Consider the following 57,671-nt stretch of genomic DNA (forward strand, 5'->3'; position numbering starts at 1 on the left):
CTAGGTCGGACATTGTTTTGTTGTCGCAGCTTTAGCTTGGGACGTTCATGTCATTTGTTTATGATGCGATGTTCTAATTAAACTTAACTCGGAAATCTTGACCTAAACTGCTCGAAATATTCAGTTCGGATCCGCAAGTCAAATGGTGTTGAAAAGGCCCATTCGGTGGGAAGCGGATACAAATACGATATTTAAAAAATTATCAGTATGTTGAAACATGTTCGTCAAATCGTCTCGAAAGTAGTCCAGGTAGGGCGTTCGACCGTTGAAATCTGGTTACGAGCCCAAGCATTTGTATATGCGGGCTCATTGGCTTTTTTTACGATTTTTTCGCTAGCACCGATTGCACTGGTTGCGGTGACATTGATCGGTTTGGTATTCGGAGAGCGTGCTGCTCAGGGTGAGCTGTTGAGCCAGTTGGAAATCTATATGGGTTCCAATGCGGCTGAAGTGGTGCAAACTGTGATTAGTAATAGCGCGTTAAAGCAAGGCGGTATTCTCACGATTGTAGCTGGTATCGGTGCGATGTTATTTGGTGCAACGACTGTGTTTGCACAATTACAAACCTCTTTAAATTCTATCTGGGGCGTTGCGCCTAAATCCACACAAAGTGGTTGGCGTGTGTATCTGATTCGGCGTCTACTGTCTTTGAGTGTAGTACTTGGCATTGGGCTTGTTTTGTTGTTGTCTATGGGTCTGAGTCTAGGGGTGCGGCTTTTTATGACATGGACACAAGACTGGCTTCCTGGTCAGGAAATGTTGATGCTAGGTGCGGATTGGTTGCTGTCACTGATTGTGATGTCTGCTCTGTTTGCAGCCATCTTTAAAATCTTGCCCGATGTCATTTTGCCTTGGCGATATGTGTTGGTGGGTGCGGTGGCTACGGCGCTGATGTTTATTGTCGGTCGTTCGATGATTTTGACGTATTTGTCGCGCTCTGAAACACATTCGGCTTATGGCGCTGCGGGATCACTCGTATTACTCTTGCTATGGGTGTATTACTCTTCGTTGATTTTGTTTGCAGGTGCTGCATTGACGCGAGCTCTGGCGCAGTTGAAAAATGTTCGCATAGAGCCTAGAAAAAGTGCCACACATGTCGTTCGTGAATTAGCGTCATAACTTATATAATATTTCTTGTTTCAGTACTTACCCTTTGATACTTGAAAAACGCTTGACCTGAGTAAGGCGTTTATGCAGACTGTTAGTAGCACGCGGCATATAAGGTGTCTTTTAGACGTGCAGTCGAGAATAATCAGGGAGACAACGTTATGAAACAAAAGCAGCGATCCACGCTGATTCTAAGTTCACTGCTGTTAAGTGGTGGCTTGTTTTTTCAGGCACAAGCAATCGGTCAAACCTTACCGCCGACCATGAACTGGTCATCGTATGACGTGGGTTCGGCGGGCTACGCCGAAGCTTCGGCAATGGCAGATGCGTTTGGTAAAAAATATGGTACAAAAGTTCGAATCCAACCTTCTGGTTCAGCGATTGGACGTCTGCAGCCGATTATTCAGAAACGCTCAGATGTCGGCTTTCTAGCTACGGAAACCTTTTTCGCAACAGAAGGTACGGAAGATTTTGCAGCTAAACGCTGGGGTCCTCAGGATTTACGCGTGATCGCTGGACGTCCTGCAGGCCTGGGCTTACCAACAGCCAAAGATGCCAACATTAAGACGTTTGATGATCTTCGTGGCAAACGATTGGCATTTGTTGCAGGCAACCCGTCTCTGAACGTGAAATGCGAAGCCTATATTGGCTTTGGCGGTCTGACTACAGATGATGTGCAAGTAATTATGTTTCCGACCTACGCTGCAGCCATGAGCTCGATTGCTGCGGGCCAATCCGATGCAACTTGTACCACAACAACGCCCAGCCAAATGTATGAGTTGGCCGAATCACCACGTGGTATTCACTGGTTAGAAGCGCCGATTGAAGATGAGAAAGGTTGGGAGCGGATGCGTTCGCTGGCACCATTTTTTGGACCGATGGTTGAAACAATTGGCGCTGGAATCTCTGAAGATAAACCTGTGCACATCATGTCCTATCGTTATCCGGTCATGACTGTTCGTGCCGACATGAGTGAGGATGATGTCTATGCGTTTACCAAAGCGATGGATGAAACCTACGATATGTACAAAGATGCGACAGCGATTATGCCGCGTTGGGCTTTGAACGAAGCCGGTGTGCCACCTATCGATGCGCCATTCCATCCAGGTGCGATTCGTTATCTGAAAGAAAAGAATCTTTGGACGGATGACATCCAGAAATGGCAAGATGCTCGTTTGAATCGTTTGAATGCATTGATCGCTGCATGGGATGAAACCATGAAAACAGGTAAAGATCTTCCCGATGAGAAGTTTGCTGAACTGTGGGAGAAAAATCGTCAGGCAGCTTTGGCTTCTTTAAATTAATGATCTAACTGATGTGAAGAACGGGGATTGTGGCGATTGATCAAGACAACCCTCGTTTTAAACTTCAAAAATAAATAACCCGAACTGATCTGATTGGTTCGGGTTATTTATTTGAACGATCTGTTGTTACAAATAAGGTGTGGCCAGCCAGATTAAGCGGTTTCTTAAGCGAATGCCGAAGGGCTTGGCCTGTAACGCTTCAAGGGTGACTTGATGGGCCGTTGCAATGCTTTGGTCAATCCGTGCTTCGATCTGTTGGGTGAGCGCTGCATTGTAAACTTCAAGATCGAGTTCAAAATTTAGACGTAAGCTGCGTGGATCGAGGTTCGACGAGCCTGCGTAGGTCCAAAAGCCATCGACTGTCATGAGTTTGGAGTGATCGAACGTGCCTGAAGAAGCCCAGATCCTGACGCCCTCTGCCACCATTTGATCTAATTGCGCATCCATGGCTGCGCTCACGAGCTTGAGGTTGTTATTGCCAGGAATGACTACATCGACAATGACACCTCGGCGCGCGGCTGTTGTGAGAGCGCCGATTAAAACAATGTCGGGCAAGAAATACGGCGATTGAATGCGCACATGGTGTTTGGCGGTCGATAAAGCGGCCATGACCATGTGTTGGTTGCTAGCCAAGGTTTTATCGGGTCCAGATGGCACAACACGAATCGCTGTATTCTCGGTTTGTACAACGCTGTTGATCGAGCTAAACCATTTTTCACCGTCGAGCCGCTCAGAGGTTGTAAACTCCCAGTCATGTGCGAAACTGTCCATGAGTTGACGTGTGGCCGGTCCTCGAATTCTGAAATGCGTATCGTGAGTCATCGCATCCTTGCCAAACTCGCTGGTAAAGCTTTCACGGATATTCATCCCACCTGCTAAAGCTAGTTCACCATCGACGACAAGGACTTTGCGGTGACTGCGTAGATTGGCATAAGCAAGTCGCATACCCATGGCCGTGGGTAAAAAAAGTGCGGCTGGAATGCGATGCTCACGCAAGAGCTGAATGATGGGTGGACGGGAATATTTCGAACCCACAGCGTCAATTAAAACCCGCACTTCAACGCCGCGCTCTTGCGCAGCGACCAATGCCTTGGCGATTCGCTCGCCCATGTGGTCATGGTCAAAAATGTAGCTTTGTAAAGCGATCGATTTTTTGGCTTGGTAAATTGCATTGAGCATCGCGGGATAAGTTTGATCACCTCCATTGAGTAACTCAATGGCATTGCCTTTGAGTAGAGGGTAGCGTGAAATAGAGTCACCGGCTTTGAGCATGGCATGGGTTTGTTCGGGCCAGGCTTCAGGGCATTCTCGAACTTCCAGTTGCTCAATCAGCATCAGATCGTGTTCAGCCAGTACGCGTTGTTGTGTGACACGCTCTTGCCGTATTCGGTTGATCCCTGCGAAAAAGTAGAAAATTGCACCTAATAATGGTGAAAAGATGACAATCGCAACCCAACCAATCGCGGCTCTGACATCATCCTTCGTCATGGCGGCGTGGATAGCCGCTGCCACGCTGGCGGTCAAGGTGACGATCAGAACGACATGTGGCCAGTAGTTTTGTAGAAACAGATGAAAATCGTCAGAAAATTCCACAGTGCTTTATTGCTCCTGAGTGAGGGTATCAGTCAAAATCTACGGGATTGACGTTTGTTGATTATCGCCGATTGAATGAGATGACAGGGAAATATAAATACTCTGTCAGTCCTACGATGCAATTTGACTAAGAAAAACGGGGTATGTTCATTTGAACATACCCCGATGAGCTTCAAAGATGAAGTTTTAGAAGGAGCCGAAGATTGTACCCAATGCAATCACACTGACGAGTGCAACTAGTGGGAAAATCATGGTGATCATGGCGATATTCAGATAGGACTGACGGTGACTGAGGTTGCAAATCGCCAAAAGGGTAATGATGGCGCCGCAGTGAGGCAGGGTATCGAATCCACCCGCAGCCATCACAGCAACTCGGTGCAGCAGTTCAGGGCTAATGCCAAATTCCATCCCCATGCGCAAGTAGTCTTCACCCAGCGTGGCCAGCGCAATACTCAAACCACCTGAGGAGGAGCCAGTAATACCCGCCAAAACGTTCATGGCAACTGCTTCTGAAATCAGTGGGTTGGTTGGGCTGACGTTCAGAACAGCATCCCGAATGATGGCAAAACCAGCCAGACCGGCAATCACAGATCCATAACCGACTTCACTGGCGGTGTTGAACAGGGGTAGCATAAAGCCAAACACTCCTTTGTTGACTGTCATGCGCAGGTCTTCCCAGTGTCCAAGGCGACTTACAATCAGCGTCGTGCAGGCGACAACCAACGCAAGAATCAGTGCCCACAAACCGACGATTTTCTGGGGAACAATGTTTGGAAATGCATCCGTGACAAAGCTCAGATCCATTTTAGGAAACACAACGTAGGTGAGCAATGCGTTTACACCAATGACCATAATCAGTGGCAAAGTTGCTAACCATAAAGGCATGGGTTTGGTGGTTGTATCAGAGCTTGCGAGATTGATTTCTTCATCGCTGTCAGGCAACTCAACTGGCGTTTCATCAGGATGTGTGCCGTAGCCTTCACCGGCTAAACGTGCTTTTTTGGCACGATTTTCAAGCCACCACAAACCACCCGCAAACATGATGATCGCACCGATGATACCCAGACCTGGGGCAGCAAATACGTTGGTTCCAAAGTAGGGAATGGGAATGGCATTTTGAATGGCCGGTGAACCGGGCAAGGCGGTCATGGTGAAGGTAAATGAGCCCAGCGCAATCGTTGCAGGAACCAGACGCTTGGGAATATCGGCGACTCTAAACAGGTCTTTGGCAATTGGGAAGATCGCAAACGCTACGACAAAGAGAGACACCCCCCCATAAGTGAGGATGCCGCACGCAATGACGACTGTGATGATGGCTTGACGGTGTCCGAGTTTTTCGACAATCCAGTTCGAGAGGCTGCTTGCAGCACCCGAATCGGCCATGAGCTGACCAAATAGAGAGCCCAGCAAAAAGATTGGCAAGAACTGAATGACGTAATTACCCAGCGCCTTCATGAAGGTCTCGGAATACATCGGTAAAAACAGCCCAATATCACCAGAGAGCAAAACGGCCAAACCTGCCATGAGCGGGGCCAAAATTAAAACCGTGATGCCCCTGTAAGCCAGAAACATCAACAAGACCAACGAAACAACAATAGCCAGGGTACTCATGCGTAAATTCCTTTCGCAGAATAAAAGAATCCCAGATCCTAAAAAATAGTTTGAAGGAGTAATCGTAGACGATTTGGCGCGCAAGTCAAGGAATACATGGCTTACGCGTGTTTTGTATGGGGTGAAATAGGATGGGCATTGAGCCAAAAAAGTGGCTATTAAAGATTGCGTGTAGGCGTTGTGTAGCAGTTTTGCGTAGAAGCGAAGAGTCTATCTTTAAGAGGATTTTGTATAAAACTGTATAAACCTTCAATCGGAGTCACGATAGGCACTTCCGATCGAAGGTGGGTCTGAGTATTTTGATTGAGGGTTGTTTTTTGCTTGTTTTTTAAGCTGTTGGCTTTTTTCTCATGAGTGCTGAGCGCAGGCAGATGCAAACGACCTCATCACGTTGGTTGATTCCGCGGTGCTCAAATTCCACAATTCCAGCTTTGGGACGTGATTTGCTTTCACGCAGGGATTTGACCGTGGTTTCGACTCGAATCGTGTCCCCGTGAAAGACAGGTGCTGGAAAGCGGGTGTCTTGCATGCCTAGATTTGCAACGGTTGTGCCTAGTGTTGTGTCAGCGACGGAAATTCCAATGACCAGTCCCAGCGTAAATAAGCTATTGACCAGCGGTTGACCGAACTCTGCTTTTTTGGCGTATTCGAAATCAATATGCAAAGGCTGCGGGTTGAGTGTCATGTTGCAAAACAACATGTTGTCCATCTCGGTAATGCTGCGGGTCAGCTCATGGCGAAAGACTTGCCCGACTTCAAACTCTTCAAAGTGTAAACCGGCCATTTTTGGCTCCTCAGAGATTGTCTGAAAAAAATATTTAAACGCGATTTAATAAGATTTGGGTAGACCCAGTACACGCTCAGCGATATAGCACAACACCAACTGGGGGCTGACAGGCGCAATTCGAGGAATCATGATCTCACGCAGATAACGCTCCACCTGATATTCCTTGGCATATCCGTAACCGCCGTGCGTCATCACAGCTTGCTGACATGCATTAAAGCCTGCTTCAGCTGCGTAATATTTGGCGGCATTCGCTTCTGCACCACAAGGTTTGCCTTGGTCATAGAGCGTGGCTGCCTGGAATACCAGTAGATGTGCAGCTTGGAGTTCGATCCAATTCACAGCCAGCGGATGCTGAATCGCTTGGTTCATACCAATTGGACGATTAAAGACAACTCGTTCACGAGCGTATTGAGTCGCTCGGTTAAGCGCAGCGCGCCCCAAGCCGACGGCTTCAGCTGCAATCAGAATGCGTTCAGCATTCATGCCATGCATGATGTAACGAAAACCTTGACCTTCTTCACCAATCAGATCGTCAACAGGAACTGGCAGATTGTCGATAAAGAGCTCATTGGTGTCGACAGCCGAGCGACCCATTTTGGGGATTTCTTGGGCGGTCACATACTTGCGATCCAAATCGGTATAAAACAGGCTTAAACCCTCGGTTGGGCGCTTGCACTCTTCGAGTGGCGTTGTGCGCGCGAGGATGAGCATTTTGTTGGCGACTTGAGCGGTTGAAATAAAGACTTTAGTGCCGCTGATGATGTAGTGATCACCTTGGCGATCAGCTCGCACTTTAAGTTGTGTAGTGTTCAAGCCCGTATTGGGTTCTGTCACCGCAAAACAGGCTTTATCAATCCCTTCGACGAGTGGTGGCAACATTCTTTGTTTTTGCTCTTCTGTGCCAAACTCGACCACCGGATTGAGTCCAAAAATATTCATGTGTACGGCAGATGCGCCGCTTAAACCTGCGCCTGACTCACTGATGGCTTGCATCATGATAGCAGCCTCAGTAATGCCTAGTTCTGAGCCTCCGTAGGCTTGTGGAATGCAAATACCAAGCCAACCATCACGGGCGAGTGTCTGGTGAAAGTCATGCGGAAAACCACCTTCATTGTCTTTGCGTAACCAGTAATGCTCATCAAAGGGTTCGCAGAGTTTGAGGATGGCGTCACGGATGGTTTGTTGATCGTCGGAGAATGAGAAGTCCATATTCGTATTTCCTTTTTGGGACTGAAATTCGATCTTTAAAGTGTTGCCTGCCAATGGTTGTCCAACTCACTCAGGGATGCGCAGATATCCATGCCAGACGAGGAATTTCTGATTCAGACAAGCATAAGGCAAAGAACAAGATTGCAGCACGTTTTACCAAGATTGGTTTAAAAGTTTTTGATTAATGACTAAGCGTTTTGAATAAAGACGGACTCCCACAGGGTTTGAATAGCTTGGCGTGCTTGCGCCAGAGTTTGCTGATCTTGGGGAGCGCGTTCCTGACCTTGCAAACGCAAAGCATGCTGATGCTTGCGTAATATTCGATAGGCTTCGATGGCTTGATGCGTCAGTTCGGCGCGCGTTAAACCCAGCTGAGCACAGATTTTTAGGAGGGCGTTGTTACCAAGGTTTGCAATGAGTTCAGGATGTGCGTGTGCATCACGCAACACAAGGTATTGCGTGATGAATTCAAGATCAACCATCCCACCGTCGTCGTGTTTAAGATCGAATTGATCACTCAGATTTGGATGGCCCGCAGTCAGTTTATGGCGCATTTCAATGATTTTTTGCATGAGTTCATCTGGATTTCTTTGAATAATCAAAATGTCCTGACGAATACGCTCGAATTGAGCACCAATACCTTCATGACCCGCTACAAACCGTGCGCGTGTCAGTGCCTGATGCTCCCACACCCAGGCGTGATGGCGTTGGTAGTCTGCAAATGAATCAACTGAAGCTACGAGTAGACCTGCATCGCCTTCAGGCCGTAGTCTCAAATCGACAGCATAGAGTCGCCCTGATGATGTCAACGTGGACAACCAGGAGGTAAGACGGCTAACCAAGCGAGCGTAAAATATCGGGGCTTGTTCGTGTGCGTCTTCGTAAAGAAAGACCAAATCTAGATCGGAGGCATAGCCCAGCTCTTTGCTGCCCAGTTTACCGTAAGCGATGATGGCAAACTGAGGTTCTTCAGGGGCTTGAGGCATGCGCTCGCGCACTAGAGTCCAGGTGCAATGTAGAGCATGCTTTAATATTAAGTCGGCCAGCTCAGATAAATAATCTGCCAATCTTTCCACTGTCAGAATGCCAGCTAAATCCTGTGCGAGCAACTGAAATGTGATTTGATGCTGGATATCACGCATCAGATTCATTTGGCTTTCCACGTCGGGTTTGCCATCAGGCAGGACACAGGCTTGTAAATCAGCGTGTAAATTCTGGTCAATCTGTACAAAGTCAGGTGGCAGAACCAGCGTCTCCCAATCAATCAGCCGATTGAGCACAATTGGGTGGCGCAAAATGTATTGCAACGCCCAAGGGCTGGCGCCGATCAGCATGGCGGCACGTGCAATCGTCAGCGGGTATTCGGTGAGCAGGGCCAGATAGGCACTGCGTTGTGCCACTGCTTCAATGAGGTTGAGTAAACGGATGCAAGTTGTTCGGGGATCATCGGTTTCTAAAGCAGCCTGCAGGATACGAGGAACTAAAGCCTGAATTCGAGAACGGCTTAGTGCATTGAGCCGCTGCATGCGGTGGCTATTTAAAAAGTCATCTAAGGTCTGTCGGATGTCTTGCTGATCGTGCGTAAACTGCGCCAGTAAAGCGTCTTGAGATAGATTGTTGGTCTGGCTAGGTAAGTGCTGTGCGGGATCGGGTGCTTGCGTAATCGGCGTTGTTTGTGGGAGAGCGTCTGCTTGGGATGTCGTGATCTCAGTCTCATCGTTGAGTGTTGACGCATCAGGCACACCAGCCAATCGAAAAGCATTACGAAAAATTACTTCAACCCGTTTACGATGGGCCTTCAATGTTTTTTGAAACAACTCAGGGGTTAAACCCAATGTTTGGGCCAATTGTGCAAGACGTTGCGGCTCATCGGGCAATAAATGGGTTTGTTCATCTTCGCGATACTGTAAGAAATGTTCCAAGCGTCTCAGGAACCGGTAGGCTTGCTCCAGATGTGTAGCCACGCGTTCGGGCATGACACCGGCACGCACTTGTGCGGCGAGTGCATCCAAGAGACCGGTTTGTTGCAAGCCCGGCATATTACCACCGCGAATTAGTTGGTTGAGTTGGACTACAAATTCGATTTCTCGGATCCCACCATCACCTAATTTGATGTTGTGGTGAGAATCGAGTCCAGCGCGGGCATTGACCTGACGTTGCCAGTCTGTGCGAATTTGTTCACGCAGGCTGCGTAACGACTCCAGCGCATCAAAATCAAAATACTTGCGGTAAACGAAGGGGCGCCGCAAGCTTTCTAATCGTTGCAAGGACAGTTTGGGGGCACTATCAGCCCAAGCTTTGGTGCGAATCACCCGTGCTTTGATCCAGGCATATCGTTCCCACTCCCGACCTTGTGTCTTAAGGTACTTCTCAAACGCAGACAGACTCCAGACCAAAGCGCCTGACTGGCCATCGGGTCGTAATCTTAAATCGGTGCGAAACACTTGGCCATTGGCATCGAGCTCAGACAGAATGGGCATCATCAAACGCGTGACCTTGCTGTAGTATTCCTGAAACGAAATGGGTTTGTCTCCATCAGTTTCCCCATCACTGTCGTAGAGCATGATGAGATCAATGTCGGAAGAGACGTTCAGTTCTCGACCTCCGAGCTTGCCCATGGCGACCAAGATCATTTCTTGCGGTAAGCCAGTTTTGAGGTGACGAGGGATGCCGTGGCGGATAGAGACCTGATGAGCGGCTGTGCGATAAGCCTGTGCCACGCATAAATCAGCCAGAGCACTCATAGCGCCCGTGACTTCCTCAAAAGTGGCTAGTCCACCGATGTCACGCACCATCAGGGCAAAGAACACTTGCTGGCGTAATGTACGCAGCGTTTGACGACAAGCAGCATTGTCGAGGTAATCACCCGGCTGTGTGTTGCCGCCCAGTGCTTTAAACCATTGCTCAATGCGCGCGTTGTTAACAGGTGTTTGGCAATGATTTAACAACCACTGTTCGAAGTTTGGGTTTTGTGCGATTCGTCTGGACAGGACCGCGGACCATTGTTGACTGGCTTGTAAGTAATCGAGTGGTAAGTTGTTTTTAAGCACTGAATATTTCGTCCGGGGCGGTTTTAAAGTCTCTGAAACTATGAAACAGGCTAACCTTAAACGTATTGGTGAATTTTATGAAGTGGTCTCTATGCCGTTGCGCGTCATAAAAAAACTTTTACGTTACTTATTTCTGCTACTGATTGTCGTTTATTTTTCAGTGGCAGGGGTCTTGTTGATTTCTAAATACTGGTTTTTACCCAGAATTGACAATTGGCGCCCCGAAATTGAAGCCTCCCTCCAAGATGCGTTGGGCGTCAAAGTAGAGCTTGGTGAAATTAAAGCGCAATGGCAAGGCTTGTCGCCTTCTTTCGAGGTGTACGATCTTGCGTTATTTGATAAACAGGGTTTTAAAGCACTGACGATTCCAAAGGTTGACAGTGTGTTTTCTGCATGGCGTTCCTTAACGGCCTTCGAGCCCGTGTTTGATTCGATCAATATTCAACGTCTGGCCATTGTGGCGCGTCGAGACCTCGACGGCAAGATTTATGCCGCTGGGTTTGAATTGGATGCGGCTGATGATGCTCAAGACAATACAGACACTCCCGAAGAAGTGGATACACGCGAATGGTTTGAGCGTGAGCCCATCCGATGGTTGCTTGCTCAGCGTTTAATCAATTTGGACAACGCCATGATTGTTTGGATTGATCAGTCACGTCATGTGTCACCGCTTAAGGTTGAAAATATTTCCGCATCACTTTTGAATCGCACACGCTCGCATCGGATCGGCGCAACGCTCACACTGGATTTACCAACTAAACCCACTTTGGAAGTGATGTTTCGAAGCGCACGTTTGGGTTCGGTGTTTGGTATGCCTGGAAAGAAAGAGATTGATGGGCAGATCTACGTCAATTTGAATGAGTTTGAACCGTCACAGCTGAATCGCTGGTTTGATGTGCCTGAAATCAAAGGTCAGTTCGCTTTGCGTTCTTGGCTGGATTTGACACAAGGTAAGCTCAATCGGATTACCTTCGATATGGCGGGTGCTGGTGTGGCAGTCGATGAAACAGTCATCGATTCGACCCAAATTGAGGCTGAGCAACTGGCGCTACATCTGGACAGTTCAATTGCATCATTCTTGTCCGTCAGTGAGTATGGGGATTTTGTGGCAAAGCCGATAACACTCGGACCTGCCAATATCAATTTTCAGGCACAAGACCTTCGAGTGACACCACCTGCCGATATGATCGGTGAATTGAAGTTTGAAACGGTGGCACTACAAAGTAAAGTGCGTCGCCACCCAGATCAGCAATACACGGTCGCTGTCGATCAATTGGAAGCTGTGACACCGGATGGCAAAGTCTCTTTGGCGGGTTCTTGGAGAACGGATGAGAGCTCTGCTGCGGGCTTTTTGGATGCATCGGGCAAGGTTTCAGACTTTAAATTAAATCGCCTTTATCACTACCTACCCGCAGAGATTGGGGAGGATGTGCTGGACTGGATGCGATTAGCTTTCTTGCAGGGTGAGGTGCCCCAAGCCGCATTTGTGGTGAAGGGTCCGTTAATTGACTTTCCTTTTGAGTCGACACAGGAAGGCGTCTTTACGATTGATGGTAGCGTGCGCGATTGGCACGTTGATTATGGACCACCTGAAGATACCCAATTGGGTTGGCCGGCAGTGACAGATTTGCAGGGCCAGTTTAGTTTGCATCAGAATCTCCTGTCTGCGACTACGCAGGGCGGACACCTTGTATTGCCTGGTCAAGGGCAGCTTGAAACCAAACGCATCGAAGCCACGATCGATCAGTTGTATAGCGAGCCCGTGCTTGAATTGCGGGCAAGTACAGAATCGGATGGGGCCAATTACTTGACCGCACTGAATCAAACTGCTTTATCTGAGTTTGTACCGGAGATGATTAGGGATCTGCGAGGTCAAGGAAATTGGGCGATGGATCTTGATTTGACATTGCCACTTGAGGATATGGAGGACGTGCAATTTAAGACGACTCTGAACTTGCAAGGTGGGCGGGTCGGTTTGGTTGATCTACCCATGTATGAAGAAGTGACCGGAAAGTTTGTGGTAGATAATCAGGGCTTTTCGACTGAAGGCCTGACGGGTGAGATGTTGGGTGGCAAAACCACCGTCAAAGGTTCGTTTGGTGATGCCAGTAAAGATCTGAAAATTGAGGGCAATATAGGGATGGGGCCGCTGTTGAAGTTTGCCCAAATGCCGTCGCTTAATGATTGGATGCGAGGCACGATGCCATTTAACGTGCAAGTTAAAGCTGCAGCGCCTGACAGCGAGTCTCTAAACATTGTGGCCGAATCATCTTTGAGTGGTGTCCAATTGCTCTTTCCTGAGCCGCTCACACTAGCCAGTGGCACGGCCTTAACAACCCGATTGGACTGGACGATTGATCCAGACAGTAATTCAGTCGGTCAAGGGACATTAAGGCTGGGCGATAGAATTCAGATTCGCGGCGTGGGATCTAAAAATGGTCAACCCAGTGTTTTGCAAACGGTGGCAATTGGTGTGAGTGCACCACCTCCAAGTAGTAATGACGGTTTGAATATTGCAGTCAAAACACCCTCTTTGAGTGCGTCTTCTTGGCACGATGTGTACAATTCGATTGCGCCAGATCTGGATAAAATGCCGCAAAGTTCTGGGCCGAGTTTGATGCCCGCTTTGCGTGTCGTTACGTTGAGCAGTCCAACTGTACGCTGGGATGACACAGTGCTGAATCAGGTTCAAGCGACCCTTAAAGTTGATGCGGGCGATCAGTATGCAGCGGACTTTGAGTCCAAGCAAACTAGTGGCCAGGTTCGTTGGAAAATGCGTCATGGCGAAGTCGATGGTCGTATGGTGGCCAAACTGTCACGTTTGCACCTAGGTGAAGATTCGCCCGAAAAGGCTCAGACTGAAAAAACAGCCTCTCCTGAGAAAAAGAAACCCGAATTGCCCACCGAAGAAACCTTGTCATCGGTTCCGCCTCTTGACTTGATCGTGGATGATTTGGTGTTACACGGTATGGATTTGGGTAAGCTCGAACTCAAAGGACAAAATCAAAGTAATAAGAAAAACTGGACGATCGAAAGCCTGACTCTCAATAATCCGGATTTCAACCTATCCATGACGGGTCAATGGCGGTTTGAACACAAAGATCCTGGGATGAATGGCAAAGTCAGTTTGAATGTGATCAATTTGGGTGAAATGCTCAAACGCATGGGACGCCCAGATCTGATTCGTCGTGGTCAGGGTCTGATTACAGCCGATATTGACTGGAAAAACTTTCCATGGTTTTTGGACTTTGAGAACATGAATGGAAAACTTCAGGTTGATTTGTCTGAAGGGGTGTTTGATGAAGTGAATTCGGCCGCGGCGCGTGTGCTGCAGTTGCTGTCTTTGCAATCGTTTAGTCGTTTGCTGGATTTTAATGCCAGTTCATCGGACACGTTTGGTAAAGGCTTTCCATGGAGCACAATCCGTGGTGGCTTGACAGCAGACCGCGGTGTGATTTCAACCAATGATCTGAATATCAATAGCCCGGTGGCCAACATTTCGTTTCAGGGAGGCACAAACCTTAATACTGAGATTTTGGCTTTGAGTGCGACGATTCGACCGAATTTGGACTTGAGTGGTGCCGCGATGGCGACAGGCTTTTTGATGAATCCTATCATTGGTCTGAGTGCATTGGTTGGGCAATATATTCTTAAAAACCCAATCGAACATATGCTGTCATTGCATTACAACATCGTGGGACCTTGGGCGGATCCGCAGATGATTGAGGCTGGGGAAACACCGGATAAAATGCCTGAATCTGACAAAGATGATGAGACTACCGATCTGTCATCTGCTGATGAAGAGACTCAGAAGCAAGCACAAGATACGCATGATTCTGATGGATCAGCGAACTCTGCAGAAGTTGAGCCGCAAACACCTAAAACAGAAGTTTTTCGGATTGAGTTGGGTAGAGAGCCAGAGCTTGTAGAAGGGGGTCTGACACGTGCTGAGCAGCGTGAAAAAGACCGCGCTGAGCAGGCACTTAAACAAGAAAATCAGTAAAACTGTCAGATTAAAAAACGCTCAGAAACAAGTTGCTTCTGAGCGTTTTTTAATTAACTTACATCGAACTAGATTCGTTAGAGATGTTCAACCCGAGTTCTTAGCGTTTCATCAGTTCAAAGAACTCGGCGTTGGTCTTGGTGGACTTCATCTTGTCGAGAATGAACTCCATGGCTTCCACCTCATCCATGTCGTGAATGAATTTGCGCAGCACCCAGATTTTGGGTAACAAATCGGCTTTGATCAGCAGTTCTTCACGGCGTGTGCTGGATTTATTCAGATTAATGGCTGGGTAGATTCGTTTCTCAGCTAAGCGGCGCTCCAGATGAACCTCGGAGTTTCCAGTGCCTTTAAACTCTTCATAGATCACTTCATCCATACGACTGCCGGTTTCGATCAAAGCAGTTCCAATGATGGTGAGTGAACCACCTTCTTCGAGATTGCGCGCTGCCCCAAAAAAGCGCTTGGGACGTTGCAGAGCATTGGCATCAACACCCCCGGTCAATACTTTGCCGGAAGAGGGAACTACAGTGTTATAGGCACGAGCTAGACGCGTAATGGAGTCCAGCAAAATAACCACGTCTTTTTTAAGTTCAACCAGTCGCTTGGCACGTTCGATCACCATCTCAGCAACTTGCACGTGACGAATGGCAGGCTCATCAAATGTGGAGGCTACAACTTCACCACGTACTGTGCGTTGCATCTCAGTCACTTCTTCGGGACGCTCGTCAACCAGCATGACGATGAGGGTTGAATCTGGATAGTTGGTCGTGATGGCGTGTGCAATGTGCTGCATCATCACGGTTTTACCTGACTTGGGTGAGGCCACGATCAAACCACGCTGACCTTTACCAATGGGGGCGAAAATATCCATGATCCGACCGGTTAGGTTCTCTTCGCTTTTGATGTCTCGTTCCAGACGCATCGGTGCATTGGGATGCAAAGGCGTCAGGTTTTCAAACATGATGCGATGTTTGATCAGATCCGGGGCAATGCCGTTGACCTTGTCGACTTTCACCAAAGCAAAGTAACGTTCACCGTCTTTCGGGGTGCGCACTTCACCTTCGATGGAATCACCTGTGTGAAGATTAAAGCGACGAATTTGCGAAGGCGAGATATAAATGTCGTCTGTGCTGGCCAGATACGATGTCTCGGGCGAGCGCAAAAAACCAAAACCGTCAGGTAAGACTTCGAGAACACCGTCGCCAAAGATTTGTTCACCTTGTTTGGCGCGACGTTTCATGATGGCAAACATCAGTTCTTGTTTGCGTAGACGGTTTGCGTTGTCTATTTCGAGGCTTGCAGCCATTTCCAGCAGCTGCGAGACGTGCAGTGCCTTGAGTTCGTTCAGATGCATGAATTCAGGAGAGATAAAGGAATGGAGCCGCTTCGGTGGAGGATGGCGAGACAGGAAAGTGTCTCGCGCAATGGATTGAAACGGCTAATGAAAATTAAACGGACTGGTCAATAAACTCAATCAGTTGTGCTTTAGACAGGGCACCGACCTTTGTGGCGGCGGGCTTGCCGTCTTTAAACACCATGAGTGTCGGAATTCCACGGATTCCAAATTTGGCAGCAGTCTGCGGGTTGTCATCGACGTTCAGTTTGGCGATGGTCACGCGATCACCGTATTCTTTGGCGACTTCTTCCAGAATTGGGGCAATCATTTTGCAAGGACCGCACCAGGCTGCCCAATAATCAACCAGAACGGGCTTGTCTGATGTCAGGACGTCGGTCGCAAAAGAGTCGTCGCTGACGTTCTTGATGTTTTCGCTCATTTCGGCACTCACTGTCTGAAAAGAAAGATGAAAAGGTTTTTAGAAAAAAGCCTGAGGCTCAAGTGAATAGTTTAAGAAAGATTTCTGGCACATAGTGTGCTTGTGACTGTTCTCTGGACAGAATCTGACGATTTGCCAAATTCATGATGACAGTACCGAAGGACTATCAAACCTTGAGACCTTGAAGCTTTTTCAGAGTAATCGTTCCTGAAAGCATACCATCGAATTCATGAACAGTTTTGTTTTTCATGAATTAGCTGCACGCTTTCTGTCTGTCAAAATGACTACGGCAGTGTAATTTCTGTTTGTGCGGTACATGGTTCATTGTGCGCACCGATGCCATTATACCGCGGTGAATTGTTTGTTGTATTTTATTTGCTAAATGCTGTATAAAATAACAGTAAATCAGGTTCGTTGATTGATGTGCGACATGCCAAGGTGCAAGCTTTCTTTGTGCGAGGCACCATGAGCTTAGTCGTGTGTCCAATGAGACTGCGAATCCGTTCAGGTTAAAATTTTCTAAAATGATGTTGTAATCTGCACTGAAAATTGATGATGTCTGTTTTTGTGCGTGCAACGGTCTGTGTGCAATCGCACTCCTAAATTAAGTGTTCTCTGAGAGGTTCTTTTGTCTTCTCCTGTTTATGACGAAGCGTCGATCCAAGTTCTAAAAGGTCTGGAGCCTGTGCGCCAGCGCCCTGGAATGTATACGCGTACAGAAAATCCTTTGCACATTGTGCAAGAGGTGATTGACAATGCAGCCGATGAAGCGCTGGCGGGTCACGCCAAACGAATTGATGTGACTTTGCTGACCGACGGTGGCATTACGGTTGAAGACGATGGTCGTGGCATTCCGGTTGGTTTGCACCCAGAAGAGAAAGTCCCTGTGGTCGAGCTGGTCTTCGGTCGTTTACATGCCGGGGGTAAGTTTGAAAAGCATGCCAAAGAAGGTGCGTATGCGTTTTCAGGGGGATTGCATGGTGTTGGGGTATCTGTCACCAATGCTTTGTCGAAACGGCTGGAATTAACTGTGTGGCGTGATGCTGGTCAGTATGAAATGTGCTTTGAAGAAGGACATGTGACTGAACCCTTAGAAAAAACCGCCACTGTGGGCAAACGTCGCAGCGGCACACGTGTTCGACTCTGGCCACAGGCTAAATACTTTGATAGCGGGCATTTACCACTCAATGACTTGATTCGCCTGTTGCGCAGTAAAGCCGTGTTGTTGCCCGGTGTGGTTGTGACCTTTACCCAAGAAAAATCAGGTGAAACACAAACCTGGCAGTACAAAGATGGTTTGCAAGAGTATCTAGCTTCAGAGATTGATGAAAGCACCTTAATGGTGCCTTTTCTAACAGGCGAGCAGTACGCCGATGCCAATGATGCGTCGTTCTCCGAAGGTGAGGGCGCTCAATGGGTGGTTGCTTGGCGTGATGAAGCGACTGTGTTTCGCGAATCTTACGTCAATCTGATTCCGACACCTGCAGGTGGTACGCACGAGTCTGGATTGCGTGAAGGTTTGTTTCTGGCCGTCAAAAGCTTTGCAGAATTGCATAGCTTGCTGCCTAAAGGCGTGCGACTGTTGGCTGAAGATGTGTTTGCCAAAGTCAGTTTTGTGTTGTCGACCAAAGTGTTGGATCCGCAATTTCAGGGGCAAATTAAAGAGCGACTCAATAGCCGTGATGCCGTGCGTTTGGTGAGCGGGTTTGTACGCCCGAGTCTGGAGCTTTGGCTTAATCAACACGTGGAGTACGGCAAAAAGATTGCCGAAGCGGCGATTCGTCATGCACAAGCGCGTACACGAGCTGCACAAAAAGTTGAGAAACGTAAAAGCTCTGGTGTGGCGGTGTTGCCTGGCAAACTGACCGATTGTGAATCGACCGACATTAGCCGCACCGAAGTGTTTCTGGTGGAAGGGGACTCAGCTGGTGGTTCAGCCAAGATGGGGCGTGATAAGTCTTTTCAGGCGATTTTGCCTCTGCGCGGTAAAGTGCTCAATGCTTGGGAAGTGGATCGGGATCGATTGTTTGCAAACAATGAAATTCACGACATTGCGGTTGCAATTGGCGTGGATCCACATAGTGCTGATGATGAGGTGGATCTAAGTGGTTTGCGTTACGGACGTGTGTGTATTTTGTCAGACGCGGACGTTGACGGCTCTCATATTCAAGTGCTGCTGCTGACGTTGTTCTTTCGTCATTTCCCCAAGCTTGTGGAACAAGGCCATCTGTTTGTTGCACGTCCGCCGCTGTTCCGTGTGGATGTGAGTGCACAAGGCAAACGGCCAGCTCGCAAATTCTATTGTTTGGATGAAGGCGAGCTTGAAGCATTACTTGAACGATTGCGACAAGAAGGTGTGCGTGAGCAAGCCTGGCGCATTGGTCGCTTTAAAGGTCTGGGTGAAATGAGTCCTGAGCAGCTTTGGGAGACGACGATGAATCCAGATACACGCCGTTTGCTACAAGTGTCTTATGGAGATCTTGGCTTTGATCAGACCCGTTCGCTCTTTACGATGCTGATGGGTAAGGGTGAATCCGCGCAAAGGCGGCTGTGGATCGAAGAAAAAGGCAATTTGGCGCAAGTCGATCTCTGATTTCAAACCGTAAAAAGGTTTTTTATACATGACTGATGGTTTTCAAGGTTCATTGTTTGAACCCGATTCTGAGGAAACGCTCACGCTAGGGCTGTATGCCGAGCAGGCGTATTTAGATTATGCCGTGTCTGTGGTGCGTGGCCGTGCTTTGCCCGATCTGGGTGATGGTCAGAAACCTGTGCAGCGCCGCATTTTGTACGCTATGCAGGCAATGGGACTGGGCGTTGGTGCAAGACCCGTGAAGTCAGCGAGGGTGGTGGGTGATGTGCTGGGTAAGTTTCATCCACACGGCGATCAGGCGGCTTACGACGCGCTGGTTCGTATGGCGCAGTCCTTTAGTTTGCGTTATCCCTTGATTGATGGTCAGGGTAACTTTGGGTCGCGTGATGGGGATAATGCCGCTGCGATGCGTTATACCGAAGCACGGTTAACCCCGTTTGCACGACTGTTGTTAGACGAAATTGATGAAGGTACGGTTGATTTCATTCCAAATTACGATGGCAGTCAGCAAGAGCCAGTCACATTGCCCGCCCGTTTGCCGATTATGCTGTTAAACGGTGCTTCTGGCATTGCCGTGGGGATGGCCACAGAAATCGTGTCGCATAATTTGACTGAGGTTGCCAATGCATGCGTGGCGCTGATTAAAAATGATCAACTAACCGATGATGAATTGCTTGAGTACATCCCGGGGCCAGATTTTCCAGGGGGTGGGCAAATTATCAATACGAGCGAAGAAATTGCACAGATCTATCGCACTGGTCGAGGTTCCTTGAAAGCGCGTGCGCGCTGGAGTTTTGAAGAGTTTGCACGGGGGCAGTGGCAGCTGGTAATCCATGAATTGCCACCCGGCACATCGGGTCAGAAAGTTCTAGAAGAAATCGAAGACTTAACCAATCCGAAAGTCCGTACAGGCCGTAAATCGCTGACCGCTGAGCAACAGCAAACCCGCACGCTTATGTTGTCCTTACTGGATGCCGTGCGTGATGAGTCTGGTAAAGAAGCCGAAGTCCGGTTGGTTTTTGAGCCTAAGACGTCTCGGATAGATCGTGATGAGCTGGTTAACACCTTGCTGGCGCAAACAAGTCTAGAAACGAATGTGGCTGTGAATTTGGTGTGTGTGGATATCAACGGCTTGCCGCATCAAATGTCGCTGCTTACTATCTTGCAGCAGTGGGTTCAGTTTCGCAGCCAAACCGTTTTGCGACGCAGTCAGTATCGCCTCGAAAAAGTTCTAGATCGCATTCATGTACTTGAAGGGCGCATGATTGTGTATCTGGATGTCGATGAGGTGATTCGCGTCATTCGTCAGTCTGATGAGCCTCGTCAGGATTTGATGAGCACTTTTAATCTGACGGAGCGGCAGGCTGACGATATTCTGGAGATGCGTTTGCGCCAATTGGCCCGCTTAGAGGGCATTCGCATTGAGCAGGAATTGCAGGATCGTCGTCAGGAAGCAGAAAAGCTCCAAGAGTTGGTGGATAAGCCAGCGGCCTTGCGACGCTTGATGATTAAAGAGATTCAAGCCGATGCGAAACAATATGGTGATGAACGTCGCACCTTGATTGAAGTTGCGCAGCGTGCTGTTCTAGAAGTCAAAGTCGTGGATGAACCCGTTACCGTGATCGTCTCCAAGCTGGGTTGGGTGCGCACGCGTCAGGGCTATGGTCATGAAGCTTCGCAATTTAATTTCAAAGCGGGTGATGAATGTTACGGAACCTTTGAATGTCGCACGACCGATCATTTGGTTGCGATTGGTTCGAATGGTCGGGCTTATACGGTGGCGGTGTCATCACTGCCATCGGGACGCAGCGATGGCAGTCCGCTGACGGCCTTGCTAGATTTAGAGCCAGGTACACAACTGGTGCATTATTTAGCAGCTTCTGATCAGACGATTTGGCTTTTGAGTAACTCATCAGGTCTGGGCTTTGAAGCGCCATTTAGAGCGATGCAGTCCAAGCAAAAAGCAGGCAAACAGTTCATGACGCTAGAAGAGGGCGAAACGATTCTGAAGCCGGTATTGTTGTCACAAGCGTCCACTCACGTGGCTTTGTTGTCGTCAAATGATCGCTTGGCCGTGGTGCCTCGTCAGGAATTGCGTAAACTCACGGCTGGTGGGCGCGGCACGGTGATGATCTCACTCGATGAAGATGCCACACTGAGTCAGGTTGCACCATGCGATGGATTGTCATTGCAAATACAGGGTATTTCACGTAATCGTGAGCGTGTCGATACACTCACGGGTGCCACACTGGAAGTCTATCTCACTCGACGTGCCAGAAAAGGTCGAGTTTTAGAGACGCGATTAAAGTCGCCAGTTTTACTTACAACACTTGTGTAACGCTTTAAGTAGATATTGATTAAAGATGACAAATTATAAAATTCGGGTCGAACCCGGTGCGTATGAATTCACCGCAAGGGATGATCAGAGCGTGCTTGATGCGGCACTGGATGCAGGCATTCTTTTACCGTATAGCTGTCGCAGTGGCTCTTGCTCAAGTTGCCGTGGCAAAGTGATTTCCGGCGAGTTTGATGCAGGTAAAGCCCCAGAAGTCGTGTTGGAGCCGCAAGATCTGGAGGCTGGCTATACGCTGTTTTGTCAGGCTCATCCCCGTTCGGATATGGTGATTGAGTCATTACAGGTGCGCTTAGCGACTGATATTGAGGTGCGTAAATTACCAGTTCGAGTCACGCAATTGGCTTTTCCTGTGTCTGATGTAGCAGTTTTGACCTTGCAATTGCCCTCGGCCGATACGTTTCGATATTACCCAGGTCAGTACATTGATTTACTCTTGAAAGGTGGCAAGCGTCGTAGTTTCTCCATTGCGAATGCACCGCAAGACAAAATTGCGAGTTTGGAATTACATGTGCGCCATATGCCGGGTGGTCTCTTTACGGATCATGTGTTTGGTGCCGGTGAAACTGCAATGAAAGAGCGTGAGATTTTGCGCTTTGAAGGCCCCTTAGGTTCATTTTTCTTGCGTGAAGACAGTGATAAACCCATTGTGCTTTTGGCCAGTGGCACAGGATTTGCGCCCATCAAGGCCATCGTCGAAAGACTGATTGCCCTAGAGAGCCAAAGACCTGTTGTGTTTTATTGGGGTGGTCGTCGCCCTCAAGATTTATACATGGATTCATTGGCTCGAGAATGGGAAACGACTTTGCCAAACTTCCGATATATTCCTGTGGTGTCAAATGGTTTGCCAGAAGATAACTGGGAAGGTCGCACTGGATTTGTGCATCAAGCCGTGCTCGATGATCACACTGATCTGAGTGCGTACGAAGTGTATGCCTGTGGAAATCCAGCCATGGTGGAATCGGCGCGTAAGACTTTTAGCGCTCAGGCTCAATTACCGGAAGAAGCATTTTTTATGGATGCGTTTACGCCAGCAGATGATGCAAATGCTGGCTAAGGCTAAACTGATTGCTGTAAGCAGTTAATCCTGCAGGAGACATTTTTATGAAGGTTGTCGTACTTGGCAGTGGCATTATCGGTGTGAGCACTGCCTGGTGGCTTCGCCAAGCGGGCCATGATGTGGTTGTGATTGATCGTGAAACTTCCGCCGGTCTTGAAACATCCTTTGCCAATGGTGCGCAGATATCTGTGTCCTATGCAGAACCTTGGGCCAATCCGCAAGCACCGTTGAAGTTGCTCAAGTGGCTCAATAAAAAAGATGCCCCTTTGCTGTTTCGCCCCCAGTTTGACTGGCGCCAATGGGTCTGGGGTTTGGGGTTCTTGAGAGAATGTTTGCCTTCGCGCTTGAATCGCAATATTGAAGCTATGGTGCGTTTGGCTCAATATAGCCATGAAACGCTCAAGGAGATGCGTCAGACCTTAGACATCTCTTACGATCATCTTGAAAACGGTATTCTGAACTTTTATCAAGACAAAGCGGAGTTTGATGCGTCACAAAAAGCGGCTGACGTCATGCGAGATTTTGGTGTCGATCGTCGGGTGGTGACCGCAGACGAAGTGATTGAAATTGAGCCTGCGCTGGCTCCACACCGCGCCGTGATTGTGGGGGGCGACTATACCGCGAGTGACGAGTCAGGAGATGCGTACCTCTTTACCAAAGGTTTAGCTGAACTCGCACAGGCACAAGGCGTTGAGTTTTTGTATTCCACCCGCATTACGCAAGTGATTCGTGGTGAAAATGGACTCGCACGCGGTGTTGAGGTTGTTCGCAGTGATGGTTGCTATGATGAAGTTCATGGTGATGCCGTGGTGGTCAGTTTGGGTAGTTTTACGCCACAACTGATGCGCCCTTTAGGCATTCATTGCTTGATGTATCCGACTAAAGGATATTCCGCCACTTTCCCGATTCTCGATCCAGACAGAGCGCCGGTTGTGAGCCTGACAGACAGCTCGCATAAAGTGGTTTATACGCGCTTGGGCGACAACATTCGGATGGCAGGGACAGCCGAATTGTCAGGCTATTCCAGAACACTCAATCCTGTGCGCTGTCAGGCAATGACGGATCAAGCCCGAGCGTTGTTTGATGGGGTGCTAGATTTTGATCGGGTTCAGTTTTGGACAGGGCTCAGACCGTCGACACCGTCGAATGTCCCCTTGATTGGAAAAACACGTATTCCAAACTTATATATAAATTCCGGGCATGGCACGTTGGGCTGGACCATGGGGGTCGGTTCCGGACGGGCGATGGCCGACATTGTGAGTGGTTTGAAACCTGAGCCTATCTTTCCGTTTATGGGTATTTGATTGGCTCTCATATAAGTTCATTGGTCTTTGACCGAATCTTTTTTAATAAGGAAGTCGATTGTGAATCAATCAGTTCTTAGTGCAGTGACAGCAGGAATTCTGATGTTGGGGACAGCCACAAGTGCATATGCTGAACCCGTTGAAATAAGTTTATGGTATTCCTTGCACGGACCCAATCGGGCCTTATTTGAAAAAATAGTCGCTGATTTTAATAAACAACAAACGAATGTGAAAGTGGATTTGGATCATTTCTCAACGCAAGAGCGTTTGGTGAATGCCGGTCAAAAAGCCTTGAGTGGGGATCGTAAAAAACCTGATCTGATTCAACTTTTTGACACCCATGCGCCTGAAGTGATTGCCGATCACAAGGCCATGATGCCACTGTATCAGTTGCTAGCCAAATATCCGATTAAGGATGCTTCTTGGTTCCGCTCCAAAACTACGTCATTTGTGCGTGATGCCAAGGGTCAATTGTTGGCATTTCCCATGATGGCTGAAATGCCTGTGATGTTCTACAACTTAGACGCCTATCGCAATGCAGGCCTTGATCCCAATAAGCCCGCAGAGAGCTGGTCTGAATTGCAAGCACATTTGTTGCAGTTGCGTAATGAAGGGAATTCGTCCTGTCCTTATGCATCGAGCCATCAGGTCAATGTGCATTTAGAAAACTTGGCGCCCATGAATGACAAGCTGTATCTCAATCCAGATAACGGCTTTACTGGCAAACAGAGTCCAACGTTTAATTTTGGAACACTGTATATGCGACACTTGTCTTTGATGAGAAGCTGGAAAAAAGTCGATTTAATGGTGCATAGTGCAGATAATGACGAACCGGATGCAAGTTTTGCGGATGGGCGTTGTGCAGTCTTAACGACGACGTCTTCGGCAACAGGTCGTTTGAAGGATTCGGGAGTTCGTTTTGGTGTGGCACCTTTGCCTTTTTATCCCCAAGAAAGTAAAGTGCGTCATGAACCGTTTGTGGGAGGTGGCGCGTTGTGGGTCACCAAAGATCGACCTGCTGCAAACCACAAAGCTGTCGCTGAGTTTTTGCGCTATTTGTCAACGCCTGCTATTGCCGCAAAATGGCATCAGGAAACAGGTTATCTACCACTCACGGACGCAGCGCTGCGAGCTGCCAATGTGTCTTATTACGACAAGACACCGGGTGTGCGCGATATGATTCAAAAAGCCGCTGCAACAAAGCAAAAAGACAGCCGAGGCTTCCGTGCTAGACATTATCCGAAAGCGCGGACTGTGCTTAATGCAGGTTATATGCGTGCCATCACAGGCGAAGTGCCACCGATGGAAGCTTTGCAAACCGCTAAAGCTGCTGCAGATCGAGTGATCAAAACCGGTCAATAAGTTGCTTAGTCTGTGACGCACGCACAGACTAATACCACTGATTTTTTAAAGCCACTGTGTTGAAAAGCACTGTGGCTTTTTCTATTGTTGACCCACACAATTGTCGACGTTTGGGACTCAAGGCATGATGTTGCCTCCATCAGTGAGGTTGAATTATGGCAAAAGCGATTCTGAGTGCTGTGTTGTCTGTGTTGTCTGCCTTGGCTTTGAGTGGATGCGCAAGACATCTGGCGCATGCTCAGCCTGATCCTGATCCCTATCAGCTTGTTGGGGAACCCGATTTTGCCTGGTCGCTCAGTGGAGACCCGCGTGTAGCTCCATTACAAGTGTTTTCTGATGCCTGGCGAATCTGGTTGCAATGGCATCCTGGTCAGCCGGTACCTGCTGTCTTGGTTTTGGAGTTTGGTCAGTGGAAACTGGCACCCGTGCAGACAAAAGGTAAATATTCGATCGTTGAAGGTCATTGGCCGCAAATCCGTTTTCAAGGCGGTGGTCTTAGAGCTGACGCTATTCGGACTAATTTGGCACCTGCGCGACCTGCCGCCGCTGCGCTTGTTAATTCACCGCAAGCCTGCGTTCGGTTCGAAACACATGTCTCAGACGGCACAGTCCGACAGACGCTGGCGCGCTGGGCAAATCAAGCAGATTGGCGCTTTGAGAATAGCCACTGGGCTGTACCGGTCGATGTTCCCGTCACTGCTAAAGCAGGATTCGAGGGTGATTTTCAGACCGCTGTGCGTGGACTGCTCGATGCGGTTCAGATGACAGGTCGTGCATTACAGCCATGTTTCTATAGCAATCAAGTTTTACGGGTGATTTCTGCCAACGAAGTGTGTGATGTCAGTGCACAAACAGCGGGGCGTCCATGATGAGTTTTGCCTCGATTGTGAAACGTTTGTCATTAGTTTTTTGCATGAGTTTAGGTCTTCAGTGTGCGGGGTGCATGCTGCATCGTGAGGTCGCTCGCAGCCAACATCAGCAACAAATCATTCATCAGCAGATGATGCAGGCACAAGAAGCTTTTAAGCAGCCACGTAACCAGCCTGACCATCAAATGGTTAGTAAGCCTTGGGTGACGGGCAAACCCGTGTCTTTATCGAGTGAGGTTACTTTGCCTGAGGCTTTGCGTGCTCAGGTTCGTACGACAATGATTTTTAAAGATAAGCGTGCGAGCTTACAGGAAATTGCGTCGCGCATTGCGATCGCCTCATCGATTCCTGTGCGCGTTTTACCGGATGCTTTGTTGCCCTCTCATCACTTTTTACCCAGATTGCAGCATATTGATCAGGATGCACAAGTCAGTGCACAGGTTCAGCTGCCAGTGATGTATGGGACGTATCCCTTAGCCAAAATTCTTGATGTGATGGCGGCTCAATATGATGTTCACTGGCGCTATCACAATCAGGCGATTGAGATTTTTCGGACACAAGCGCAAGTCTTTGATGTCCGAGTTTTGACGCTTTCAGCAGAAACTGAAATGTCGTTGGGGCGTGCGGGTTCTGATGAAGAAAAAGGATTCCAGAGTTCAGCCAGAACCACGCTCGCATTGGCCAAACAACCTGTTTTGGAGGCCATTCAACAGCGTCTTGAACCATTTTTGACGCGTGCAGCCACTGTTTCAGCCCAATCTGGTTCGTTGACATCGATTGTGATTGTAGATACGCCTGAAGCCTTGGCGCGAGTTGCGGCCTATTTGGAGTCTGTGAACCGTTCCATGAGCCAACGTGTGCGCTTGGTGTTTGAAGAAATGACAGTGACGCGTAAAGAAAATCAGCAGCAAGGGTTTGATTGGTCGTTGGCCTTTGCACAGGGTCTATTGTCTTTGGATGGGGGCAGTACACATAAAGCTGCAGAAGGTGCTTCATTCAGTTTGCGCGTTGGCGATGAAGCCGTGCGTGGCAGTCTGGCAATCCGAGCGCTGGCTGATTACGCCAATGTGCATCGGCACACAATTGTGCCTGTGGTGACCATGAATCGCAGACCTGTCACGCACGCAGTGCGTTCAACTTTTACCTATGTCGATCAGGTTCAGGCTTTGCCTGCGCAGATTACCGACAAAGGTCAGGCAGGTTCTATTCCATCCGGGGTGGCGATCAGCCAGAAGCGGGAAACGACGGGCTCATTTCTGACTTTGGTGCCTGATGTACAAGACGATGGGCAGATTTTATTGTCGGTTGCCTACGACAACACGGTGGCTTTGCCGTTGAAGGCCTTGCAATTTGGTAGCGAAAGTAATCATTTTCAGGTGCAGCAATTAACTGTCTCAGGCAGTGGCACGGTTCAGCAAGTGGCGCTCAGACCCGGGCGTCCAGTGTTAATTGCTGGTTTTGAAGAACGGCAAGAAGAAAGTGACACGACACGATTGTCACCCGGTGCACCGAAGTTTCTGGGTGGTCACGATCATTTGGCACAACAGCAGCGCACCACGCTGATCTTTGTGACGGCTCAGCTAGAAGAAGGTCTTTAAAGTGGTGAATATCTTCAATGTGCAAGGTTTTATGGTGAGCGTGGGATGAAACAGAAAACCATCATGTCCTGGGTGAGTGTGTCGCCGGGTTGTCAGATGCTTTATCGGTCGGATTTATCCGATTCACTTGAACGTGCATCTCAAGTCTGGGTATTTGGTTTGCGCTGGTTGCCCACGGTGGGGGCACGAAGTCAAAAACTGCTGTTGCGCCAATTGTCCAAAGAGCGAGTGCAATGGTGGAATCGACCTGGGGGGCAGTCGACAACGATCGGTTTTTTACCGCCTTCAGGCACACGCTTGCGTCCAAGCGCACAGATGGTGTGTGTGGCGTCACAGTTTGCTTTAAGCCATCCCAAAGGAACTCATTTCTTGCGTTGGGTGATTGCCCCAGAAAAGATTTGGGTGGTGGCGGTTCATGAAGGCAATGTGTTGTCACAAACGGATTGCTGGCTAAATACAGAAGACCAAGTTGTGCAGTTAGAGACGGTACTTCGTGAACGTTATCCAGAGCTAGAAAGCCAGACTGTGTATGGCTCTGACGAAGAGTTGACACAAGATGATGCCTTTGCAGAGTTACTTAAGGCCGTGGGTGTAAAGCTGCAAAATGCTGCCACACCGGTGATTCCAATTCATCAGACTGCGCGCTTGAAGCGTTTAAAAACCACGTATGTGGTTGGGCATTGGATTGTCGTGGTTTTGATGTTGGTTTTGTTGTGGGTCGGATGGTTCGTTTTGAGGCAGCCATCGGCACAATCACCAATAGGTCTGAGTGCACCAGAATCTGAGTCTACTCGGCAGACTCAAACATCACACGCACGCTCTCAACCAACGCCACCAGAAGCGATTAATACCTTGTTTGAAGCGTTATCGTCTTTGCCAGTGCAAGGCTTTGGATGGCAATTAGAAACGATTCAGTGCGAACTTCAAGCGTTGGCTGCACAGTGTCGTGCAGCGTATGTGCGTACAAATGCAAATACGACTAATCAACAGCTGCAGCGTGCTTTGAATCCACACTGGTCGTTGCAGTCAGTTTCGCTGGATCGAACGGATGTGTTGCTACAGGTCACTTTGTCTGGCACTCACGTATCTCAAAAATATCCATCAACTGCGTATTCAGATTGGTTTGCTGAGTTACAGCGTTTGAGTCGATATTTTGAGACAGTGGAACTCAGCGCACAACGTCTTGAAGCCGCTGTGACGATGCCACCGAACGTAGATCAAGTGCAAGAACCAAGTGCATATCGCCAACTGCAATTGTCGATGTGGTTAAAGCATTTTCCCAAGTTGCAAGATTCTGCCCTGCAGGTGCGCTGGCGCAAGCTGCGACTAGAGATTCTATCTGCAGGTGTTTTAACCATGTCAGCACAGACGAACGAATCTTCTCAAATCCGATTGTTTCTCGAAGGAGATTTAATTGAACGTTGAATGTCGAAAAACTGAATGGCAAAAAACTCAATGGCGTGCCAATTGGATATTTAAGCCCGTGACTAAATTATCCATGTTGCTGTGCAGTGTGATGGCAATGGCGACATCTGCTGAGGCCTCTGTGTATCACCAACCGTCCGTACCCGCATCATCTGTACTTCGACTAGGTAAGTTGCTTAGGCAAGAGCTAGGGCAAGGTCGTGTCTGGTCAGGCTCTTTAGAAGCTGTAGCGCAAACACCAAGTCACCCAGAGCCTAAGCGCTTACTGGCAATCTGGGGTGTTGGGCCTGCATTGTCGGTGCGCATCTTGCACCGTGGGCACGCGCTGAATTTAAACCTCAAAAATGCTAAGACCGCGCGTTTGTCTTCAGAAGCGATTACCTTGCTGTCGGTCCGCCCGCCTTGCGCTGTGTTGCAAACCAACCAGGGGCGCGAGCGCTTGTGCATGCCGATGATGGCTAGTTTGAAGTCGGAGTCCGTTCGGTGAAGTCTCTGACATTTAATAAGTATCGTTACACCACATTGCGTGATGCCAGTCGCGCAATCGACATGGGACGTTTAGAAGATGTGTCTGAATTACAGTCTGGACAATTTCAGGGTGTGGCTCATCGCCTTGCGTTAGATACCAATCGATTGGTCGAACGTATATGTCCCTTACAACTGCGGTCTGGTTTGGGACTGGCGATTGTCTTGTCTGAGTTTGCACGTGATGACGATGTCCTCGCCGTGCTGATTGCTATGCAACAAGCAGGTTTGAAATTAGCAAGTCCACCGCTGATTGCTGTCAATGCGACGCAGTTTAGTGTGATTGCACGGATTGCACGCCCAGATCTTAAAGGTCGCCCGTCTGGATTGTCACAACCCGTACGTGCAGCAACACCCGGGCACGTCTTGTTTTGTGTGTTTGATGACATGTTGACTTGGGCTTTGCAGCATGGCGCCAGTGATTTGCATTTCAGTGTGTTTTCTGGGCAGACGTGGGCGAGTGTGGCGTTTTCTGTGCGTGGTCGACTCGTCAGACCGGCTGAGTTTGCACAAATCAGTAAAGAACTAATGCAAGAACTACTGAGCGTACTTTGGATGAGCATCGAAGGCGGTAGTGGGGCAGTGTTTGAGCCTGAGCTTGAGCAACAAGGACGGTTTGAGCGCACGATTAACGGGCAAACTTTGCGTTTGCGTTGGGCGTCTGTCAGTAGCCATCAAGGACCGAGTGTGACGTTGCGGATACTGAATCGAGATCGGACCCTAGTGCATGCGCAGATGGCTCAGTTGGGCTATGAATCTGATCAGTTGCCATGCTTTGAGCGTGCACGTCTTGCAACGGGAGGTGCGGTGCTCTTTGCGGGGGCTGTAGGCAGTGGTAAATCGACCGCTTTGGCCTCATTGATTTGCGGTTTACCGTCCGACAGAAAAGTGATGACATTGGAAGATCCGGTTGAGTTGGAAATTCCAAACGCGATTCAGTGTGCGATTACCGTGTTTGGCCATGAGATGAAATCCGTCAATCGATTCGATATTAAGTTGCAGGCGATTAAACGAAGTGCCGCCAACGATGTCTTAATTGGTGAGATTCGGGATGCCGGTAGTGCGCGTGCGCTGGGTGATCTGCTGGTGGCTGGCGTGAGTGTGTATTCAACGATACACGCAGGCTCTGTTGTGCAAATTATTCATCGTTTGTGCTCACCTTTGCTGGGTTTGTCTGTGGATTTGCTCAGTGTCCCAGGCACCCTAAAGTTGTTGGTGTATCAGGCATTACTCAATCGCTTATGTGCATCGTGCTCATTCACGACCGATCAGTGGCTCACTCAGACTCCGCGATATAGCGCTTTGGGACAACCCATGAGTTTGCCGCAAGCTCAAAACTGGTTGCAACAAAGTACACAAAGCTGGCCAAACATTCATTCGCAGGCACGGTTTCGAAACCTACAAGGATGTCCGGCATGCAAGTTGAGTGCGGATGAGCGTTCAGAACCAGATCCTTTTCGTCAAGGTTATTCAGGGTTTCTGATGGCTGCTGAAATGCTTGAGCCCATGCGTATTGCTGACTTTGATCGCTGGCTTTTACAACAGACGGGGAGTGCTTCGGGCATGACCGCGTTTCAAGCAGAAACGATGAGGTTTCTAAAGTCGCACGGGTTTCTCAGCGCCCGTGAACGTGCATTTCGGTTTATGACCAATGGCTGGCTAGACCCACTTGAGTTTGAAAGTCGTTTTGGGTGCTGACATGGATTTAAAAACAGACTTTGATGGATTGACCGTTGTTTCAGAGTCGGAACAACCCCTGTCGTTGACACGTTGTCAGCTTCCCTGGCAAGTACGTTTTGCAAGTTGGCGTTTTGGGTCTGCGCGTGGTCTTTATTACGAAGATTTGGCGACGACACTAGAGGCACAAATGACCGGTCGCTCATTGCTTGAGCTTTTTCAAAATGATGCACAACGTGCAAAGGCTTCTAGTGCGCGCAGCGTCTTGGCACATTGGTGGGCGAATCGCTATTTGCTCACGGGCGGTAATTTGGCGCAGACGTTTCAGGGCACGCTGCCTCAGACCGATGTGATTTGTTTGGCGATGACACAAACCGCTGGCCAGCAAGCCATGATCAGCATGCTTAAACACATGGCACAAAGAACACGGCAAATGGCGCAATCACGCCGTGATTTTTTGATGACCACCTTATCGGGATTGATCGCTTGGTTGGTTTCAGTGTTTGTATTGACAGTTTTACCGCTCTATACCGGGCCTCAGTTGATGGCCGTGTTTGGGTTGGAAGGTGAGCATCCTGCGGGTTCTTGGACACGCGCCTTAATGAATTGGGTGCAGTGTATTGAGCGACACGCCATTTGGGTCGTTGTGCTGATGGCTGCGCTGTGTGCGTTTTATGGCTGGAGCCGTTATCACTGGGTGGGAGCCAAGCGTGAAAAGCTTGATCAGTGGGGGTTTTACAAGCGCAGCCGAGAATATGAAACGTTGTGCTTTTTAAGTCTGACGAGCACTTTGATGCAGACGCTTGGTGTGCGAGGCGTCTCATTGTGCACCATTTTGAATTTGCAACTTAACCATGCGAGGCCCTGGTTGCGTCAGCATTTGATGCGCATGGTAAGTGCCATGGAGTTAGGGGTTGAATCTATACAGGCGATGGATACAGGGCTGTTTGAAGCGGATTTATGGAATGAGATGCAGTGTGGGGTGCGTGTGCATGGGTTGACCTTTGGGTTTTCGCGTTGTGCGGATCAGGTGTTGTCGCAGCTTACGCGACGCCTACGTCGTCAGTCGGTGTTCGTGCGCTGGTGTTTGCTTTTGGTTTCATTAGTTGTTGTGCTCTTTATGGCGTACTGGCATGTGCGCGTTTTTGAAGAGTTGCGTCAATTCATGATGCTGTCGTTTTCAGTTCAATCGTAAGGAAGGTGGTATGTCACAGAGTTTGTCTCTTTACGTACAAAGTGTACAGAAGGTTGTTGTGCGCAGTAACGGTCAAAAATCCTTAAAGAAACCCTATCGAGGCCAGCAAGGGTTCTCGTTGGTTGAAGTGTCGATCGTGACTGCGTTAATGATCTTGATGGCCATTATTGGTTTGCCAGCGGTGCAAGGGTATGTGATAGAAAACAAGGTGCCACGGGTCGCGCAGGATTTGCAGCGTTTTGTGGCACGTTTAAAAATGACAGCTGTGGGTGCTGGTGCGACCCCCTATGCCAAGGTTGACCAAAGGGTGTTGATGAACGGATTACGAGATGCCACCGTCGTGACGGTTCAAGGCACAGAGAATAATCAAGCGGTGGCGCATGGTTTAGGTGGCAAAGGTGTGGGAGGGCACGGCACGGTTCTTTTAAGTCCGGAGACAGTGCCTGGTATGGGAGATGGCTCGGCATTTCGGTTGACTTTGAATTTCGTGAATCATGCGGCTTGCCCAACGCTGGCTGCGGTCATGCAGCGTATGGCGAGCCAGGTGTCGATTGCAGGTGTGGGTGCGGCTGTCGTCGTTAAAAACAGTGATGCAACGCCTGCAGTTGCGTACAACCCGGTGTTGGCGGATGCCCAGTGTGCGACGGGCGATGTGAATCACTTTGTGTTTTCCTTTCACTGATGCGTGCGCAGCAAGGCCAAGTGCTGCTGGAGTGTGTCATTGTGCTGGGCTTGTTGGTGTTGGGCACTGTTTGGGCAGGATCACAATGGAATCAGACATTGATGCAAGCGCGCATTCAGTCGATGGCGTACTGGTTGCTAGATATTCAAAAAGCCATTGGTCAGGAAACTGACTTTATGACGCTATTTAATCAAACCGAGTCCGCATCATCACTCGCTGGGGTGCATGGTTCGAAGCTAGTGGAGAGTTTGATTGCGCAGGAACGCTTACCGAAAGGATTTTCTGTTCAAGCACCGATGGACTATGAGGTCAGTCTGTCGCACGTTAAAACACAAACTTGCGAGAAAGAACGTTGTACGCAATGGTTATTGTTATTGGCACGTCCTCGTGAGATCAATGAGTTGACAGTGCAAAACACCTTGGATTTACGTCTTGTACTGGGTGCACAAGCTGGTGTTGTGTTGCCGCATCAAAATGATCGATTGTTGAGTAGCGTGTGGCGACTTAGTAACCCATTGCCTGGTCATGCCAATCGCTTGCCTGAGGGCACGATTGCGCTGGCGTTATGGCAATCTGGGCATTTACCGCCTTATGTACGGTTAAATGAAAATCGACCAATCCATCTAAGTGGGCCGCTGACCTTAGAGGGTCCGGTAGTGGCTACGAATACACTGGATGCACGTCAGGGAGTGGTGTTGGGGACTCAAGGTGTGTTGTCAGGACAATGTGCGTCCCTCGGGCAAGTTGTGCGCTTGCAGTCTGGAGGATTGGGACTATGTGAAAATGGGCATTGGCAAGCGGTATCAGCAGTACGACGTGCTTTACGTGCTTGTCATCCTGCGACCAGTGGACAGCCAAGAAATTGGTATCCTGGGTTCTTTGGCGTAGGACATGACGATGGGATGAATGGTTCTTGTGAATGTGATAGTGGTTATATTCCGCAATTTGTTGGACGCCGACTCACATCTTTTGAGCAAGTTCAGGTTCATCAGGGTTTTGTGTGCGAATCTCGAAATTGAAATCATACTGTTGGCGTGCTTGATGTATTTTGGGTATGTGTTGTGGTAATTTCACGGGCAAACCCATTCCGAAGGGCAATTTCTCAGTGAGATTTCCGTTAATACGAGCCATGCCCATATAATCAGGGTTTAAGGTTTTGTTGTGCCACAAGATTATGTTGCATTGTGGGACAGCATCCGAATCGCGAACGGTTCTGTCTAGAATCCGTTGCGCGCTTCTTTAATGTCTTATGTTTGTGAGAACTTTGTTTCTATGAAAGCGTCCGAAATACGCCAGCGGTTTCTGGATTTTTTTGAATCTAAAAACCATACGATTGTGCCTTCGTCTTCTTTGATTCCTTCGAATGATCCGACGTTACTTTTTACAAACTCAGGCATGGTGCAGTTTAAGGACGTGTTCACAGGTCAGGAACAGCGTCCCTATGTCCGTGCGGTGAGTTCGCAGCGATGTGTGCGTGCGGGTGGCAAACATAATGACCTTGAAAACGTGGGTTACACCGCGCGCCACCACACCTTTTTCGAAATGTTGGGTAACTTCAGCTTTGGTGATTATTTCAAGCGAGATGCGATTTTTTATTGCTGGGAATTGCTGACCAAGGTTTATCAGATTGATCCCGAACGTTTGTGGGTCACAGTCTATAGCGAAGACGATGAGGCCTATGACATCTGGCATGATGAGGTCAAAGTGCCTGCTGAACGGATTGTTCGCATTGGCGATAATCAAGGCGCACGTTATGCATCAGACAACTTCTGGCAAATGGCTGACACAGGACCGTGTGGGCCTTGCTCTGAGATTTTTTACGATCATGGTCCTGATGTTTGGGGTGGACCACCCGGATCACCTGAAGAAGACGGTGATCGTTACATTGAAATCTGGAATCTGGTTTTTATGCAGTACGACCGTGATGCAGGTGGTGTGATGCATCCTTTGCCCAAACCGTGTGTGGATACGGGTATGGGTCTTGAGCGGATTTCAGCAGTGCTTCAAGGTGTTCAGTCGAACTACGACATCGATTTGTTTCAGACGCTGATTGCTGAAAGCGCACGTGTGACGGGTTGTAAAGACTTGTCAAACAACTCACTTAAAGTCATCGCGGATCATATCCGTGCCTGTGCCTTTCTGGTGCTTGACGGCGTGATTCCGAGTAATGAGGGTCGTGGCTATGTGTTGCGACGCATTATTCGTCGTGCGTTACGTCATGGCTATAAGTTGGGTCAAACCAAGCCATTCTTCTATCGTCTGGTGCCTGTACTGGTTCAAGAAATGGGCTCTGCCTATCCTGAACTTACAGAGGCGCAGTCACGCGTGGAAAAAGTTGTTCTGCAAGAAGAAGAACGTTTTGGGGAAACTCTAGAAAACGGCATGCGGATTCTGGATGCCGCTTTGGCTGAGCTTGACCAAGGTGCCGCGCTTGATGGTCAAACACTCTTTACGTTGTATGACACCTATGGATTCCCGGTGGATCTGACTGCTGATATTTGTCGTGAACGACAAATTGAAGTGGATTTTGAAGGGTTTGAATCCGCAATGCAACGTCAGCGTGAACAAGCGCGCGCTGCAGGCCGTTTCAAAGCACAGCAAGGTTTGCACTACGACGGTGTGCCCACAGAGTTTGATGGCTATGACGTCTTAAGAACGACTTCAACAGTGACTGCGCTTTATGTGGATGGAACCAGTGTTGAAAGCATTGGCCCTGAGGCTGAGAACGCGATTGTTGTACTGGATCGCACACCGTTTTATGCGGAAGCTGGTGGTCAGGTGGGTGATGCGGGCGTAATCTCGAGTGATTCAGCTCAATTTGTTGTGCACGATACGCAGAAAATTCAGGCTCAAGTGTTTGGCCACCAAGGTTCGATTGAGCAAGGTGAGCTGCGAGTCGGTGATGAGGTTCAGGCTCAGGTGGATGCGCAGCGGCGTTTGCGCACAATTCGCAATCACTCTGCGACACACTTGATGCATAAAGCACTCAAAGACGTGTTGGGACAACATGTACAGCAGCGCGGTTCATTGGTTGATGCCGATAAAACGCGTTTTGACTTTTCGCATGACAGTGCCATGAGCGCTGAAGAAATTGCGCGTGTTGAAGACATTGTGAACGCAGAGATTTTGAAGAATGAAGCTGCGTTGGCGCAGGTAATGTCATTTGATGATGCCATCGCGGGTGGTGCCATGGCATTGTTTGGAGAGAAATACGGCGATACAGTCCGTGTCTTGGGTATTGGTTTCTCTCGTGAGCTTTGCGGGGGGACGCACGTTGAACGTACTGGCGATATCGGTCTCTTTAAGATTGTCAGTGAGGGTGGGGTGGCCGCCGGTGTGCGCCGCGTGGAAGCTATCACCGGTGATAATGCCTTGCACTGGTTGCAGAATTTAAATACCACAGCGCAACAAATTGCACATCAAGTGAAATCATCCGTTGATGAAGCACCTGCTCGGATTACAGCGCTCCAAGAACAAGTGAAAGACCTGGAGCGACAGTTGGCACAAGCGAAATCCCGTCTCAATGTGGGGACGGGTGCGTCACTGGCAGATCAAGCTGTGACTTTAGTTGATGATATTCGTCTTTTGGTGAAAGAGGTCAAAGACGTTGAGCCTCAGGCTTTGCGAGAAATGACTGACCAGTTGAAAGATAAACTGCAAAAGGCAGTGATCTTACTGGCCACTGTTTCACAAGGCAAAGTCAGTCTCGTCGGTGGTGTGACCAAGAATCTGACCGATCGAATTCGAGCAGGTGATCTGGTGCGTCATGTGGCTGAAGGTTTGGGTGGTAAAGGGGGCGGTCGTCCAGATATGGCGATGGGTGGCGGTTCTGACGTCTCTGCGCTCACGGCTGTGCTTGAGCAGGTGCAAGGCTGGGTTGATAATCAATTGCAAGGATAAGTTGTGACAGACTCTACATTGGAGAGCATTCCGCAGCCGACTCTCGTGGTCGATGCCAAAGGCTTACGCTGTCCTTTGCCCATACTGAAGGCGAAGAAGGCGTTGACAGGCTTGCAAGCAGGTGATGTGTTGGAAGTGCAAACAACAGATCACAGCGCGTTACGTGATTTTCAGGCGTTTTGTAAGCAAACTGGCAACCCTCTTTTGTTGCAAAAAGAAGAGGATGAAGTCACCTATCATTATCTGGCAAGACGCGCCTAACAAGACGCCCTCATCAGGCTATTGAATGGCTTGGGTAGCGTGACTATTTCGTGCTCGGATCAGTTTTTAAAATTTTGGTTACTAAATAATCGATCCGTGTTAATATAGTGGGCTTATTTCATACCCACAATTACATTTTTTTGGAAAGAGATTACCTATGGTGGTGATTCGCATGGCAAGGGGCGGTGCAAGAAAGCGTCCTTTCTACAGCATCGTGGCAACGGATTCACGTGATCGTCGTGATGGTCGTTTTATTGAGCGTTTGGGTTTCTACAACCCAGTTGCAAATGAGGGTGAAGAAGCATTGCGCTTGTCCTTGGAACGCGTAGAGTACTGGAAAAGTGTTGGCGCACAATTGTCGCCAGCCGTGGCTCGTCTGGTCAAAGAATACGCCAGCAAAGTCGCTGCAGCCTAATAGAACCGAATATCGGTTTTCTATTGATGTGCGTTGATAGACGGTGAGCAATAACCAGATTGATTTCTGCGTGCTCGCCGTAGATCTTCGCCATTTGTGATTCTGGATTCGTGTGTCGTCTGACATCAAATCAGTGCGTTAGTGCATCTTCTGGTAGTGACTCTACTAGTAATGGCTACACTCACGACTTTTGACGGTATAAAGATGAAAAATTCGGGCATCCCGACCAAAAGCACGATTGCTTCTTCATCGATCTCAGAACCTCAGGATCTAGTCGAAATCGCAAGGGTTTCGGGTGCGCACGGCGTGCGCGGCTGGATTCGGATTCATGCCTATTCTGATGACTCCACTATTCTGGCGGAAGTTAAAGACTGGTGGCTCAAAAAAGCACCTCATCCATTGACTGACAAAACAAGTCAGGCAACACCTGTGCGCGCGCGCTGGGCACGTGAGCATGGTGCAGCTTGGCTGGCAAGTCTGGAAGGTCTGGATGATCGTGATGAAGCACTGGCCTTGAAAGGCTCGACTATCTGGATATCGCGTGCCAGTTTCCCCAAAGCCGATGATGATGAGTTTTATTGGACTGATCTAATTGGGCTGGATGTGTATAGCACTGAAGCAATGAATGCACCTTTGGATGCACAAGGCCATCCACCTGCAGCAGCACGTTTTGGGGTGGTGCACGACATGATTGACAGTCCTGCTCATAGTTTGATGTCGGTTCAGCGTCAGCATCGAGAGGAGTCGGGTACTTGGGTTGAGACACTCACCGCAAAGGGTAAACCAGTCTTTAGTCTGATTCCTTTCGTGGCTGCCCATGTGGTAGACATCGATTTGGAAGCTGGGCGTATCTGGGTTGATTGGCCAATGGATTTTTGATCGTTATGCGCATTGATGCCATTACGTTATTTCCAGAGTTTTTTACCGTATTGACCCAATTAGGAATCACCGGTCGCGCGCATGAGCGGGGACTGTGGTCGTTTCACGCGTGGAATCCGCGAGATTACGTACAGGACGTGCATCGTACCATTGATGATCGCCCTTACGGAGGTGGTCCTGGGATGGTGATGATGGCGCCTCCCTTGGATGCTGCTTTAACGCAAACTCGTCAATCTCGAGGTGATGATCGTGCCCCTGTGGTGCTATTAGCGCCCGGTGGTAAGGTTTTTAATCAGGCTCAGGCCACTGCATTGAGCCAAACGACGGGTGCTATCTTTGTGTGTGGTCGGTATGAGGGCATTGATCAGCGCTTTATTGATCGCCACGTTGATGAGCAATGGTCTTTAGGTGACTTTGTGCTTTCAGGTGGGGAGCCCGCTTTATTGCCGATGTTGGATGCCACGATTCGACTGTTGCCAGGAGCCTTAGGTGAAAGCTTGTCACACGCACAAGACTCATTTGCAACGAGTTTGGACGGCTTGTTGGATTGCCAGCATTACACCCGACCTGATGTGTATGAAGGCCAACCAGTACCAGAGATTTTACGATCCGGTCATCATGCCAATATTGAACGTTGGCGTCGAGAGCAGTCTTTGCGACTCACAGCGCAGTTCCGTCCTGATTTAATTGAAAAAGCGCGCAATCAAGGCAAGCTCACTGCAGCTGATGAGAAATATCTTCGACAGCTTTGATCTGATCTGAAGATCTAGAAAAACTCCGATATTCTGGAATATTCCCCCACCCGAATCGATCGAGTGGGGGAGTGGATCATGGTTAAATCAAGTACTTACACTAAGCGATTAACCCAGACGTGCGCGCTGCTCGCGAACGTTTTCGAGTGTTTGTGTGAATTGCGCTAGACGTTCTCTTTCCTGAGCGACAACGGGCGCAGGGGCACGTTCAACAAACGATGGGTTATTGAGCTTGTTGTTCGCCTTGGCGACTTCGCCTTCCAAACGAGCAATTTCTTTATCTAGTCTGGCGATCTCAGCCTCAATATCAATTTCAACTTTGAGCATGAGATGATCGTCACCCACAACTTGCACGGGTGCGCCTGGTTCGTCAGGTAAGACATCAACAATCTCGACTTCTGAAAGTCGACCCAGTGAGGCCAAATAAGGCGCATGGGCAGAAAGACTGTCTTGTGCGCCTTGTGCATAAAGTGGCACGCGTTGTGACGGTGGGATTTGCATTTCACTACGTAAAACGCGAATGGCTTCAATCCGTGACTTCAAGATCTGGAAGGCTTCTTCGGCCTCGTGATCAATGAATGCGGTTTGCACAGCAGGGTAGCTTTGAACACATAGGCTGGTTTGCTCATTGGGTGCACGTGTATGGGCGACTACAGAAACACGCTGCCAGAGCTCTTCAGTGATGAAGGGCGTGATCGGATGCAGCAACCGCAAGATTTCATCCAGTACGGTAATGAGCGTCTGTCGGCATCCTGCTTGCACTTTGGGATCTTCGCTTTGAAGCTGAACTTTGGCCAGTTCAAGATACCAGTCGCAATATTCATCCCAGACAAAGTGATAGAGCGCATTCGCAATATTGTCAAAACGGTAATCTGCAAAGCCTTTGTGGACTTGGGCCTTGAGATTTTGTAGACGTGACAGAATCCAACGTTCAGGTAATCCACTCAGATCCGCTGCATCAGACGGTTGATATTTGTCTTGTGTGTGCATGAGCACAAATCGTGCAGCATTCCAGAGCTTATTGCAGAAGTTGCGATAGCCTTCACAACGTTTTAGGTCGAAATTGATGTTTCGACCTAAGGATGCGTAGGCAGCCATGGTAAAGCGCAGCGCATCCGCACCATAGGCAGCAATGCCATCTGGATACTGACGCCGGGTTGCTTTTTCAATAGCATCAGCTTGCTTGGGGTTCATCAAGCCGTATGTTCTTTTTGCGACTAAGTCTTCAAGCGTCGAGCCGTCAATCAAATCAACTGGATCCAGTGTGTTGCCTTTTGATTTGCTCATTTTTTGACCATCCGCATCGCGAATCAGGCCATGAACATACACATGGTGAAATGGCACTTGACCAGTGAGATGCGTGGTCATCATGACCATGCGTGCAACCCAGAAAAAGATGATGTCAAATCCGGTGACAAGAACACTAGATGGCAGATATTTCTGCAGATCTGGGGTGGTATCAGGCCAGCCCATGGTACTAAAGGGCACTAAGGCTGAAGAGAACCAGGTATCCAACACATCAGGATCACGGGTTAGCGTCCCTTGGTAACCTTGATTGCGCGCCTGTTCGTACGCTTTTTCTTCACTGCGAGCAACAAAAATTTGACCATCATCGCCATACCAAGCAGGAATTTGATGACCCCACCAGAGTTGACGTGAAATACACCAGTCTTGAATGTTTTCAAGCCACTGGTTGTAGGTGGTGGTCCAATTCGATGGGAAGAACTGAATGCTGCCGTTGGCAACAGCTTCCAAAGCGACTTCGGTAATGCTGCGCCCGGGATGAAGCGTGCCCTCGGGTGCAGGTTGGCTCATGGCGACAAACCACTGATCGGTGAGCATAGGCTCCAGAACCGCACCGGTGCGATCACCACGTGGTTGCATCATGCGGTGAGGTTCGACGTGTTTCAAGAAGTCGCCTTCTTGCAGAGCTTCCACAACTGCATCGCGAGCCACAAAACGATCCAGGCCCCGGAATGCCTCAGGTGCATCGTCGTTGATTTTGGCATCAAGTGTAAGGAGTTCAATGAGTGGTAAGTTGTGCCTGATCGCACAAGCGTAGTCATTAAAGTCGTGTGCGCCAGTGATTTTGACGACACCCGTCCCAAATGTCTGATCCACAAAATCATCCGCAATAATGGGAATTTGGCGGTCACACAGTGGTAAATGCACCATCTTGCCGACCAAGTGTGTGTAACGATCATCATCTGGATGAACACACAATGCAGAGTCTGCAAGCATGGTTTCTGGTCGAGTAGTCGCAATGGTGAGTCCTTTGATCTCAACTTGTTCGCCATCTTTTTCAATGGTTTGTGCACCATCAACAAATGGGTATTCGATGTGCCACAAGTGTCCATCAGTTTCGACGCTCTGAACTTCAAGGTCAGATACGGCGGTGAGCAATTGCGGATCCCAGTTGACTAGACGTTTGCCTCGATAAATCAGACCTTGTTCGTGTAAACGAACAAAGGCTTCGATGACACCCTGAGAGAGGTTGTCGTCCATCGTGAAGTATTCGCGATCCCAGTCAGCTGAAGCCCCAAGACGTCGGACTTGCTCGGTAATGGCGCCGCCTGATTCTTCTTTCCATTGCCAGACTTTCTCAACGAATTTTTCACGTCCGAGATCGTAGCGTGAGACTTTTTGCGCGTCGAGTTGTCGTTCAACCACGATCTGAGTTGCAATACCTGCGTGGTCTGTGCCAGGTACAAAGACGGTGTCATTTCCGCGCATACGGTGATAGCGGATCAGACCGTCCATGATGGTCTGATTGAAAGCATGCCCCATATGAAGTGTACCTGTGACATTGGGAGGCGGAAATTGGATGGCGTAAGGAGCACCTGCACAATCGCCGTCTTTGACATGCGTGCCAGCGTGAAAATATCCTGATTTTTCCCAAATCGGATACCAGCGTGCTTCGATTTGTTCGGGTTCGAAGCTTTTATGAAGATCCTGATCAGGGTTGTCAGCAACTTGGGTCATGGTGTTTTGTAGTCGTATGAAAAAATGAATAATGAAATCAGTTGTGCGCAGCGTAGCATACGCAGACGCACGAAGATTGGGTGGCGCACTCAACAGTTGTTTGTCGTTGAGTCGAACGAATCGAAACAGACGCCGCTAGAGACTATTTTAAGGCGCGGAACGTATCTCTGCCATGCTAGAATAATAGGCTAACTTTTATTTTTAAAAGTATCTGTTTTTATTGGAAATAAATCAAATCCATCACCTTAGTAGGAGTCTTTGATGTCAGTTGAACGTACATTGTCGATCATTAAGCCGGATGCCGTGGCCAAAAACGTGGTCGGCAAAATCATCAGCCGTTTTGAAAGTGCTGGTCTGAAAGTGGTCGCAGCCCGCATGATGCATCTGTCCCGTGAAGAAGCCGAGCGCTTCTACGCCGTGCACAGTGAGCGTCCTTTCTTTGGTGAGTTGGTTGAATTCATGATTTCAGGTCCTGTGTTCGTTCAGGTTCTGGAAGGAGAATCAGCTATTCAGAAAAACCGCGATCTGATGGGCGCTACAGATCCTAAGCAAGCAGAAAAAGGCACGATTCGTGCTGATTTTGCTGAAAGCATTGACGCAAATGCTGTACATGGTTCAGATGCACCTGAAACAGCGCGTGAAGAAATCGCTTTCTTCTTCCCAGCAATGAACATCCACAGCCGTTAATTTTTGTACGGTTGTACAACTGGTGCCTGAAACAATTTGTTTGAAGCACCAGTTTGCTTTTATATGGAAAGGCTTTTCTCATGGCAACAGACGCTCTAAAGGCTCAAACTTCGCTTGAAGGTGCCAAACAGACGCAACTCATTAACTTGATGGGCCTGGATTCGGGCGCGTTAAGAGAGCTGGTGTCTGAGTGGGGGGATAAGCCGTTCCGTGCGCGACAGTTAATGCGTTGGATTCATCAGCATGGACAAGCTGATTTTGCGCAGATGACTGATTTGGCCAAAGCATTTCGCGCGCGCTTGCAGCAAACATGTGAAGTTCGTGCGCCAGAAGTGATTCTGGATCAAGAGTCTGCGGATGGAACTCACAAATGGTTGTTTGATGTGGGCCGAGGTGACGCCATTGAAGCTGTTTTTATTCCCGAAACTGATCGTGGGACATTGTGCATTTCCAGCCAAGCCGGTTGCACCGTGGGTTGTCCGTTTTGTTCAACGGGACACCAAGGGTTTAGTCGAAATTTAAATGCCCACGAAATCGTGGGTCAATTGTGGTGGGCTCGAGATGCGATTTTGAAAAGTCAGACGCAATCTCGATTGACGCGCGACTTGTCTGATGATGAAAATACGCAAGCTCTGAAGCGTCCAATCACCAATGTCGTATTTATGGGAATGGGCGAACCACTCTTGAATTATGATCCGGTCGTCCAGTCATTGCGCATTATGTTGGACGATGATGCTTGGGGATTATCCCGCCGCAGAGTGACGGTGTCGACATCAGGTGTTGTGCCGATGATCGATCGACTTGCCCAAGACTGCCCAGTTGCGCTGGCTATTTCATTGCATGCCCCGACCGATGCATTACGCGATCGTTTGGTGCCTTTAAACAAAAAGTTTCCATTGGCTACCTTACTGGAATCGTGCCGAAATTATCTTCAATATGCGCCGCGTGACTTCATCACGTTTGAATACATCATGCTGGAAGATATTAATGATCAACCCGAACATGCGCGCGGTCTGATTGAAATTGCTCGGCAGGTGTCCTGTAAATTAAATTTAATCCCATTTAACCCGTTTCCTCAGTCAGGATTAAAACGATCCAGCGCCCAGCGTGTTCGTGAGTTTGCAGATCAGCTGCTACAAGCGGGTGTTGTGACTACGGTTCGTAAAACCCGTGGTGAAGATATTGCAGCAGCCTGTGGACAGTTAGCTGGAGATGTGCAAGACCGAACCCGCTCTGCAGCACCACAACGCGCTTATGCGGGGTTACAGGCGATTCGGGTTGTTAAGAAAACGTCATGAATACGGAGTATGAATCTGTGAGTCAGGCAGAAGCACCTGAAACACCTGAAACGCTCAATGCACTCGAAGCAATGCGCAGTGTGCGCGAATCACGCGGTTTGTCACAAGCAGATGTAGCCTATCGTTTGAAATTCTCAGAAAAACAGATTGATGCGTTAGAAAACGCGCGTTGGGAAGAGTTTCAGGACAGTATTGGATTACGCGTTCTAGCCCGAAATTACAGCAAAATGCTGGGTATCGAAATGAGCTCACTGGAACCTTTTTTGCCAGATCATCGTGTGCGGGGTGGCTTGATTGTGACGAGTCATCATCAAACGATCAATAAACGTGATCCGGGTCTGGGTGCAGAGCCTGAGCCAAGTAGCCGTTCATGGCCGTGGCTTGCGGGAATTTTACTGGTCGTCTTAGTTGTGTTGGTCATTGCTATCTGGCAAGGTGTTTTGCCAGAAGAGAATTTGCCCGCCTGGATCAAAGGAATGATTGGATGAGTGCTGTAGATAAATCACCTGTGTCGACAGAAGTCGGACCTGCACCTAGACGTCAGACGCGTGGTGTCGTGTGTCGCTGGAAAGATGTATCGGTTCAGATCGGTGGTGGGGCGCCTGTTGTGGTGCAATCCATGACGAATACCGATACGGCAGATGCGATTGCGACAGCAATTCAGGTTAAAGAATTGGCTATGGCCGGTTCAGAGATTGTGCGTATTACCGTCAACACACCTGAAGCTGCGCAAGAGGTCCCCGCGATTCGCGAACAGCTAGACCGCATGGGAGTGCATGTGCCCCTTTGTGGTGACTTTCATTTTAATGGTCACAAGCTGTTGACGCAGTTTCCGGAGTGCGCCCAAGCGCTGTCTAAATACCGTATTAACCCAGGCAATATGGGGGGTGGCAAGCGTCGTGATGACAACTTTGCACAAATGATCGAAGTGGCTTGCCGTTGGCAAAAACCGGTGCGCATTGGTGTGAATTGGGGCAGTTTGGATCAGAATCTGTTAGCCAAAATGATGGATGAAAACAGCCAGTTGCCCAATCCACTGGAGGCACAAGCGGTGATGCGCGAAGCCTTGGTGACGTCAGCGATTGATAATGCTAGACGCGCTGAAGAGCTTGGCTTACCAGGTGATGCCATCGTGTTGTCTTGTAAGGTCAGCCATGTGCAAGATTTGATCTCGGTCTATCGCGTGCTTTCGAGCCGTTGCGACTATGCGTTACACCTCGGTTTAACAGAAGCTGGAATGGGATCTAAAGGGATTGTGGCTTCGACCGCTGCCTTGGGTGTGTTGTTACAAGAAGGAATTGGTGACACGATCCGGATTTCGTTGACACCAGAACCTGGTGGTGATCGCACAAAAGAAGTAGTAGTTGCGCAGGAAATTCTTCAGACTATGGGTTTACGTGCTTTCACGCCGATGGTCATTGCATGCCCAGGCTGTGGCCGGACAAGTAGTACGGTGTTTCAGGAATTGGCTGATCAGATTCAGACATTTTTACGCGATCAGATGCCAGTTTGGCGTACCCAGTACCCCGGTGTAGAAAACATGAATGTGGCGGTGATGGGCTGTGTGGTGAACGGTCCGGGTGAAAGCAAACACGCGGATATTGGCATCAGCTTGCCAGGGACGGGTGAGATTCCAAGCGCACCTGTCTATGTGGATGGTGTGCGTACCGTGACGCTCAAGGGTGATGCAATTGCGCAAGAGTTTCAGGCCATTGTGTTGGAATATATAGATCGACGTTTTGGTCAGACACAGAAAGCCTAAGCGCGTTTCTTACAGCGTATTTGCTGTCTCTGGGTCAGCGATGCATAATTTTTAAAAATAACGTAGATGGCGATGATTTAATGGCAGAAGGTTTTAAAAAAGTCAGTGCGGTTCGAGGCATGAATGATCTCTTGCCCGATTTGTCCTATCAGTGGGAAGCACTTGAAGAGGTTTTACACAGATGGTTGCATCTGTATGGATATAAAAACATGCGCATTCCAATTCTGGAACATACGCGCTTGTTTACAAGAGGGATTGGCGAGGTTACTGATATCGTCGAAAAAGAGATGTATACCTTTACAGACTCTCTGAATGGCGATTCGTTGACCTTACGCCCTGAGTTTACGGCTGGCATTGTGCGTTCGGTGATTGAGAATAATTTGCTCTATGACCGTCCGCAGCGCGTCTATAGTATTGGTCCTGTGTTTCGCCATGAGCGCCCACAACGAGGCCGATATCGTCAGTTCCATCAACTCGATGTGGAAGGTCTAGGATTCGCTGGACCCGATATTGACGCAGAAATGATCCTGATGACAGCACGGCTCTGGAAAATGCTGGGCTTGACCGATGTTTCCCTAGAGTTGAACTCGCTTGGGCAATTGTCTGAACGTCAGGCTCACCGCGCGGCTTTGATTACGCATCTCGAAAAGCATCGTGACGTCTTGGATGAGGATGGCCAACGTCGCCTATATAGCAATCCCTTACGGGTGTTGGATACGAAGAATCCTGCCATGCAAGAAATGGCGGATGCTGCGCCGAAGTTGTTTGACTTTTTAGGAGATGAATCCCGAGCGCATTTTGAGACCCTTTGCGGACATTTAGATGCAGCAGGGATTGCTTATAAACTGAATCCGCGTATGGTTCGTGGTTTGGACTATTACAACTTGACCGTCTTTGAGTGGGTGACGGATAAGCTCGGTGCACAGGCAACAATTTGTGGGGGCGGACGTTACGATGATTTGATTGGTTTGCTCGGTGGTAAACCAGCACCTGCGATTGGTTTTGCGATTGGGTTAGAGCGACTTTTGGATTTATGGTTGCAATCGCAGGAGGTGTCTGCACCTGCGCAATGTGATGTGTATGTGGTTCACCAGGGTGAGGCTGCCGGTCGATTTGCACTGCAGCTCGGAGAAGAGCTGCGCGATGCGGGATTGAATGTCTTGGTGCATGCCGGTTCAGGCAGCTTCAAAGTACAGATGCGCCGTGCCGATTTTTATCAAGCGCCAATTGCGGTTATTCTAGGCGATTCTGAGATGACTTCTCAGCAAGCCGGTGTTAAAGTGCTGCGCCGGGACGGTCAAGCCGTTCAGGGTGAGCAACTTGATGTCGCTTTTGATCAGTTAACGAATTACCTAAAAGACGCAACAGCGCAAACAGAGGAGTGAGATGGCTTACGATCTCGAAGAACAGGAACAGATAGAACAGTTAAAAGCGTGGTGGAATAAGTACGGCACAATCACGCTTTTGCTACTGACCTTGGCGCTTGCCGTTGTCTTAGGCTGGCAAGGTTGGAATTGGTATCAAAACCATCAGGCTGTTCAGGCACGGGGTTATTTTGAGGCGCTCCAAAAAGCGGCACAACAAAATGAAGGTGAAGAGTCTGTGGTGCGTGTGAATGCGGCGTTAAAAACACTCCAACAAGATTACGGCTCGACGGACTATGCGGCTCGCGCAACCTTGGTGGCTGCTCAAGCACTGTTACGTGACCAGAATGTAGAGGGTGCCAAAGCTGCTCTGCAATGGCTGGCTAACAGTGATCATCCGGCTTTGGTACCAGTGGCCAAGTTGCGTTTGGCTGATTTGTGGTTGGATCAGAAGGATTTTGACCAGGCTATGGCGCAATTGAAATCACCACCTGCCTCGTTCGAGGGCTTGTTTGCGGATCGTCGCGGTGATATTTTGATGGCGAAAGGACAAAAACAAGAAGCCGTTCAACAATGGCGTCAGGCAATTGAACAACTAGGGTCAAACCCACAGTTGAGAGACTTCGTTGAACTCAAAGTAGAAACCTCAGGGGGGTAAGTATTGTGCTTATCAAACCGTCTTGGAAGAAATTGTCTTATGCGCTGAGTGCAACGATTGTGGTGGGGTTGTCAGGTTGTTCGTGGTTTAGCTCGCCTGATCCACGGACCATGCCAGCGCCATTACAACCCATGTCGAACGCAGAATCCTCAGGCTCCGTGCTTTGGCGTGCACCTGTTGGGGTCGGAACTTCGTATGGCTTTGCACCCGCTGTTGTGAATGACAGTGTTTATGCGGCAGCTGCAAACGGCATGGTGACGCGAGTCAATCTGAGCAATGGTGCCACCGTCTGGAACAAGAATGTCGCCAAGAGACTTTCGACAGGTGTGGGTACAGATGGCCAGACCGTTGTTGTAGCGACTGCTAGCGGAGAAGTGATTGCACTCGATGCCAATGGCGAGGAAAAATGGCGTACGCAGGCGACCAGTGAAGTGAACGATGTACCTTGGGTCGGTAATGGCGTTGTAATTGTTGTGGCAGGCGATTACCGAATCCAAGCATTTAATGCCGAAAACGGTGAGCGCATCTGGAACGTGCAACAACCTGGGCCTTCGCTTGCATTGCGCGCGCCAGTGCGGATGACGACCTTGCAAGACCTTGTGATGGTCGGTATGCCAGGTGGTAAACTTTTGGCAGTTGAACCCACAATTGGGGCCGTTGTCTGGGAAGGTTATGTCACTGTGCCCAGTGGTTCTAGCGACTTGGATCGTGTGACCGATGTGGTTGGGATTCCAATTGTGCGCGGTGATGCACTATGTGCTGTGGCGTATCAAGGCCATGTCACGTGCTTTAATTCGCAAGAGGGCGGCAGTACGATGTGGCAACAACCCGTGTCCAGCATTGCGGGAATGGGCGCTGACCAATCGTCGTTGTATGTTCCTACCGATCGGGGTGGCTTGAGGGCTTACCAGATCCAGAGTGGCGAAATACTTTGGCGTCAGGATATTTTTCGTAATCGTAAGTTAAATGAACCAGCGGTCACAGGTAACACTTTGGTGGTCGGTGATTTTGAAGGCCAGCTCCACTTGCTCAATACACAGTCAGGGGCTGTGACGGGACGTGTGGCGATTGGCGGTGGTGCTATGAAAGCACCGGTCCAGGAAACACCGCAAGGCATTCTTGTACAAGCGGGTGACAGTTCCTTGGCCTTAATACAGATAAGGTGATTTGTGCTGTTTAAACCTGTTGTGAGTTTAGTTGGTCGCCCGAATGTGGGTAAATCAACGCTTTTTAACCGACTGACGCGTTCGCGTGCGGCGCTTGTGGCGGACTTTTCTGGTCTGACACGAGATCGTCACTATGGCGAAGGCAGGGTGGGTAGCAAGCCTTTTCTGGTTGTCGATACGGGTGGTTTTGAGCCTGTTGCCAAAAGCGGTATTTTATCTGAGATGGCCAGTCAGACGATGCAAGCGATTGCTGAATCTGATGTGGTGATTTTTCTGGTGGATGCACGTGGCGGAATCAGCGCTCAAGACCACGATATTGCGAATTTGTTGCGTCGTCGTGGTCAGAAGGTTGTGTTGTGCGTCAACAAAGCCGAAGGCATGGCTCACACGTCCGCAGTCGCAGAGTTCCATGAGCTTGGTTTGGGTGAGCCGTACGCGATTTCAGCTTCGCATGGTGATGGTGTAAATCACTTGATTGAGCATGCGCTATCTGAGTTTGAAGCGGTTGAAGAAACACCTGCCGCAAGCGATGGTGAAATTGAACATCGGATCAAACTAGCGGTTGTAGGTCGTCCCAATGTCGGAAAATCGACGTTTATCAACTCACTCGTGGGAGAAGAGCGTGTCATTGCTTTCGATATGCCAGGAACCACACGTGATGCGATTGAAATTGAGTTTGAGCATCGGGATCATCGCTATACATTGATCGATACAGCAGGGCTACGGCGTCGTGGTAAGGTGTTTGAATCGATTGAAAAGTTTTCTGTCATCAAAACACTTCAGGCCATTGAGGCGTGTAATGTGGTTTTGCTGATGCTCGATGCGCAGGCTGATATTTCGGACCAAGATGCGCACATTGCTGGGTTTGTGTTGGATTCGGGTCGAGCGTTGGTAGTTGCCATCAATAAATGGGATGCGATAGACAGTTATCAACGTGAACGAGCTGAGCGAGATTATGCGCGTAAATTGCGCTTTTTATCTTTTGCTAAAGTCCATCGCATTAGCGCGGCCAAGGGGCAAGGTATTGGTGCAGTCATGCGGTCAGTGAATGCAGCACATGAAGCCGCATTCAGAAAACTATCGACTCCACGTTTGACGCGTGTGTTGCATGAAGCTGTCGCGCAGCAGCAACCAGCACGTAAAGGGATCTTTCGGCCCAAAATGCGTTACGCACACCAAGGCGGACAGAATCCACCTTTGGTGATTGTGCATGGCAGTGGGTTGGATGCAGTGCAAGATAGTTATCGTCGTTATTTGGAAAGTCAATTTCGCACAGCCTTTCAGCTTGAAGGGACACCGTTGCGTATTGAGTTTAAATCTTCTAGAAACCCTTACGCAAAGTAGGTAATGACATGAGTCGTTTTTGGAGCCAGTCTGTACAGGCGCTTGAGCCCTATGTGCCGGGTGAGCAGCCGTTGATTAAGAATCTTATTAAACTCAATACCAATGAGCATCCGCTTGCACCTTCACCCAAGGTGATCGAAGCGATTCAGAAAGGATTGGATGGGTCTTTGCGTCTCTATCCTGATCCTGAATCCACACAGTTAACTCAGGCGATTGCGAATTACTATGACGTATCTCCAAAGTCTGTGTTCGTTGGCAATGGTTCGGATGAGGTTTTAGCGCATGTGTTTTACGCGCTCTTAAAACAATCTAAACCCTTGTACTACCCAGAGATTACTTATGGGTTCTATCCGACCTATTGCCGATATTTCGATATCGAAGCACAACGCATTCCTCTGGATGATCAGTTAAGAATTCGTCCAGAAGATTATTTCCCAACCGCTGAATGTGAAGCGGGTGCAATTTTGATTGCCAATCCGAATGCACCGACTGGTCATGCGCTTTCATTGGCGGAAATTGAAAGCATTCTGAAGGCCAATGCACAGATTCCGGTCGTGATTGATGAGGCTTATGTCGATTTTGGTGCGCAAAGTGCGGTGCAACTGTTAGACAAATATCCAAACTTGATGGTTGTGCATACCCTGTCCAAGTCACGCAGTTTGGCAGGTTTGCGGGTCGGTTTTGCGATGGGTGCACCGGAATTGATTGAGGGACTGGAGCGCGCAAAGAACAGCTTTAACTCGTATCCGTTGGATCGATTGGCCCAATTAGGTGCGACTGCAGCGATAGGGGATGCGGCTTATTTTGAAGCTGCATGTCAAACTGTCATTGAAACCCGTGAAAATTTAGTCAAATCGCTCACTGAACTAGGTTTTGTAGTGTTACCATCTAAGGCAAATTTTGTTTTTGCGCGACATCCCAACCATGATGGTGGGGACTTAGCGGCTTGGTTGCGTGAGCAGGGTATTCTGGTAAGACATTTCGATACTCCGAAGATTCGGCAGTATTTGAGAATTACCGTGGGAACTCCTGAGCAATGCCGCAGTCTGACAGAGATGCTGGCAAAGCGCATTCAGGCTTGAAGTCTTTAATTAGGATAGAGAGTCCTGATTCAGTTTTGAATATACGGTTTGAACGTACGGTTGTTTAAATTTATTTAGTGAAAAAATACGCGATGATTTGTTTAAGTGAACGAAGATCATCAGCTTTTAATTATAAATTATTTTGAGTGTTGGAGTTAATCCATGAGTAATAAGGGTCAAGCCCTTCAGGATCCGTTTCTGAACTATTTGAGAAAAGAACACATTCCTGTTTCGATTTATCTGGTGAACGGTATTAAGTTGCAAGGTCATATTGATTCATTCGATCAATACGTCGTGCTGTTACGTAATACAGTGACACAAATGGTCTACAAACATGCAATTTCGACCGTTGTACCTGCCAAAGCGGTTCCATTACCGATTCCGACTGAATGATCAATTTGTTTGACATGTCAGAGCTTGCGGAGGGTTTATGCAAGCTCTTTTAATTGGTGTTGATCTGGGCCATGCGGATTACATCGCACAGCACGAAGAGTTTGCCTTGTTAGCAACGAGTGCAGGCGCGGAGATCCTTGCCGATATGACAGCACGGCGCGACAGACCCGATCCAACGTATTTCATCGGTTCGGGTAAGGTTGAGGAAGCCCGAATGTTGTGCGAAGAGTACGGTGTCAACATTGTCCTGTTTGATCAACCGTTGTCACCGGCTCAACAACGTAATCTTGAGCGCCAACTGAACGTCCGTGTGGTGGATCGAGTTGCTTTAATTCTGGATATTTTTGCATTACGCGCAAAAAGTCATGAAGGTAAGTTACAAGTTGAGCTTGCTCAGTTACAGCATCTGTCGACACGGCTGACACGTTTGTGGACTCACCTTGAGCGCCAGCAGGGCGGTATTGGGACGAGAGGTCCTGGTGAGGCACAGTTGGAACTTGACCGTCGAATGATTGGTGCAAAAATCAAGATGCTTAAGCAGCGCCTTGATAAAGTGCAGCGCCAGCGTGCAACTCAACGTCGTTCACGCGCTCGTAGCGGTAGTTTTTCTGCTTCATTAGTTGGTTATACCAATGCAGGAAAGTCGACTTTGTTTAATGCGTTGACGCGATCCGATGCTTATGTCGCTGATCAATTGTTTGCAACACTCGATACCACGACTAGACGTGTGTGGATTGAAGACGCTCAACAGCAAGTGACTTTGTCAGATACTGTTGGTTTTATCCGAGATCTACCTCATACGTTGATTGCTGCTTTCCGAGCTACATTGGAAGAAGCGATTCACGCTGATCTTTTATTGCATGTTATTGATGCGTCAAGTCCCGAGCGTGATGCGCAAACGGACCAGGTGCAAAAAGTACTCTCCGAGATTGGTCTCGAAAACGTTCCTCAAGTCTATATTTACAATAAGATCGACCTAGCTGGACTGGCTCCCGGGCTTGTGCGTGACGAGCATGGTACGATTCGAAAGGTTTATATAAGTGCCGAACAACGTCAGGGACTGGAATTAGTGCGACAAACAATCGCAGAATTTGCTTCATCTTCAGGTAACTATGAGATTTATAACGAAAATTTTCAATCTGAATGATCCGGGTTGGGGTCGAGGTTCAGACAACAAAAACGACGAGCAGCGCCCAAAACCGCGTCAAGATGAGGATTCAGCACCTGATCTTGATCAAGTCTGGAGTGATTTCAACAAGAAATTAAATGGCTTATTTGGAAAAGGTGGTGGAAATCGTCGTCCACCTTCTCCAGGGGCGCGCCCTTCAGGTCCAACGCCTAAACAAACACGCACAGGCGTGATTGCTGTTGTGATCATCGCGATCCTGTTGTGGCTAGGTAGTGGGTTCTTTATCGTTCAGGAAGGTCAGGTTGGTGTGATTACGCAGTTTGGCGCGTATAAGAGCACAGCGCAACCTGGTTTTCAGTGGCGTATGCCGTACCCGATCCAAGATACTGAGATCGTGGACGTGTCCCAGTTGAGAACCTATGAAAGTGGCTTCCGCGGTAATGCACGTAACCGTGTGCTGCAAGAGTCACTGATGCTGACCGAAGATGAAAACATCGTTGACGTCCAGTTTGTGGTTCAGTACCGTGTCCAGCCTGATGGTGCACCAGACTATCTGTTTAAAACCCGCGATCCAGACGAGTCTGTTCATCAGACAGCACAAAGCTCAATGAGAGAAATCGTTGGTAGCCGCACGATGGACTTTGTGTTGTATGAGGGTCGTACAGCAGTGGCCGCTGATGTGCAAAAGTTGATGCAACAGATACTAGACATTTATCAGACTGGAATTTTGGTCAGTAGCGTGGCGATTCAGAACGTGCAGCCACCTGAGCAGGTGCAGGCTGCCTTTGATGATGCCGTGAAAGCGGGTCAGGATAGAGAGCGTCAGATTAACGAAGGCGAAGCTTATAAAAACCAGGTTGTGCCGTTGGCACGAGGTCAGGCTTCCAGAATGTTGGAAGAGGCTGAAGGTTACAAAGCACGCGTCATTGGCGATGCAGAAGGTGATACCTCGCGTTTCCTGAGTGTTTTGAATCAGTACCGCCAAGCACCTGAAGTGTTGCGTGAAAACATGTACCTCATGACCATGCAGGAAGTGTTCTCACAAACCAGCAAAGTCTTTATTGATACGAAGGAGAGCAATAACATGCTTTACCTGCCACTGGATCGCATTATCCAAGAGGCAGCAAGTCGCGGAACTTCTGCGGATGCGAAACCACTGTCTGGTGCAAGCCAGGTTGTGAAGCCAGATGCACAAGTCCCCGAAAGCGTGCTGAGAAAGCCCGATGCTCGAAGCACACGCCCGACATTATCAGAAAACTTCGGTAGCAGCGCGTTCTCGCGTGACCGAAACGCACGCTAAGGAGAGAAGACATGAGTAACAAGTTGACCTCCGTATTGATCGTGCTTGCCCTGATTGTGGGTTTGTTGTCCAGCATGGTGTTTGTTGTCGGTGAGCGTAACTATGCGCTAGTGTTTGCTCTGGGTGAAGTGAAACGCGTGATTCGCGATCCTGGCCTGCACTTTAAGTTGCCACCGCCATTCCAGAATGTTGTTTTATTGGATCGCCGCCTGTTAACCATTAATACGCAAGAAGCCGAGCGTATTCAGACTTCAGAAAAGAAGAACCTGTTGATCGACTCATTCGTAAAATGGCGCATTGAAGATCCGCGTTTGTACTATGTGACATTTGCAGGTAATGAAAAAGCGGCCATGGCTAGATTGCAGGCGCAAATCCGTGATGCATTGAACGCCTCTGTGAACATCCGTACTGTGAAAGACGTGGTGGCTTTAGAGCGTGACGTGATCATGAAAGAAGTGCTGGATAACGTGCAGCGTCGCGCAAAACCATTAGGCGTTCATGTGGTTGACGTACGTTTGATGCGCATTGAATTTGCACCAGAGATTGCCGAGTCGGTTTACCGACGTATGGAATCAGAACGTCTGCGTGTGGCTAATGAGCTACGTTCAATTGGTGCAGCTGAAGGCGAGAAGATCCGCGCTAGTGCTGATCGTGAACGTCAGCAAATCATGGCGCAAGCTTATGCAAGAGCACAGGCCATTATGGGTGATGGCGATGCCAGAGCCGCAGAGCTTTACGGTCAAGCTTATGGACAGGATGGAGACTTCTTTAGTTTTTATCGTAGTTTGGAGGCCTATCGTGAGTCATTTGGCAAGAAGAGCGACGTCATGGTTGTTGATCCAAGTGCACAGTTCTTTAGATATATGAAGTCCACTAAAGAACGCGGTTCACAGGATTAACAGGATTCATCCTGATTGATCGACGATCAAATCCGCGCTGAATGAGGTTGAGAAACTCTAGTCAGCGCGGATTTTTTTATGGATTTAATCCGTTTTATGTAGATCATGTTTTTAAAAAGTGATGTTTGTGTGGTGAAAAATGCTCAAACATTCAGTATCTGATGTCAGTTAGTCGGTGTTTGGTTGCCCCATATTGTTACAGTCACGTTATAATGCGGTGCAAGCCTATTGGATAGAACACTGTGTGGTATGCAAAAGTGGCGGTTTGTTGGGTAGTTGCCCCCAAGCCGCCAATTTTTTTGTGCTGTCATATTGTGAAGTTTGATTTTTTAGAAATTGTTTGAATGAGTTTGTACCGGTAAAACCTCTTATGAATGGTCACTGGCTATTGCCCGAACATCTGGCAGATGTACTGCCCGCAGAAGCAAGACGTATTGAGGCGTTGCGCCGTAAGGTGCTCGATCTGTTTCGCGGGTATGGTTTTGAGTTGGTTTCTGCACCGATGGTGGAGTATCTGGATTCGTTGCTAGCTGGGGCTGGTGAGGATTTAAGATTACGGACGTTTAAACTGGTGGATCAAATTTCAGGCCGCACTATGGGGTTACGCGCCGACATTACGCCGCAAGTCACACGGATTGATGCGCATTTGTTGAATCGTCCTGGTGTGACACGTTTGTGTTATTCCGGTCCAGTCTTGCACACACGTCCAAACGGATTGTTGGCAAGCCGTGAGCTCTTGCAGGTTGGGGCGGAGATTTATGGTTACGCGGGGTATCAAGCAGACTTAGAAATCTTGCGCTTGGCGACAGAAATGCTAAACCAAGCTGGCATACAAGATGCACAGCTGGTTTTATGTCACGATGGTTTGATCCGTCATGTTTTAGAACTGGATCCCGTCGCTGTACGCAATGCTGATGAAATCATTGGTTTACTCAGAGAAAAAGACTTACCCGGTATCGCAACTTTACGGACGCATTTCTCTGAGATTTCTGAGTCTACCGTGGAAGCCTTGTATGCGCTGGCGCAACTCAATGGCGGGGTGGATGTTTTAGAAAAAGCACACGAACGGTTGCCAGACACACCAGGTGTACGTCAGTCGCTGGAGACACTAAAAAACTTGATTAATGGTTTGGGCCATGCCTGCGTTAGTATTGATTTAGCGGATGCTGGGCAATATGGCTATCACTCCGGTGTTACATTCTCCTTTTATGCGCCAAGATGGCATGATGCATTGCTGCGCGGCGGACGTTATGACAATATCAGTCAGGCTTATGGGCGCGCGCGCTCGGCAACAGGCTTTAGTTTGGATTTGAGACGACTCGCCAGCTTGACCAGAAAACCAGAATCTGTGCGTGCCATTGTGGCGCCGGCTGGTCATGATGAAATACTGTTGGATCAGATTGTGCGTTTGCGCGCACAAGGTGAGATTGTGATTCAGTTACTGCCCGGTGAGGACGCAGAGCACAGCGAATTCAATGTGGATCGGGAAATCGTGCAAATGAATGGTCAATGGGTTGTTCAACCATTGATGGATTAATTGAATATAGGGTTTGAGTGGAATTTATGATGAGTAAGAACGTTGTCGTCATCGGCACTCAATGGGGTGACGAAGGGAAGGGTAAGATTGTTGACTGGCTGGCCGAGTCTGCTGTCGGTGTTGTTCGCTTTCAGGGTGGACACAACGCAGGTCATACCTTGTGGATTAAAGGTCAGAAAACAATTTTGCGTCTGATTCCTTCGGGCATCATGCATGAAGACAAGCATTGCTACATTGGTAATGGCGTCGTTTTGTCACCGCAAGCTTTGTTCTCCGAAATTGAAGAGCTTGAGCAAGCAGGCTTGGACGTGTCTTCACGTCTGCATATTAGTCAGGCTTGCCCGTTGATTTTGCCTTATCACGTTGCGTTGGATCAGGCGCGTGAAGCCCGTCAAGGTGAGGGCAAGATTGGCACGACTGGCCGAGGCATTGGACCTGCTTACGAAGACAAAGTGTCACGTCGTGCATTGCGCGTTCAAGATCTACTGGATCCAAAAGGTTTCCGCGAGAAGCTTGAGCGTGTGATGGAGTATCACAATTTTGTTCTGACTCAGTATTTCCAGGTTGAACCCTTGTCCGTAGACGCAGTCTACGATGAAATTATGGCGCTTGCGCCACGACTGACACCCATGATTAGCGATGTCAGCGCAGCGTTGAACCGAATTCGTAAAGAAGGCGGCAACTTGTTGTTTGAAGGCGCGCAGGGCGCCATGCTGGATATTGATCACGGTACCTATCCATTTGTGACGAGTAGCAACTGCATTGCCGGTGCTGCTTC

44 protein-coding genes (1 of these 44 running past the window's edge) are annotated in these 57,671 nt (G+C 48.9%); 36 read left to right on the plus strand and 8 right to left on the minus strand.

The window, feature by feature from the left end:
- Nucleotides 1–207 precede the first annotated feature (207 nt).
- Nucleotides 208–1,119 carry a YihY/virulence factor BrkB family protein gene (locus ACOI06_RS09485; protein ID WP_420662326.1) on the plus strand — a complete coding sequence of 304 codons (912 nt, stop codon included), beginning with the start codon at nucleotides 208–210 and terminating at the stop codon, nucleotides 1,117–1,119.
- 149 nt (nucleotides 1,120–1,268) lie between these two features.
- Entirely contained in the window at nucleotides 1,269–2,411 is a 1,143-nt protein-coding gene (locus ACOI06_RS09490; RefSeq protein ID WP_420662327.1) for a TAXI family TRAP transporter solute-binding subunit, read from the plus strand.
- A 126-nt stretch (nucleotides 2,412–2,537) separates the two neighbouring features.
- On the opposite strand, the gene ACOI06_RS09495 is transcribed toward ACOI06_RS09490, so the two are convergent.
- The 5 genes from ACOI06_RS09495 to glnE all read right to left on the minus strand — a co-directional run bounded on the left by ACOI06_RS09495 (nucleotide 2,538) and on the right by glnE (nucleotide 10,661).
- Complete coding sequence (locus tag ACOI06_RS09495) at nucleotides 2,538–4,004, minus strand: phospholipase D-like domain-containing protein (protein WP_420662328.1); 1,467 nt, start codon at nucleotides 4,002–4,004, stop codon at nucleotides 2,538–2,540.
- A 186-nt stretch (nucleotides 4,005–4,190) separates the two neighbouring features.
- Nucleotides 4,191–5,615 (minus strand): GntP family permease, encoded by a 1,425-nt coding sequence (locus ACOI06_RS09500; protein WP_420662329.1) that lies wholly within the window; start codon nucleotides 5,613–5,615, stop codon nucleotides 4,191–4,193.
- A gap of 328 nt (nucleotides 5,616–5,943) precedes the next feature.
- Nucleotides 5,944–6,399, minus strand: coding sequence for a MaoC family dehydratase (locus tag ACOI06_RS09505; RefSeq protein ID WP_420662330.1), 456 nt, complete (start codon nucleotides 6,397–6,399; stop codon nucleotides 5,944–5,946).
- Between the two features lie 45 nt (nucleotides 6,400–6,444).
- Nucleotides 6,445–7,611 carry an acyl-CoA dehydrogenase family protein gene (locus ACOI06_RS09510; RefSeq protein WP_420662331.1) on the minus strand — a complete coding sequence of 389 codons (1,167 nt, stop codon included), beginning with the start codon at nucleotides 7,609–7,611 and terminating at the stop codon, nucleotides 6,445–6,447.
- A gap of 188 nt (nucleotides 7,612–7,799) precedes the next feature.
- Entirely contained in the window at nucleotides 7,800–10,661 is a 2,862-nt protein-coding gene (glnE, locus tag ACOI06_RS09515) for a bifunctional [glutamate--ammonia ligase]-adenylyl-L-tyrosine phosphorylase/[glutamate--ammonia-ligase] adenylyltransferase (RefSeq protein WP_420662332.1), read from the minus strand.
- Nucleotides 10,662–10,701: 40 nt separating this feature from the next.
- Between glnE and ACOI06_RS09520 the strand changes: the two genes are divergently transcribed.
- Entirely contained in the window at nucleotides 10,702–14,664 is a 3,963-nt protein-coding gene (locus ACOI06_RS09520; RefSeq protein ID WP_420662333.1) for a YhdP family protein, read from the plus strand.
- A gap of 100 nt (nucleotides 14,665–14,764) precedes the next feature.
- Here the strand turns inward: ACOI06_RS09520 and rho are convergent, their stop codons facing one another.
- Nucleotides 14,765–16,021, minus strand: a complete 1,257-nt coding sequence (rho, locus tag ACOI06_RS09525) for a transcription termination factor Rho (RefSeq protein WP_420662334.1) — start codon at nucleotides 16,019–16,021, stop codon at nucleotides 14,765–14,767.
- A 94-nt stretch (nucleotides 16,022–16,115) separates the two neighbouring features.
- Complete coding sequence (gene trxA, locus ACOI06_RS09530) at nucleotides 16,116–16,442, minus strand: thioredoxin TrxA (RefSeq protein WP_420662335.1); 327 nt, start codon at nucleotides 16,440–16,442, stop codon at nucleotides 16,116–16,118.
- Nucleotides 16,443–17,145: 703 nt separating this feature from the next.
- On the opposite strand from trxA, the gene ACOI06_RS09535 reads away from it, so the two are divergent.
- The 18 genes from ACOI06_RS09535 to trmD all read left to right on the plus strand — a co-directional run bounded on the left by ACOI06_RS09535 (nucleotide 17,146) and on the right by trmD (nucleotide 39,292).
- The gene (locus ACOI06_RS09535) at nucleotides 17,146–19,035 is read left to right on the plus strand and encodes a DNA topoisomerase IV subunit B (protein WP_420662425.1); all 1,890 of its coding nucleotides are present in this window, start codon (nucleotides 17,146–17,148) and stop codon (nucleotides 19,033–19,035) included.
- A 28-nt stretch (nucleotides 19,036–19,063) separates the two neighbouring features.
- Nucleotides 19,064–21,373, plus strand: a complete 2,310-nt coding sequence (gene parC, locus ACOI06_RS09540) for a DNA topoisomerase IV subunit A (protein WP_420662336.1) — start codon at nucleotides 19,064–19,066, stop codon at nucleotides 21,371–21,373.
- A 25-nt stretch (nucleotides 21,374–21,398) separates the two neighbouring features.
- Nucleotides 21,399–22,445, plus strand: a complete 1,047-nt coding sequence (locus ACOI06_RS09545) for a CDP-6-deoxy-delta-3,4-glucoseen reductase (RefSeq protein ID WP_420662337.1) — start codon at nucleotides 21,399–21,401, stop codon at nucleotides 22,443–22,445.
- Nucleotides 22,446–22,492: 47 nt separating this feature from the next.
- The gene (locus tag ACOI06_RS09550; protein WP_420662338.1) at nucleotides 22,493–23,752 is read left to right on the plus strand and encodes a D-amino acid dehydrogenase; all 1,260 of its coding nucleotides are present in this window, start codon (nucleotides 22,493–22,495) and stop codon (nucleotides 23,750–23,752) included.
- 60 nt (nucleotides 23,753–23,812) lie between these two features.
- Nucleotides 23,813–25,114: an extracellular solute-binding protein gene (locus ACOI06_RS09555; protein WP_420662339.1), complete on the plus strand. Its 1,302-nt coding sequence runs from the start codon at nucleotides 23,813–23,815 to the stop codon at nucleotides 25,112–25,114.
- A 155-nt stretch (nucleotides 25,115–25,269) separates the two neighbouring features.
- On the plus strand, nucleotides 25,270–25,983 hold the full coding sequence (locus tag ACOI06_RS09560; RefSeq protein WP_420662340.1) for a TcpQ domain-containing protein: 714 nt from the start codon (nucleotides 25,270–25,272) through the stop codon (nucleotides 25,981–25,983).
- Nucleotides 25,984–26,027: 44 nt separating this feature from the next.
- On the plus strand, nucleotides 26,028–27,581 hold the full coding sequence (locus tag ACOI06_RS09565) for a hypothetical protein (RefSeq protein WP_420662341.1): 1,554 nt from the start codon (nucleotides 26,028–26,030) through the stop codon (nucleotides 27,579–27,581).
- A 45-nt stretch (nucleotides 27,582–27,626) separates the two neighbouring features.
- Complete coding sequence (gene pilO2, locus ACOI06_RS09570) at nucleotides 27,627–29,006, plus strand: type 4b pilus protein PilO2 (RefSeq protein ID WP_420662342.1); 1,380 nt, start codon at nucleotides 27,627–27,629, stop codon at nucleotides 29,004–29,006.
- Between the two features lie 58 nt (nucleotides 29,007–29,064).
- Nucleotides 29,065–29,493, plus strand: coding sequence for a hypothetical protein (locus ACOI06_RS09575; RefSeq protein ID WP_420662343.1), 429 nt, complete (start codon nucleotides 29,065–29,067; stop codon nucleotides 29,491–29,493).
- Entirely contained in the window at nucleotides 29,490–31,229 is a 1,740-nt protein-coding gene (locus ACOI06_RS09580) for an ATPase, T2SS/T4P/T4SS family (protein ID WP_420662344.1), read from the plus strand. The genes ACOI06_RS09575 and ACOI06_RS09580 overlap by 4 nt, the downstream gene beginning before the upstream one ends.
- A 1-nt stretch (nucleotide 31,230) precedes the next feature.
- On the plus strand, nucleotides 31,231–32,403 hold the full coding sequence (locus ACOI06_RS09585) for a hypothetical protein (RefSeq protein WP_420662345.1): 1,173 nt from the start codon (nucleotides 31,231–31,233) through the stop codon (nucleotides 32,401–32,403).
- A 10-nt stretch (nucleotides 32,404–32,413) separates the two neighbouring features.
- A complete protein-coding gene (locus ACOI06_RS09590; RefSeq protein ID WP_420662346.1) occupies nucleotides 32,414–33,085 on the plus strand; it encodes a prepilin-type cleavage/methylation domain-containing protein in 672 nt (223 codons plus the stop codon).
- Nucleotides 33,085–34,104: a hypothetical protein gene (locus ACOI06_RS09595; protein WP_420662347.1), complete on the plus strand. Its 1,020-nt coding sequence runs from the start codon at nucleotides 33,085–33,087 to the stop codon at nucleotides 34,102–34,104. The genes ACOI06_RS09590 and ACOI06_RS09595 overlap by 1 nt, the downstream gene beginning before the upstream one ends.
- 253 nt (nucleotides 34,105–34,357) lie before the next feature.
- Nucleotides 34,358–36,985, plus strand: a complete 2,628-nt coding sequence (alaS, locus tag ACOI06_RS09600) for an alanine--tRNA ligase (protein WP_420662348.1) — start codon at nucleotides 34,358–34,360, stop codon at nucleotides 36,983–36,985.
- Nucleotides 36,986–36,988: 3 nt separating this feature from the next.
- A complete protein-coding gene (locus tag ACOI06_RS09605) occupies nucleotides 36,989–37,246 on the plus strand; it encodes a sulfurtransferase TusA family protein (RefSeq protein ID WP_420662349.1) in 258 nt (85 codons plus the stop codon).
- Nucleotides 37,247–37,403: 157 nt separating this feature from the next.
- The gene (gene rpsP, locus ACOI06_RS09610) at nucleotides 37,404–37,661 is read left to right on the plus strand and encodes a 30S ribosomal protein S16 (RefSeq protein ID WP_420662351.1); all 258 of its coding nucleotides are present in this window, start codon (nucleotides 37,404–37,406) and stop codon (nucleotides 37,659–37,661) included.
- A 204-nt stretch (nucleotides 37,662–37,865) separates the two neighbouring features.
- The gene (gene rimM / locus ACOI06_RS09615) at nucleotides 37,866–38,540 is read left to right on the plus strand and encodes a ribosome maturation factor RimM (protein WP_420662352.1); all 675 of its coding nucleotides are present in this window, start codon (nucleotides 37,866–37,868) and stop codon (nucleotides 38,538–38,540) included.
- A gap of 5 nt (nucleotides 38,541–38,545) precedes the next feature.
- Nucleotides 38,546–39,292 (plus strand): tRNA (guanosine(37)-N1)-methyltransferase TrmD, encoded by a 747-nt coding sequence (gene trmD, locus ACOI06_RS09620; RefSeq protein ID WP_420662353.1) that lies wholly within the window; start codon nucleotides 38,546–38,548, stop codon nucleotides 39,290–39,292.
- Nucleotides 39,293–39,400: 108 nt separating this feature from the next.
- Here the strand turns inward: trmD and ACOI06_RS09625 are convergent, their stop codons facing one another.
- On the minus strand, nucleotides 39,401–42,274 hold the full coding sequence (locus ACOI06_RS09625) for a valine--tRNA ligase (RefSeq protein ID WP_420662354.1): 2,874 nt from the start codon (nucleotides 42,272–42,274) through the stop codon (nucleotides 39,401–39,403).
- Nucleotides 42,275–42,535: 261 nt separating this feature from the next.
- Between ACOI06_RS09625 and ndk the strand changes: the two genes are divergently transcribed.
- From ndk to ACOI06_RS09700, 15 genes are all read left to right on the plus strand, one after another.
- Nucleotides 42,536–42,961, plus strand: a complete 426-nt coding sequence (gene ndk, locus ACOI06_RS09630; protein WP_420662356.1) for a nucleoside-diphosphate kinase — start codon at nucleotides 42,536–42,538, stop codon at nucleotides 42,959–42,961.
- 80 nt (nucleotides 42,962–43,041) lie between these two features.
- Entirely contained in the window at nucleotides 43,042–44,259 is a 1,218-nt protein-coding gene (gene rlmN / locus ACOI06_RS09635; protein ID WP_420662357.1) for a 23S rRNA (adenine(2503)-C(2))-methyltransferase RlmN, read from the plus strand.
- Nucleotides 44,256–44,747, plus strand: a complete 492-nt coding sequence (locus ACOI06_RS09640; protein WP_420662358.1) for a helix-turn-helix domain-containing protein — start codon at nucleotides 44,256–44,258, stop codon at nucleotides 44,745–44,747. The genes rlmN and ACOI06_RS09640 overlap by 4 nt, the downstream gene beginning before the upstream one ends.
- The gene (ispG, locus tag ACOI06_RS09645; protein ID WP_420662359.1) at nucleotides 44,744–46,021 is read left to right on the plus strand and encodes a flavodoxin-dependent (E)-4-hydroxy-3-methylbut-2-enyl-diphosphate synthase; all 1,278 of its coding nucleotides are present in this window, start codon (nucleotides 44,744–44,746) and stop codon (nucleotides 46,019–46,021) included. The genes ACOI06_RS09640 and ispG overlap by 4 nt, the downstream gene beginning before the upstream one ends.
- An 80-nt stretch (nucleotides 46,022–46,101) precedes the next feature.
- A complete protein-coding gene (gene hisS, locus ACOI06_RS09650) occupies nucleotides 46,102–47,406 on the plus strand; it encodes a histidine--tRNA ligase (protein ID WP_420662360.1) in 1,305 nt (434 codons plus the stop codon).
- A gap of 1 nt (nucleotide 47,407) precedes the next feature.
- Nucleotides 47,408–48,043 (plus strand): YfgM family protein, encoded by a 636-nt coding sequence (locus ACOI06_RS09655; RefSeq protein ID WP_420662361.1) that lies wholly within the window; start codon nucleotides 47,408–47,410, stop codon nucleotides 48,041–48,043.
- A 5-nt stretch (nucleotides 48,044–48,048) separates the two neighbouring features.
- Nucleotides 48,049–49,209: an outer membrane protein assembly factor BamB gene (gene bamB / locus ACOI06_RS09660; protein WP_420662362.1), complete on the plus strand. Its 1,161-nt coding sequence runs from the start codon at nucleotides 48,049–48,051 to the stop codon at nucleotides 49,207–49,209.
- Nucleotides 49,210–49,212: 3 nt separating this feature from the next.
- On the plus strand, nucleotides 49,213–50,553 hold the full coding sequence (gene der / locus ACOI06_RS09665; RefSeq protein WP_420662363.1) for a ribosome biogenesis GTPase Der: 1,341 nt from the start codon (nucleotides 49,213–49,215) through the stop codon (nucleotides 50,551–50,553).
- Between the two features lie 8 nt (nucleotides 50,554–50,561).
- Nucleotides 50,562–51,635 carry a histidinol-phosphate transaminase gene (hisC, locus tag ACOI06_RS09670; RefSeq protein WP_420662364.1) on the plus strand — a complete coding sequence of 358 codons (1,074 nt, stop codon included), beginning with the start codon at nucleotides 50,562–50,564 and terminating at the stop codon, nucleotides 51,633–51,635.
- A gap of 162 nt (nucleotides 51,636–51,797) precedes the next feature.
- The gene (gene hfq / locus ACOI06_RS09675) at nucleotides 51,798–52,028 is read left to right on the plus strand and encodes an RNA chaperone Hfq (protein ID WP_420662365.1); all 231 of its coding nucleotides are present in this window, start codon (nucleotides 51,798–51,800) and stop codon (nucleotides 52,026–52,028) included.
- 37 nt (nucleotides 52,029–52,065) lie between these two features.
- The gene (hflX, locus tag ACOI06_RS09680) at nucleotides 52,066–53,175 is read left to right on the plus strand and encodes a GTPase HflX (RefSeq protein ID WP_420662366.1); all 1,110 of its coding nucleotides are present in this window, start codon (nucleotides 52,066–52,068) and stop codon (nucleotides 53,173–53,175) included.
- On the plus strand, nucleotides 53,141–54,457 hold the full coding sequence (hflK, locus tag ACOI06_RS09685; RefSeq protein ID WP_420662367.1) for an FtsH protease activity modulator HflK: 1,317 nt from the start codon (nucleotides 53,141–53,143) through the stop codon (nucleotides 54,455–54,457). Before hflX ends, hflK begins: the two co-directional genes overlap by 35 nt.
- An 11-nt stretch (nucleotides 54,458–54,468) precedes the next feature.
- Nucleotides 54,469–55,356, plus strand: coding sequence for a protease modulator HflC (gene hflC, locus ACOI06_RS09690; protein ID WP_420662368.1), 888 nt, complete (start codon nucleotides 54,469–54,471; stop codon nucleotides 55,354–55,356).
- Nucleotides 55,357–55,726: 370 nt separating this feature from the next.
- A complete protein-coding gene (locus tag ACOI06_RS09695; RefSeq protein ID WP_420662369.1) occupies nucleotides 55,727–56,893 on the plus strand; it encodes an ATP phosphoribosyltransferase regulatory subunit in 1,167 nt (388 codons plus the stop codon).
- Between the two features lie 29 nt (nucleotides 56,894–56,922).
- Nucleotides 56,923–57,671 carry the 5' portion of an adenylosuccinate synthase gene (locus tag ACOI06_RS09700; RefSeq protein WP_420662370.1) on the plus strand. Its footprint extends 547 nt past the window's final position, so the window shows 749 of its 1,296 coding nt (coding positions 1–749); it begins with the start codon at nucleotides 56,923–56,925; its stop codon lies off the right edge, out of view.

It is taken from the genome of Orrella sp. 11846 (genome assembly GCF_048820935.1).
Classification (GTDB): domain Bacteria; phylum Pseudomonadota; class Gammaproteobacteria; order Burkholderiales; family Burkholderiaceae_B; genus Algicoccus.

What these genes read in the sequence shown, in the direction of transcription:
- ACOI06_RS09485 (WP_420662326.1), top strand. Translation starts at nt 208, where the DNA reads ATGTTGAAACATGTTCGTCAAATCGTCTCGAAAGTAGTCCAGGTAGGG.
- ACOI06_RS09490 (WP_420662327.1), top strand. Translation starts at nt 1,269, where the DNA reads ATGAAACAAAAGCAGCGATCCACGCTGATTCTAAGTTCACTGCTGTTA.
- ACOI06_RS09500 (WP_420662329.1), bottom strand. Translation starts at nt 5,615, where the DNA reads ATGAGTACCCTGGCTATTGTTGTTTCGTTGGTCTTGTTGATGTTTCTG.
- ACOI06_RS09505 (WP_420662330.1), bottom strand. Translation starts at nt 6,399, where the DNA reads ATGGCCGGTTTACACTTTGAAGAGTTTGAAGTCGGGCAAGTCTTTCGC.
- ACOI06_RS09510 (WP_420662331.1), bottom strand. Translation starts at nt 7,611, where the DNA reads ATGGACTTCTCATTCTCCGACGATCAACAAACCATCCGTGACGCCATC.
- ACOI06_RS09520 (WP_420662333.1), top strand. Translation starts at nt 10,702, where the DNA reads ATGAAACAGGCTAACCTTAAACGTATTGGTGAATTTTATGAAGTGGTC.
- rho (WP_420662334.1), bottom strand. Translation starts at nt 16,021, where the DNA reads ATGCATCTGAACGAACTCAAGGCACTGCACGTCTCGCAGCTGCTGGAA.
- trxA (WP_420662335.1), bottom strand. Translation starts at nt 16,442, where the DNA reads ATGAGCGAAAACATCAAGAACGTCAGCGACGACTCTTTTGCGACCGAC.
- ACOI06_RS09535 (WP_420662425.1), top strand. Translation starts at nt 17,146, where the DNA reads ATGTATACGCGTACAGAAAATCCTTTGCACATTGTGCAAGAGGTGATT.
- parC (WP_420662336.1), top strand. Translation starts at nt 19,064, where the DNA reads ATGACTGATGGTTTTCAAGGTTCATTGTTTGAACCCGATTCTGAGGAA.
- ACOI06_RS09545 (WP_420662337.1), top strand. Translation starts at nt 21,399, where the DNA reads ATGACAAATTATAAAATTCGGGTCGAACCCGGTGCGTATGAATTCACC.
- ACOI06_RS09550 (WP_420662338.1), top strand. Translation starts at nt 22,493, where the DNA reads ATGAAGGTTGTCGTACTTGGCAGTGGCATTATCGGTGTGAGCACTGCC.
- ACOI06_RS09560 (WP_420662340.1), top strand. Translation starts at nt 25,270, where the DNA reads ATGGCAAAAGCGATTCTGAGTGCTGTGTTGTCTGTGTTGTCTGCCTTG.
- ACOI06_RS09565 (WP_420662341.1), top strand. Translation starts at nt 26,028, where the DNA reads ATGAGTTTAGGTCTTCAGTGTGCGGGGTGCATGCTGCATCGTGAGGTC.
- pilO2 (WP_420662342.1), top strand. Translation starts at nt 27,627, where the DNA reads ATGAAACAGAAAACCATCATGTCCTGGGTGAGTGTGTCGCCGGGTTGT.
- ACOI06_RS09585 (WP_420662345.1), top strand. Translation starts at nt 31,231, where the DNA reads ATGGATTTAAAAACAGACTTTGATGGATTGACCGTTGTTTCAGAGTCG.
- ACOI06_RS09590 (WP_420662346.1), top strand. Translation starts at nt 32,414, where the DNA reads ATGTCACAGAGTTTGTCTCTTTACGTACAAAGTGTACAGAAGGTTGTT.
- ACOI06_RS09595 (WP_420662347.1), top strand. Translation starts at nt 33,085, where the DNA reads ATGCGTGCGCAGCAAGGCCAAGTGCTGCTGGAGTGTGTCATTGTGCTG.
- alaS (WP_420662348.1), top strand. Translation starts at nt 34,358, where the DNA reads ATGAAAGCGTCCGAAATACGCCAGCGGTTTCTGGATTTTTTTGAATCT.
- rpsP (WP_420662351.1), top strand. Translation starts at nt 37,404, where the DNA reads ATGGTGGTGATTCGCATGGCAAGGGGCGGTGCAAGAAAGCGTCCTTTC.
- rimM (WP_420662352.1), top strand. Translation starts at nt 37,866, where the DNA reads ATGAAAAATTCGGGCATCCCGACCAAAAGCACGATTGCTTCTTCATCG.
- trmD (WP_420662353.1), top strand. Translation starts at nt 38,546, where the DNA reads ATGCGCATTGATGCCATTACGTTATTTCCAGAGTTTTTTACCGTATTG.
- ACOI06_RS09625 (WP_420662354.1), bottom strand. Translation starts at nt 42,274, where the DNA reads ATGACCCAAGTTGCTGACAACCCTGATCAGGATCTTCATAAAAGCTTC.
- ndk (WP_420662356.1), top strand. Translation starts at nt 42,536, where the DNA reads ATGTCAGTTGAACGTACATTGTCGATCATTAAGCCGGATGCCGTGGCC.
- rlmN (WP_420662357.1), top strand. Translation starts at nt 43,042, where the DNA reads ATGGCAACAGACGCTCTAAAGGCTCAAACTTCGCTTGAAGGTGCCAAA.
- ACOI06_RS09640 (WP_420662358.1), top strand. Translation starts at nt 44,256, where the DNA reads ATGAATACGGAGTATGAATCTGTGAGTCAGGCAGAAGCACCTGAAACA.
- ispG (WP_420662359.1), top strand. Translation starts at nt 44,744, where the DNA reads ATGAGTGCTGTAGATAAATCACCTGTGTCGACAGAAGTCGGACCTGCA.
- hisS (WP_420662360.1), top strand. Translation starts at nt 46,102, where the DNA reads ATGGCAGAAGGTTTTAAAAAAGTCAGTGCGGTTCGAGGCATGAATGAT.
- ACOI06_RS09655 (WP_420662361.1), top strand. Translation starts at nt 47,408, where the DNA reads ATGGCTTACGATCTCGAAGAACAGGAACAGATAGAACAGTTAAAAGCG.
- hisC (WP_420662364.1), top strand. Translation starts at nt 50,562, where the DNA reads ATGAGTCGTTTTTGGAGCCAGTCTGTACAGGCGCTTGAGCCCTATGTG.
- hfq (WP_420662365.1), top strand. Translation starts at nt 51,798, where the DNA reads ATGAGTAATAAGGGTCAAGCCCTTCAGGATCCGTTTCTGAACTATTTG.
- hflX (WP_420662366.1), top strand. Translation starts at nt 52,066, where the DNA reads ATGCAAGCTCTTTTAATTGGTGTTGATCTGGGCCATGCGGATTACATC.
- hflK (WP_420662367.1), top strand. Translation starts at nt 53,141, where the DNA reads ATGAGATTTATAACGAAAATTTTCAATCTGAATGATCCGGGTTGGGGT.
- hflC (WP_420662368.1), top strand. Translation starts at nt 54,469, where the DNA reads ATGAGTAACAAGTTGACCTCCGTATTGATCGTGCTTGCCCTGATTGTG.
- ACOI06_RS09695 (WP_420662369.1), top strand. Translation starts at nt 55,727, where the DNA reads ATGAATGGTCACTGGCTATTGCCCGAACATCTGGCAGATGTACTGCCC.